Origin of the sequence: Wolbachia endosymbiont (group B) of Aricia artaxerxes, from assembly GCF_964026975.1 — a bacterium.
Lineage (GTDB): Bacteria > Pseudomonadota > Alphaproteobacteria > Rickettsiales > Anaplasmataceae > Wolbachia.
The window spans coordinates 519,042-576,712 of record NZ_OZ034718.1 but is presented as its reverse complement, the minus strand read 5'-3'; the positions used below and the strand labels follow the sequence as shown (position 1 = coordinate 576,712).

The following is a 57,671-nucleotide window of genomic DNA, read 5'->3' as shown; positions in this document are numbered from 1 at the left end:
TCTTACCAAGATAAATTCTATATTGGCAGTAGAAATGGAAATAAGATAATAGTTGAAATGGAAGGAGAAAATGCAGGAAATTGGTACAACCTGATCGAAGAAAAGAAAGGAAATATAATAGACCTTTGGACTTTAGTTAAAGGTAATATAGATTCTGCTGAAACATGGTTGAACGGTAAAGATGAAAGAAGTTCCATATTACAAGAAAAACAAAACGAAGGAAAAGCATTTTCTGTAAACCATTACTTAAATGACAAATCACCAATGCCACAAGATATAATAGGCCCAAGAATTTTGACACCAGGTGGTCTTTTGGTCATAGGTGGTACTCCAAAGATTGGCAAAAGTCATTTTCTTCTTTCTCTATTAGTACATCTGGCAGCAGGAAGATCATTTCTTGGCATGAAGCCTACAAGACCGCTAAAAATATTCTATCTACAAAACGAAATGGAATATGATTACATTAGAGAACGTATACAACAACTCAACAAACTTCCTCATTTAGCAACAGAAAACTTAATTGTGACGAACAAGATGAATTTGACCTTAAATGAAGAAGGTATAGAAAAAATAAAAAATATGGTAGAGGAAAAGTTTGATTTAGTTGTGATTGATTCTCCTTATAATTCCGTTAACTATGGTCTGCAGCATGCAATAGAAAAACTACGTTCCAAGATTAATCCTATGGCTGGAATAATCATCACAAATCACACCAAAAAAGTACCTACCTCTATATTGGAAAAGAATCCATTTCAAGCTCTCGTTGGTGCTAACGCTTTAAGAAGTTTTTATACATCTGGAATAGTAATATTTCAACCCAATAAACGTACAAATATCTTACAAGTAGTATATGAACTTAGAAACGGTAGATCTATACCAACAAAATTCATCAATAAGATTAATGGATGTTGGAAATCTGCTAACGTTATAGCTAGAACATAAAAATTCTTCAGGTAGGTATGGATATTTATTGTTCACAAAGAAATGGACATTATAAATTATTAGGGAAGAAAGAACAGTTAAGAACTCAACTCCTATCAAATATAAGGTCATGTCTTTCTTATTTACTGCCAAGAGGAACTTTTCGTGGTGATAAGTTCTATGTAGGTGATCTACAAGGCAATAAAGGACAAAGTATGATAGTGGAGTTAACTGGCAGTAAAGCCGGATTATGGCATGATTTTTCTACCGAAGAAGGAGGAGATATTTTTGATCTTTGGGCTGCTGTTACTGGAAAAAATCAATTTACTGATACGATAGAAGATATTGCTAAGTGGATTGGTTATTCGGAAAAAAATAACACTCTGGGGCAACCAACGGCATCATGGAACTATTACGATGAAAGTGATCAAGTGATTGTTACAGTTTATCGTTATAACACTGATTCAGGAAAAAGATATCTTCCTTTTTATGTAAAAAGGTCTAGTTTTACTCTACCAGAGACCAGGCCTTTATATAATATTCCAGGTATCATGAAATCTGATAAGGTGATTTTAGTTGAAGGTGAAAAGTGTGCAGATGCTCTGATAGAGCAAGGTATGACTGCCACAACTGCAATGTTAGGAGCAAATGCACCAATAGAAAAAACAGACTGGTCACCACTTAAGGGTAAGCATGTTATTATTTGGCCAGACAATGATGAGCCAGGTAAACAATATGCTGAGAAAGTTGTGAAAAAGCTTACTTTTCTTGGTGTTTTATCACTTACTCTTCTTGAAATACCGGAGAATAAACCAAAAGGATGGGATTCAGCTGATGGTATAGAAGAAAAGATGAATATTCCTGAATTCATTGAAAATAACTCGAAAAAAATCATCGTTAAGCAATTTCTTAATATTCAAGAATGGAGTGTGGAACGTTTTATAGGTCCAGTACCAGAGCAAAAGTTTCTTGTTGAAGGGTTATTTCCTTTAGGAGTGACATCTATTCTAGCTGCAATGGGAGATACTGGTAAAGGTATGCTTCTGCTTGATTTAGCACTGAAAGTTGCGAGTAGAAAAGATCAGCCATGTGGTTTTGGTCCTTTAGTTACTGAACATGGATCTGTGGTAATTTTCTCAGCAGAAGATGATATGAGTGAAATACATCGTCGTTTAGAGCGTCTTGATTCGCAATGCGAAAGATTAAAATATAAAGATAGGCTCTTTATTGTACCATTACCAAATGTTAGTGGATCACTTACAATCATAAAGAGTGTTTCAGGTAAAGTTATAGAGACTTCTCCTGAATTTGAATCGATAACAAAACAACTTAATAAAATAAAAGACTTAAAATTAATCGTATTTGATCCACTTGCATCATTCGTGCATGCTGATTTAAATACTGACCCAGCCGTAGGCGATTATTTGATGTCTTTATTATCTGATTTAGCAGGTAGCACTGGAGCATCAATAATTACTGCCCATCATATGAGAAAGCCAAAAAGTGAAAAACCTATATCGACTGTTGAGCAAGCACGTGATGCCATTAGAGGTACATCTGCTCTTGTTAATGGTGTTAGGTGTTCATACGCTTTTTGGTCTGTGGAAGATACAGCTAAACTGACAATTTTTAAATCAATAGGAGAATCTGTAAGACAGAACGCATTATTTTATGGAGCAATTGTTAAAGCAAACGGTTTGGCTGATCGCACTTTACGCACTTATTTAAGAAATGAAGAAACAGGATTGTTAGAGGACATAACTGAAAGATTAAGAATAAAAAATATGAACGAAAAAGATTCAAAGCAGCATCTTATAACTGCAATTACACGAGCAGCAATTTCTGGACATCCATTTACCCATACAGGAAGTACAGGAGTGTATAAACAGCGGCATAGACTACCTGAGGAGTTTCACAGTATAGGAAGAGATAGAATGGAGCGTATAGTTCAAGAGCTGTTACAAGCACGGAAGCTGGTTAAGGGAATGGCTACTGGTTCAAAAGAAGATAAATGGCTTGACATTCCTAGCGGACCATTTGCTCGTGGTGTTGGAAAGTTTAGCTGTGGAGCTGAGCTATTCTCCTAAAAAATTTTTCTGATATAAAAAAATATTTTGATTTTTGCGGACGAATTTTGAAGTCATCGTACATATATAATATAGGAGACTTAATTAAAAATGTCAATTCTCACACAGTCAGGAAGAGCAGCAATAGCAGCAAGTATAAAAGAGCAGTCTCTACATCTTGCCTGGGGCAGTGGTGACTCAAATTGGGAAAGTAGCCATCAGGTCGAAAAAGTTTTTGTTGAGGGTGAAATAGCTCTAGATCACCACACTATTAAAGATGTAAGGGTTTTTACAGGACAAATAATTTATCAGCCAAGTATAGACTATACAGTTGATAGCAGTACTGGTGTAATAAAACTTACGGAAAATAGCTCTATCACGGCAAATAGTGCAGTTACTGTAGAATATACTCAAAGCACACCACCTGAACCTATAAATTCTATAAAGCTCTTGAATGAACTTGGCAGACGTACTGCAGATGAGGTTCTCTTTTGCACAGGTGATGAGAATGGAGAGCTTTTGACTCCAACAGGGAGGTTTAGGTCCTCAAATGTACCAACCAATAATTTGTACCTTAAATTTACTTTCGATTTCACGGATGCAGCAAATCAAGTGATAAGGGAACTAGGAGTTATGGTTGGTACAAGGGTAAAAGAAAAATTGCCTCCTGGACAAAGGTATTTTGAACCACAAGATATAGAAGACCCAGGGATCTTATTAGTTTTAGAACATACAGTACCGCTCATTAGGACTTCAGCAACCAGGGAAACTTTTTCGTTTGTAGTGACATTTTAGAAAAAGAGAAAAAAGATGACCTTAAATAGCTATTATAACCGCTTTAATCCTGACAAAGAATACGAAAAAAGCTTGTTTCTAGCAGGAAGAGGTCTACAGTCAGCAGAATTAAACGAGACGCAAGAATATGCTCTCTCTAAGCTTAAAGGCATAGGCGATGCAATATTTCGTGATGGCGATGTTATAACAGGAAGCAATTGTATTATAGATAGAGAAACTGGTAAAGTTACACTTGAGTCAGGAAAAATCTATCTTCGTGGAGCGGTGAGAAAAGTAGAGGCAAAAGAGTTTGTTATTCCACTGAGTACCACAGTGCGTATAGGTGTTTATTACGTAGAATCTACCATTACAGAACTTGAGGACGAAAATCTTCGTGATCCTGCTATTGGTACAAGAAACTATCAGGAAGTAGGAGCTGCAAGGCTTAAAGTTTCCACCATTTGGGGATACCAAGTAGAAAGTGTTACTGTTAACTCTACAAATGGCGAATTTTACCCAATTTACAATATTGAAAATGGAGTATTGATAGAACATTCACCGCCACCACAAGCAAATATAGTAACTACTGCTCTTGCTCGTTATGACAAAGAGGCAAATGGTTCCTACGTTGTAAATGGCCTTGAAGTAATGTTCCTGCAAAAGGAAGAGGGGGAAGGAGGAAAAAAAATATTTGTAATTAATGAGGGAAAAGCTCATGTTGATGGCTATGAGATTGAGTTACCTCACAGTATTCGCATTTCTTTTGATGAAGATCCAGATATAAAATCAGTTGAATCAGAACCACATACTTTTCAGCCAAATAGCCAAAGAGTAATGGAACTGAAGGTTAATGATTTTCCAATAAGTGAAATTAAAAAAGTAGATATAACTGTTCAAAAAACCATTACCATTACTCATGGTTCATATTCAGGAGGGCTTTGTTGCATAGCTAGTGTTGGTTGAGGTTATTGTAAGAAGAAAAGCTTTTTAATATATGGCTACTAACGAATTTTGTTGTAAAATAGGCATTTTTCAAACAAGTACAACTTATGCCACAAAAAATGAGAGTAAGTAACCAAAGAGAATATAACGAGTTTCTCAAAAAAAGAGGAAATGTTTTTCATTTTGTTAATCAAGCCATAGAAAATTGGTATGAAAATAGTCCAAAAGTTGCAGGTGGCAATAACACTTATAGTGATAAAGTTGTAATTTTAATACACATAATAGTTCATCTTTTTAGAATTGGCTTGAGACAAGCTGTAGGTTTTGTAAAAGGTTATATGGTACAAATAGGCAAAAAACTTAAGATTATCAGCTATACACAAGCTTCCAGAAGATTTAAAAAGCTTAATTTGAAGATTGATGACCATAGAAGCAATAAAGATGATCTGGAAAATGTTGAAATTGCCGTAGATAGCACTAGAGTTAGTATCTACAATAATAACGGTGGGCATAGTAAGCTTAATATTCGAAAAAGAAAATACAGTGGTTATGGTCAAGTAAGAAAATTACATGTTGTTTTAAACATAAATGATAAGAAAGCAATAAGCATGAACTACACTAGTGGTGTTGCTGTAGACTATTTGCCGGTCTGCGATATGTTAGAAGAAGTCAGTGATAAATATAACATTTGTTCTATTCGAGCAGATGCGGCTTATGATATAAAAAGTGTGTATAAAGAATGCAGAAAATACAATATTGTGCCTATTATTCGCCCTAGGAAGGATACTAAAATTTGTTTAGCTGACTACTTATCAGAAAGAAACAAGTATATTAGTAGAATTAGGTCATATGAGAATTATGAAGATGGTATTAATGAATGGAAGAAAAAAGTTAAGTATGGAGCACGGTCTTATATTGAAGTCTTTTTCTATAGGTTGAAGCAAATATTTGGGTTTGGCTTGAAAAATAAATCAGAGGTAAATCGTGAAAAAGAGCTGTTAATTAAGTGCTACTTATTGAACAAATTTACTGATATAGGTATGGCTGAATTTAAATTAGCTGCGTAAATTCACTGTGATTTACATGCCTATCAGTGCTATGCAACAAAGCCATTCAGGAGCTGTTGATCCAATACCTGACTCTGCAGTACTTGAAATTATTCAAATTAAACAAGGTAATGTTATTTATGAAAATAGTGTAGATTATAAACTAAACGCAGGAAATATTGATTGGTCATTACCCGGCAAAGAACCAGCTCCTGGAAGTAGTTATCAAATAACTTACCGCTGTCGCACTCATGTAAGTCCTGAAGATATAAGTGAGCAGGGGTGTAAAGTAAAAGGAGCAGTTGATAACAGCTTGGTTTTGATTGATTATACCTGGAAAATGCCCCGCTTTGATTTAATTACTATCGATAGCAAAGGGGTGGTAAGGAGAATAAAAGGAATTTCCCATTCTTGGCGACCATCGATGCCTAAAGCGCCCTCTGGACAACTTTTGCTCTGCTACATTCATCAGACGTGGAAGAAAGGCGAAGGGGTAAAAATAGTGAATAATGCTATTCATGCTGTACCGATGAATGAGCTTGAAGCAATGAAAAAAGGAATAAATGATCTTTATGCGCTGGTTGCAGAGGAACGTTTACGCAGTGATGCAAATTCAAGAGAACCTACAACGAAAAAAGGAGTATTTGTTGATTCGTTCTTCGATGATGATATGCGTGATCAAGGAATTTCGCAGTCTGCAGCGATAGTAAACAAGGAATTAATTTTACCAATAGATGTAACGATTGCTGATATTGATGGAGGAGAAAAAACTTATTTGTTGCCGTATGAACTTGAACCGGTACTGGAGCAGCTTTTACAGACTACAGGAGAAAAAATTAATCCGTATCAAGCCTTTGATCCAGTACCAGCACAAATTACTTTAAATAAAAATATTGATCACTGGACGGAGGTAAAAACAAATTGGAAAAGTCCAGTAACCAGAGTATTTAATGTTAAAGAAACAACAGAGCTGCTGTCAAGTACCTCATACGAAACTGAATTTATGCGAGAAGCAACTCAAAATTTTGAGATTGAGGGTTTTGCAACTGGTGAAAAGCTTAAGGAATTAAAGTTTGATGGAATTTTTATTCAACCTCAAGCATAGAAAATATTTGAAAGAAAAACATGATCGCAACATTTATTGCTGATAACAGAGGAAAAATAAAAGGAAGATTTACTGTACCAAGAAACATTCCTGCTGGAACTAAGTTAGTGCAGTTCTTCGGTGATAAAGGCAGTTATGGAGAAGCAACTTATACTGGTAAAAAAACAATTACCATAGAGGAAAGAAGAAGAGTTATCGCGGCAAGAAGAGTTGATCCTTTAGCGCAAACATTTACTCTAAATGAAAGTAGGCACATAGGAGGCGTGGAACTATGGTTTGTAAATAAAGGCAAAAAACGTGTTGTTGTGCAGATTAGAGAAACAGCAGTGGGAATGCCCTCGCAGACTGTCATTGCTGAAAGTTATATTGAGCCAAGAGATATAAAGGTGGATGGCACAGCAACACGTATTACTTGGTCACCAGTGTTTTGCCATGCAGGACGAGAGTATGCAATAGTACTGCTTACTGATGATCAGGGTACTGCAGTAAAAATAGCAGAACTTGGCAAATATGATGCAGTAAATAGCCGTTGGGTAACGAGTCAGCCATATCAAGTAGGAGTATTACTCTCATCTAGCAACGCAAGTACTTGGACTCCACATCAGAACTTAGATTTAACGTTTCGGCTTTTGGCTGCAAAATTTAGCGAAGTTTCTCACATTATTGATCTTGGCAAGGTTACTGCAAATAACGTATCAGATTTAATTGTTTTGACGAACGTCGAAAAAGTAGCATTTGATACCAATGTAGAATTTATTTTAACAGATGAAGAAGGAAAAGAAAATTTTTTGTCTGATAATTTGCCGCTCGCACTGCGTGAAAGAATAAATGGGGAATTAACGGTAAAAGCAAGCTTAAAAGGAGGGCGAGAAAAAAGTCCAGTTCTTTATCCTGGGTTACAGTTAGTTCTGGGTAATCTTTCAGAGTTCGGAGATTATGTTACAAGAAGCATTACAGCAGGAGCTAACACTAAGATTACCATAACATATGATGCGCTGATACCTGGCACTGCAGATGTTAAAGCATATGTGCAAAAAAATGTGGATTGGCAATTAGTAAATTTAACATCAGGAAAACCAATTGGAGAAAATTGGGTAGAGAGAACTCATGTGCTGACAAACTTTAATGGCAATGAGACAAGGATAAAATTAGTTTTAAGTGGAACGGTTGTCTATCGGCCAAAGGTAAAAAACTTGCGGATTGTTATAACGTAAAAAAATGCCAAATAATGAAACGAGGCGCGGATATCCTTTACCACATCCAGAGAATATTGCTGTGCAAGATGTGGTACGTATTCGCAAAGCGGTAGAAAAAATAGATGAAGATATGAGTGAGAGGGAAAGTAAACACAACGATCTTCAAAAAGCATTTGAACGACTGAATTTTGAGAATTTTTTGAATTTTTGGAGTAATAACAGATGACTATCGCCAAAGAAGTAGTTTATGCATTGCATCAGAGACTGAAAGATCTATCTGTAAATGCTACCCCTGATCAACTCGCCTATCTCGCAAAATCTCTAGAGTCTATTGCTGGGCAAAGTACAGTACTTGATATTGTACAGATGACTGACATAAAATTAAAAGAACTTCTTGACAGTAGCACAAGTCATTTAAATAAATTAGATAGTAGTAAAAACAATGCATTAGCAGCAATCTCTGAATTAGAAGGAAAGTCATTAAAGAAAATAGATGAAAAAGGAATTACAAATTTATCACTACTTGATAGCAGAAAAGATTCACATGTTGCCACCATCAATAATGCCGGAGATCTAAATAGCATAAGAAACACATTAAATAGCCTTAAAGCCATAAGCGATATACCAACTGGTTCATCAGTTATGAAAGAAATAAAAACTAGAGAAGACCAATTAAAAATCCTTACAACTAAATTTAACTCGATTAATGATGTGCCAAATGGGTCATCAATTATAAAAGAGATAAGAAAGCGCAATATGGTTGAACCTGAATCATTACCTTTTCTGTTTGGCATTCTTAATCGATATAATGACTATGGTTGGTCTGATGATAATGGCTATTTCAAAACAGAATTAGGGCAGTGGTATAAAGATACAGCAAAAACCGACTATATGCTGCAGCTCCTTGCAGGTAGTAATACTTATGATTGTACGTATTCTAGTTTTTATCATCCACCACAGTTGTACTTCTTACAAGGAAGTAACGGTAAATTTCTGTACAGAAAAGCATTTTTACGTCGTAGTCACAGCTCAGATCAATACAGTTACCCATATGCACTACTTGGAGTAATATTTGTAAAAAACACTACAAACAGCGATAAAACACGAACGCTTCATTTTAGTGGTTCATCACGTTGGAGTTCAGGATATGAAGGAGCAGGGTTATTCGTAGGAACACCTAGTCACGTTAATACTAATAAATCGGCAATCTCAGGAATAACTTGGACAAATATTTACAACTACTCAACTAATTCTGCAGTATTTAGTAGTTCAAATAATATTACTGTGCCAGCAAATAAGACAGTAGCAATTTTATTTTACGCATCGCCATATTTTTACACATCTGATTATCACCATTACAGTTGGTTTATGAGGTGGAGTATTTATAACTTTCGGAGCAATTTTTTAACTACAGGGCTTGAGATAGATGTAGAGAGAACGCTAAGGGCTTGGCAATGTCCAGGATTATCTAACACGCATGAGATTTGGAGGTAACAAACAATGTCTATCTACATTAGATTTGAAAATGATAAACAAGTAGAAACAACAATACTTGAAAGCAAGCCAAAAGGTAAAAATTGGTATGAAGCGCCAAAAGATTTTGATTGGCAAAAAAGCTATTGTTTAACAGAAGGAGGAGAAATTGCTCAGCGGAATCAAGAAGATATTGAATTGGAGTTATTGCAAAATGCGAAATTTTCTGCACTTTCTAATCTTCGTGCTTATTATGATAACTATACTAACCAATACACAGGACATTCTCACCAGAAGTCTAAGTCGTATGCGATACAAGCGAAAGCCGCAAAAAGCATTCTAGCAGCACCAGAATCTATAGATGAAAAGGATAAAGAAATTATAGAACCTTTAGCAAAAGTCCGTGGTATTACAGTTATCGAAATGGCAAGGATAATCGAGGAAAAAGTGAAAAAAGCAGTAAAAGCGATAGTGAAATGCGAGGAGTTGGAAGACATGGCGAAGAGGAAAATTGAAGAAGCTAAAAGTGAAGTAGAGCTACAGGCTTTGCTCAATGATTTTAAACAAAGAATGCAAAAAAAATGACAGAGCAATTTTTACATGGTGTAAATGTTATTGAGGTAACCTCAGGGGCCAAGGTAGTACGCACAGCTAAATCATCAGTGATAGGTGTAATTGGTACTGCACCTGAAGCAGATGGGCAAAAATTTCCACTGAATAAGCCAGTACTGATAGCAGGAAGCTTAAAAGAAGCGGTAAAACTTGGCAAAAAGGGGACTCTTTTTTCAGCAGTAAATGGAGTATTTTCCCAAATTGGTGCAACAGTAGTAGTTATTCGAGTTGAAGAAAGTGATCCAAAATTAAAAGAAGAAGAGACGCTGAAGAATATAATTGGCGGTGTTGATGAGGAAACCGGAGAATATCAGGGAATTGAGGCATTTCTCAGCAGTGAAAGCATAGTTCATGTTGCGCCAAGAATATTAATTGCACCTCAGTTTACTCACCAACTACCAGAAGATGGCAAAAATCCAGTGGTTGCAGCATTAATTCCTATAGCAGAAAAGCTGAGAAGCATAATAGTAGCAGATGGACCAAATACTAATGATGAAGAAGCAATAAAATGGAGAAAAAGTGTAGGCAGCTCAAGAGTTTACGTGGTTGACCCATGGATTAAGTTATTTATTGAAGGAAAAGAAGAAATCTTGCCATCGAGTCCATTTGTAGCTGGTTTAATAGCTAAGATAGACAGCGAGCAAGGCTTCTGGCACTCACCTTCAAATAAAGAAATAAACGGTATTGTTGGAACAAGCAGGCCTATTGATTTTACTCTCGGTAATACAAATTGCAGAGCAAACCACTTAAATGAAAATGAAGTAACAACGATAATTCATCAAAATGGCTATAGGCTTTGGGGAAATAGAACATGTTCAAATGACTCAAAATGGGCTTTTTTGTCAGTGAGAAGGACTGCAGATTTAATTAATGATAGTTTACTTCGAGCTCATCTCTGGGCAGTTGATCGAAATATCACCAAAACTTATATAGATGATGTAATTGAGGGGGTGAATTCTTATCTTGCAAGTTTAAAAGCACAAGGAGCAATTATTAGCGGAAAATGTTATACAACACCAGAGCTCAATACACCGGCAAATATTGCAAGCGGGAAAGTATATTTTGATTTCGAATTTACACCACCATATCCGGCTGAGCAAATAATATTCAGGTCTCATCTTGTAAATAATAGTATAATAAGTTAGGAGCAAGTAAAGTGTTACCGAAAATACTGAGAAATTTTAACGTATTTGTTGATGGTCGTGGTTATGCAGGGAAAATTGATGAAATAACCTTGCCGAAGCTTACCATAAAAACTGAAGAATACAGAGCTGGTGGTATGGATATTCCAGTAAATATTGATATGGGCATGGAAAAGCTTGAAGCAGATTTCACTTTTGCTGAATACGATACAGAGCTCTTTCGGCTATTTGGGTTGATAAATGGAAATTCAGTAGCTTTGATGCTCCGTGGTGGAATGCAAGGTAGTGGAAGTAATGATATTGAAGCAGTAATAATCAATTTAAGAGGCATTTTTAAAGAATTTGATTTTGGTAACTGGAAACCTGCTGAAAAAGCAACGCTGAAGTGTACTGTAGCTGCTCATTACTATAAACTTACCATAGGTGGCAATGAGCTGATAGAGATCGATGCTGAAAATATGATAAGAAAGATAAATGGCGTTGATCAAATGGCCTTGCTGCAAACGGTTTTAGGAATATGAAAACTTATTTGAAATTTTATTTTTTAAGGAGAAGCATATTAAAATAACTTTAAAAGTGTAAAAATATTTTATTTTTTAGGAGAATTTTATGAAAACTATAACACTAAACAACCCAATTACAGTTGATGGAATTTCTGTCTCAGAACTTACCGTTAGACGTCCAAAAGTTAGGGATTATCTTGCCATAGATCGTCTAAATGGTAGTGATTTAAGTAAAGAAGTCACTCTGACAGCGAACTTAACATCAGTGGCAAAAGAATCAATTGAGGAGTTAGATATTGCTGATTATGTTAAAGTACAAGAGGTGCTCAAGGATTTTTTTTCACCAGTTATTCAAAGAACTTGAGGTCAGAAGTATTAATGTTCAGCTCTGTTGTAGGAGGCGGAGTTGAACAAATACTTGATATGGAGATTAGTGAATTTATTTTATGGAGCAAATTAGCTAGGGAGTTCAAATGTCAGTATTATCGATAAAAATAGGTGCAGTACTTGATGGCAGTTTTAATACTGTAATAAAGGGCAGTAGTAGTCAACTTACTCATCTTGGTGAGAACATAAGAAAGCTTGACTCATCTTTAAAATCAGTATCAAAATTTAAGCAGTTGGGTAGTGATGTTTTGACTAGCAGGAGGTCGTGGAAGGGCTTTGAAGATCAAGTAAAATCTTTAGCTAAACAAATGAAAGCAATAGAGAAACCGAGCAAAACTTTAAAAGCTGAATTTGATAAAGCTAAGTTTTCTGCAACAAAAGCAAAAGAAGCATATTTGAAAAAGAGAGATGCTTTGCATTCATTTAATGAAGAAGTAAGGAAAAGTGGAAGAAATATTAAGTCATTAGTAAGTGATCAATATAAACTTGGTTCTTCTATTGAAGTGCTAAAAGGTAAGTATGGTAAGCTTGGGTCTGCAATACGTAGTCACCAAAGTTTTTTAGCAAGCAAAGCACATTTTAAGTCACAAATTATAGAGACTATTGGGCTAGGGCTAACGCTTGCAGCTCCAGTTAAAGTTGCGATTGACTTTGAAAGTGCTATGGCTGATGTTACAAAAGTGGTAGATTTTAAAAAAGGAACGGATGAAGCAACTAAATTTGCAAAGAAGTTAAAAGAGATGTCACGCACTATACCATTATCAGCCGCAGAACTGGCACAAATAGCTGCAAGTGGTGGTCAACTTGGTATCAAGAAAGAAGATCTTTTTATGTTTACAGAAACAGTGGCAAAAATGTCTACAGCATTTGATATGTCTGCAGAGCAAGCAGGTGATTCTATAGCTAAACTCTCTAACGTTTATGGCATTGATGTTAGTAAAATGGAACATGTTGGTAATGTGATCAACCACTTATCAGATAACACTGCTGCTAAAGCAAGAGATATGGTTGAAACTCTAGCAATAGTTGGTGGTACTGCAAAGCAGTTTGGTTTGGATATCGAGAAAACAAGTAGTTTAGCAAATGCTTTCATTAGCTTAGGTAAAACACCTGAAAAAGCTGCAACTGCTATAAATGCTCTACTTAGTAAACTTCAGACTGCTGAAGAACAAGGAGGGGATTTTAAAGCAGCATTAGAGCAAATGGGAATAACTGCAGAAGAAATAGTACAAAGAATAAGCGAAAACGGCGAAGAAGCATTACTCTATTTTTTTCAAACTCTAAAGAAAATGGATAACCAGGAACGTTCTACAATCCTTATGAAACTTTTCGGTCAGGAATATCAAGATGATATTGCATTATTAGCTGGAAGTTTTAATAAGTATGAGGATGCAATAAAGTTATTGGCTAATACAGAAAAGTACAAGAGCTCTCTACAAGAAGAATTCAAAAATCGTGCAGACACTACAGCTAATAAATTACGACTTCTTCGAAATGCAATAGCTGAAGTTGGTATGAACCTGGGCTCAGTGATGTTGCCTACTTTAAAATCTATAGCTGAATTTTTACAAGAAAAAACTAGATATATAGCAGAGTTTGCAGAAAAATATCCAACTTTAACCACGGCGATCATGGGTACTGTAGCATCCTTGATAAGTTTAAAAATTGTAGCAGTAGGACTAGGATACGGATTTACATTGCTAGGAAGTACGATTTTTAGTCTGAAAGCAAACCTACTTGGAGTATTTTCATTTTTATCAGCTACAGTTTTTCCTGCAGTAGTAACAGGACTAAGAGCAATAACACTCGTTAACCCTATAGGACTTTTAGTTGCTGGACTTGTTACTGGTGCAGCTCTTGTTATAGCTAACTGGCAAAAGGTGAAAGACTTTTTCTCTAGCTTGTGGAAATCACTCATTGAACCTATAGGAAAAGCTTTTTCATGGATAGGGGAAAGTGTATTTGGAAAAGTATTGGAAAATAGCCCACTGAAAGAATTTGAAAAAAGAAAAACTGAAATAAAAGCAGTCCATACTCCCATAAAGAGTAATATTCTCAACAGTGGAAATCCTGTGCTAGGTAACAGTATAATTAAAGAATTTTCAAAGAGAAATAAAAATAGCTTCAGAGTCAAAAGCCTTATTGAGGAGACAGAGAGCGATAAGATATTTGCAAGGAGTAAGTTTGAAAATAAAGAACAAAATAAAACTCAGAACATCACTAATAATTACACTATCAGCATTAAAGCAGAACCTAACCAAGATGTTCGTAGTCTTGCAGATGAAGTAATAAAAAGGATAAGAGAAAAGTCACGTGATGTTTTATTTGATACGGTAGAGACATTTTATTGATGCTATCTCTTGGTCCGTATAAGTTTGCTCCCACAAGTTTAAAGTATAGCAAAGAAAATCGTTGGAGCACGATTGAGTGTATTGAAAATATGCCACTATTACAAAATATCGGTCAAGGTGTAGAAAATATAGATTTAGAAGGAATGATTTATCTGCATAATCTCAACGGGCTAAATCAATTAAAGAGTGTGAAAGAAGCTGAAAAACCACATATTTTAGTAGATAGTTTAGGTAATATTTTAGGACAATTCGTAATTACTAGGTTAGAAGAAAAGCAGATGTATTTTTTACCTAATGGACTACCAAGAAAAGTTGAATTTAGTTTGAGTTTAAAAAGCTATAGATGACTGTATACTATGTGAGTAAAGAAAATGAGATGTTAGATCTGATTTGCTGGAAACATTACGGATTTACTGATGGAGTAGTGGAATTAGTACTAGCAGAGAACTTAGGTTTGGCAGAATACGGAAGCTTTTTGCCTGCAGGATTAAAGATAAAGCTTCCTACTATTAAGAAAATAGTACAAAAGTCAAAATTAAAGGTCTGGGAATAAATGCAGCCAGATTTTATAATAGATAAATGTGAATCAATTAAAGATAGAGTTATATCATTGCACCTTACAGATGAATCAGGAATAATAGATGATGTAGTTGAAGTGTGTGTTAATTACAGGGATGAAGACATAGATATTCCGAATGAATTGAACATAGCACTAGGTTATAAGGAATTTGGAATCTTTCCAATGGGTATATATACAGTCAACGAAGTGACTATACAGGGTCCACCTAAGACTCTACTAATCAAAGCTCATGCAACAAATTTAAGAATATCTTTGAAGGCAAAAGTATCAAAAGAATGGCGCCAAATTACCATAGAAAACTTAGTAAAAGAAATAGCCCAAAAACATGGATATGGATACAAAGTCGCTAAGGAATTTAAGAGTGTATTGATACCCCATATTAATCAGGCAGATGAAAGTGATATAAGTCTGTTAACAAAGATCGCAACAGAGCGTGAAGCAATGGCAAAATTAGCTGGTGGGTATATATTGTTTATTTCAAAGAATATGGCAAAATCAGCCACAGGAAAAGCTTTAGGAACAACGACTATTAGACCTCAAGATACAATTAACTGGAAAGTACATTTTACCGTACGTGATAAGTATAATTCAGTAGTGGCAAAGTGGCATAGCTATGAAAAGGGCGAAACTATTAAAGAAACAGTTGGTAGTAGCGAGCCAAGTTATATTATGCTGGAACTTTACTCTAATGCAGAGTGGCTTTGTTGCATAGCACTGATAGGCATGTAAATCACAGTGAATTTACGCAGCTAATTTAAATTCAGCCATACCTATATCAGTAAATTTGTTCAATAAGTAGCACTTAATTAACAGCTCTTTTTCACGATTTACCTCTGATTTATTTTTCAAGCCAAACCCAAATATTTGCTTCAACCTATAGAAAAAGACTTCAATATAAGACCGTGCTCCATACTTAACTTTTTTCTTCCATTCATTAATACCATCTTCATAATTCTCATATGACCTAATTCTACTAATATACTTGTTTCTTTCTGATAAGTAGTCAGCTAAACAAATTTTAGTATCCTTCCTAGGGCGAATAATAGGCACAATATTGTATTTTCTGCATTCTTTATACACACTTTTTATATCATAAGCCGCATCTGCTCGAATAGAACAAATGTTATATTTATCACTGACTTCTTCTAACATATCGCAGACCGGCAAATAGTCTACAGCAACACCACTAGTGTAGTTCATGCTTATTGCTTTCTTATCATTTATGTTTAAAACAACATGTAATTTTCTTACTTGACCATAACCACTGTATTTTCTTTTTCGAATATTAAGCTTACTATGCCCACCGTTATTATTGTAGATACTAACTCTAGTGCTATCTACGGCAATTTCAACATTTTCCAGATCATCTTTATTGCTTCTATGGTCATCAATCTTCAAATTAAGCTTTTTAAATCTTCTGGAAGCTTGTGTATAGCTGATAATCTTAAGTTTTTTGCCTATTTGTACCATATAACCTTTTACAAAACCTACAGCTTGTCTCAAGCCAATTCTAAAAAGATGAACTATTATGTGTATTAAAATTACAACTTTATCACTATAAGTGTTATTGCCACCTGCAACTTTTGGACTATTTTCATACCAATTTTCTATGGCTTGATTAACAAAATGAAAAACATTTCCTCTTTTTTTGAGAAACTCGTTATATTCTCTTTGGTTACTTACTCTCATTTTTTGTGGCATAAGTTGTACTTGTTTGAAAAATGCCTATTTTACAACAAAATTCGTTAGTAGCCATATATTAAAAAGCTTTTCTTCTTACAATAACCTCAACCAACACTAGCTATGCAACAAAGCCATGCAGAGTCAGCGCTGAGTGCAGCAAATGCCAAGTTGAAACAATTGAAGCGTAACAATGAAGCTTTAGATATAACTATGCCTGGTAATCCTCAAATTTTTGCAGAAGCTAAACTTAATCTTATAGACTTTAACCAAGCGGTAGATGGTGAATGGATAGTTAATAGAGCGGAGCATACTTTAAATAGCTCAGGTTACCTTACTATGTTGTCAGCATCTTTGAGTAAGTAATGTTAATAAAAAATGAGTAAATGATCTATTTAATATTAAAAAGATGTTGAATATGGATAAATTGGGTCAAGATACAAAAAACAAGCTGCATTTTTGGTGGCTTATAACAGTAATAGTATGTATTATTGCTACCTATTCCTACATGAAGGCAAAGGCTGCAGATAATTATAAAACGATATTACGCATTGCTTCTCAAAATTGTAACTTAGAGACTGTAAAATTCTTAGTAGAAAATCTATTAGATATTAATGTGCAGATCCCTAAATTAACAGCACTACATTATGCTGCAGAAGAGGGATGTGCAGAGGTTGTAAAATTCCTAGTAGAAAAAGGAGTTGATATAAATGCTACGAAATATGAAAGATGGACACCTTTACATGCAGCTACATATGAAGGCAAATTGGAGATAATTAGATTTTTATTAGACAAAGGTTCAGACCCTACCATTAGAGATACAGATGGAAAAACACCAAGGAAAATTGCTGTATTAAGATCACGGCATAATAAGGACAAACCTTATGATGAAATCATTAAGCTACTTGCAGAAGCAGAGGATCGATACAAATCAATAGAAAGAAATCACTAAAGCTGTAAGTTTTCTATAATCTGTATATAAACTTCTAAAACTATCCATAACAAGTTAATATCTTCACATGAAAAAGCAAAAAATCCCAATCACAGTAATAGTAACGATAGTAATACAGACCATAGCAACAATTTGGTGGCTCGCTAAGCTTGATTTAAAAGTACAAATTCATGATCAATTTATAGAACGAAATCACGAACTAATGGAAACAGTTTATCGCCTTGAGGAGCGGGTAAAAAACCTCATTGAAGAAGTTAATGAGCTTGAGCAAAAACACAAATAAATTTCACAGTGGTAAAATACATTTTATCCGTTGATGGAGGTGGCATTAGAGGGATAATACCTGCCATTATTCTAGCAGAAATTGAATCTAGGACAAAAAAGCCAATTTCCCAGATTTTTGATTTAATGGCAGGAACCTCAACCGGTGGGATTATTGTTGCTGGACTTTGTAAAAGCAATAAACTTCAATACTCTGCCAATGATTTGGTTGAACTTTATCAAGAGTATGGAGCATATATCTTTCAATCATCATTTTGGAGAAAATCAATTGCTTCTTGGCTGAGTGGTTCTCAGTACTCATATAGAAATATGGAATTTATTCTCAACAAATACTTTGGTGAAAGTACTATGGCCGATGTTGCGAGTAATCTACTACTCACCAGTTATGACATTCACAATAGTTGTGAATTTTTCTTCAAAAGTTGGAAAGAAAAAAACATTAAGTTGAAAGATGCACTCAGAGCTACAACAGCTGCTCCAACGTACTTCACACCAAAACGTCTGAAAATTAGCCAAACAGAGAGAGTATTGATAGATGGTGGAGTGTTTGCAAATAATCCAGCGGCTTGTGCATATGCAAGTGGTAAGAGGTTATTTCCAAATGATGAGATTATACTGCTATCAATAGGCACTGGTGGAACAGATAGAAGTATAAAGTATGCTAACTCAAGGAAATTTGGCAAAATAGGGTGGATCAAGCCACTACTGAATGTGATGTTTGCCTCTGGATTGGATTGCGTTGATTATCAACTAGAACAAGTAATAGACGATAAATATATAAGAATACAATCGCAATTGAAAGTAGCATCGACTGAGATGGACAATATTACACTCAAAAATATCAAATCTCTTCAGCAAGAGGCAAATGCAATGATAGAGGACAACCAGAAATTAATAGATAAACTTTGCGATTTCATATCTTAATTTATACCAAGCAAAATTCAACTGAGCCAAAAAAGTTGGTTAGCAAATTCTGCTGGTTAAATCATTAACTAACTTTACTTATATCTTAAACACATTCAATTTTCACACTCACCCAACTCATCAGCAGTTAGGCCACTTGCTCGCACAATAATATCAATAGCAACACCTTCCTTAACTAGATCTTTTGCAATCTTGATTTTCTCTGCTTTTTTAACCTTTTCTTTACCAGTTTGCATTCCTTCAGATAAAGATCTAGCTACCGTATCCAGTAATTCTTGATCCTCAATTTTTTCGCATTTACCTATAAACCCAAAAACTGGCTCATTTTCATATTCTGTTAGTCCAAGAGCTTTAATGTTAACTGATAATGTCTTTGCTATCTTATATAATATTTCAATTGGAATGTCTGTATATCCTCGTTCATAGTCGTGTATTTCTTTAGGTGTTGAACCGATTTTATTTGCCAAGTCCTCCTGAGTGTATTCCCGTATTAATCTCTGCTCTTTTATCCTTTTCCCCACTTTGTAGAGTATAGAATCAGTACAAATTTCTTTCTCTATATCATCATATTCGTAAGTAGATAAGCGAGTCACTTGGGAAATAATATCAACTGAAACTCCTTCTTTCACTAGATTCTTTGCTACTTCTATTTTCGCTTCTTCTTGGCTAATTTTCTCGCTAATATATACAAACCTTACTAATGGATACAGCTTCTTGCGTAATTCCTGATCCTTAATTTCTCTATGTATTTTTGTTAGATAGACTATTTCTTTATCCTCATCTTCATACCAACTGTTTTCTCTTAGTACTGTTGGTCCTGGAAGTAGATCTATAACATTAACTGACAATGCTCCTGCTATTATATACGATTCTTTGATTGTAATAGCCTTGCACCCTAGTTCAAAGTTATGTATTTCCTTATGTGTTAAACCAATTTTGCTTGCTAATTTTGCCTGAGTATACCCTTGTACTATCCTACAACCTTCTATTTTTTTCCCCAGCTCGTAGCTTACTGAGCCAATATGCTCTGAATTATCATAGATAAATCCTCTAAAAGCTGTTTTTCCTACAGAAGCAAACATATATTCTATCACAAAAAAATCCACTATTGGCTAAGTTTTTATGAAATCACAAAAATTTCTCAATCATATAATTTGATAAGCCTGTCGTTTGCAAGATAATATCAACAGAAATTCCTTCTTTCACTAAATTCCTTGCAACTTCAATCTTCTTTTCCTCTCTGACCTTTTCTCTATAAACATGTATACCTTCAAATAAAGACTTGATTAGCATATCGCGTAATTCCCGACTCTCAATCTTTTTGTATTCTTCTATCAACTTTGATAGCTTTTCTTCCGCTTCACTATCCTCATCTGATTCGGGAAGTAGATCTATGATACTGATTGATAATACCTTTGCTATTTCATCTAACATTTCAAGTGAGACAGCAGCTCTCCCTTGTTCATATTCGTATATTCCTTGATTTGTTATGCCAACTTTATTCGCTAAATCTTTTTGTGTATATCCTCGTATCAATCTCCACTCTTTTATCCTTTGCCCTACTTTGTATGGAACCGGAATTTTGTTCTCCTCATACTCACCAATAGATAAGTTAGTTGTTCGAGAGATAACATGAGCAGAAACTCCTACTTTCATCAAACCCCTTGCTACTTCTATTTTTACCGCTTTTCTGCTTCTTTCCTCACTCAAACGAATAAATTTGGTTAATAAATAAAATACCTCGCTTAATTCTTTATCTTTATAACCCTTTACTAAATTTAATATTTCTTCATCTTCAAAATATCTTTTTTCATTTGGTAGCGTCTCTCCACAAACTAGACCTTTAACATTTACTGATAATGCTTCTGCTATAGCATATAATTTCTTAATTGGAATTTTACGACTCCCTTTTTCATATTGCAGTATTGCCCAGTACTTTACACCAACCTTCTCCGCTAAATCCTTCTGAGTATACCCTCTCTCTAACCTCCAATTTTTTACTTTTTGCCCTACCTCACAGTCTAGACTTTTTTCCATACAAAGAACCATACATATAATATTTTCTACTATAGCTCAAAGGCTCCAGATATAATGGTAGACTCTGGAACCTTAAAATAAATGAATTAAAGCCCCCTAAAAGTTTCTTTACTATTTTCACGTACTTTATCTACCCATGAAGACAATTTTTCACTTGGGCTATCAACCTCCTTCATAAGCTGCTTGCTATTCCATATGCCACATCTCATAAAACTTCCCTTTTCTACTGCTTCTTTAAGTTTTACTCCAGCAAAAAGACAATTTTTTCCTATTTCTTCGCCTCTTTCTTGTAATTTAGACCACATTTCCTTATTTTCTACTCTGACTTGTACTTGATCATATTTTTTTACATCGTGGTACAATATAATATCTAGCTTACCAATGCTTGTAGGAAATTCTAATATAATAGAGCTTCCATCTGACATATCGATATAGTTTCTTATACCTCCCTTCTCACTTTTAACCTCAACTGCATCATTGCCAATTTTTAAAATATTACTTCCTAGCTCTCTTTTTGCTTCCAGTATTTTGGCTACCTCTACCTTGCTATCCCCAGAAAATTCTATATACGATGTTGTATTATCTATTTCAACATCTATTAATTCTCCTTCTTGCACAGCACTTTCGCCAGCTTTCTCTAGTTCTTCTAGTCTCTCATCTATATGTGGCTGAACTTCTGGTTGTAGCTCATTATAGATTTCACCTATCAATTTATTCTCCAATAAAGTATCATGAAACTCTGCACCGTTTAGCATTAATTTACGTATTAGCTTTTTACGATCAGCCTTATCAAATTTATGAAAATGTGTGCCCAGTATCACATATTCCGCGAGGCTCCACTCTCCATCATTACATGCATTTAGCCTTGCTCCAGCAGCTAGTGCTTCGTCTACAACCTTGTGCAGTTCATTTGGACTTTTTGCTCTTACCACAGCACTCTTAAACCAGCTCAACTTTTCTGCACTTGGCTTTATTTTTTTCAAAGCTGAAGCAAATGGATTTTTATCTTCTTGATCACTTACAGGTTTTGTGCCATAAACATAGTCAAATCCTTTCCCATAGTTGATTTTGTTTTCGCGAACTTCTCTACCAGGGAAAGGTGCTATTTCTTCAGGCTTTTTAGCCTTATTAATTTTGCTTACAAAGGTGGATTGCTCCTTAGTACGACCAATTCCTACAATAGCATTTAACACCTCACCTTTTGATAATCTATCAAGATCAATGTTTAACTCGTAAGTACCTCCTTCTTGATCATCAAAAGGTACAATTATTTTATTAACCATATTAGCCTCCGCTATTAAATATACTTTACTAAGTCTATAACCTACTTTATTACTTTATTATTAATTCAATATATACTTTCTCATTAATTATAAGCAATGATTAATGTGATTGCAAATACTTTCTTCATTCAAGTAGTTAAACAACTCATGAAAATCTTCAAACATCTGCTTTATAACAGTCCTTGCTCTTTAAAGCTAAAATACCCAACACTTGTGATGATAATGTGATCCAGCAACCTAATCCCTATAGTCTGACAAGCTTTAGCCAAGTCTTTAGTTACAGCTTCATCCTCATCAGATGGCTTTAACCTTCCTTCTGGGTGGTTATGCGATATTATTATTGACGTCGCTTTTCTTATTAATGCCTTTCTTGTTACTTCTCTTATGTAAAAAGGTACCTTATCCACTGTACCAGTGAACACTTCTTCCCCCTTTAAACGGCACTTTTGATCAAAATATATTATTTTCATCTTTTCCTCCTCTGAATAACCAATACTCACCCTCAAATATTTTACTATGGTTTCCAAGTTATCCATTACAGGTCCTTTCTTTAACTCTTCTCTTGGTACTCTCTTTGCAGCTTCCTTTAGGCATAAAATTACTGCTACTGTAGAGTCAGTTATCCCTTCTATAGTTTTCAAGTCATCTATTTCCTGGCCTAAAACTCCTCCTATTCCAAAATTATCTATTAGCTTTCTAGCAATAATTCGAGCTTCTTCCCTGTCATGCACTGCACTTAGAAACGTTTCTATTACTTCACGATCAAGTAGTGCTTTACCGTTGCTTTCTAATGCTCTGAATTCTATTTCTTCTCTACGATCTTTCTTATTATTCATAAAAATTACCCTTCACTAATAACAAAATGTTTTTATATATTTACTGCTGTTTTTTGTCAGCATTGGCATAAGGCCATAGCTTTTGAGTGAAGTCAAATCAATTTTTCAATCTTTTTTACTTATTTTTTCATCAAAAAGTAAAGATATTAATAGATACTGATTTTTTATTTTAAATTTGTTGAATTTCGTCTAAAGAGATGCCCACTGTTTTTAAAATAATATTGATAGAAATTCCTTCCTTAACTAAATTCTTTGCAATTTTCATCTTTTCTACTCTCTTCACTTTCTCTTTGCAAACTTGTATGCTTTCAAACAGAGATTTTATGAGTACATGACGTAATTCTTGGCTTTTAATCTTTTTGTATTCTTCTATTAACCTTGATAGTTCCACTTCACTATTCTCATTTTCTCTTGTTTCTGGAAGCAGATCTGTAATATTAATTAATAGCATCTTTGCTATTTCATCTAACATTTCAAGTGAAACAGCAGCTCGTCCTTGTTCATATTCATATATTCTTTGATTTATTATGCCCACTTTACTTGCTAAATCTTCCTGAGTGTATCCTCTTCTCAACCTCCATTCTTTTACTCTTTGACCTACTTTATACGGAATGGAAATTTTTTTCTCATCATTATCATATTCATCAACAGATAAATTGGTTGTTCGAGAGATAACATGAGCAGAAACTCCTTCCTTAACCAAACCCTTTGCTACTTCTATTTTTACCGCCTTTCCACTTTCTTCCTCACTAATACGGATGAATTTAGTTAATAAATAAAACGTTTCACGTAATTCTTGATCCTTAATCTCTCTATGTCTTCTTACTAGATTTAATACCTCTTCTCCCTCATACCTTCCCTCATTTGATACTTCTTGTACGCAAGCTAGATCTCTAGCAGTTGTTGATAATGCTTCTGCTAATTCATATAACTTCTTAATTGAAATTCTGCGTGTTCCTTTTTCGTATTGAAGTATTACCTGATATGTTGTTCCGATTTTTTTTGCTAAATCTTTTTGAGTATATCCCTTTGCTAATCTATGATTTCTTACTTCCTGTCCTATTACTTTGTAATCTAAAAAATTAGAGCATTTATTCTCTTTTTTCACATTTTATACTCCATAACCAGAAGAGCTGTTACGTATACTTAATTGGGAACCTTTTTGACAAACTGAACTCATCTCCTTTCAAACAATTTTTCTATATCACTTAGTTTCATTTCTATATACGTTGGTCTTTCATGACCAGAATATGGAGTTTTCTCAATTTGTCTTAGTATCTCATTCATCTCTTCCAATTTCATTTTTCTTCCTGCTCCATGGCAAGCGATTGTGGCTGATATTTTATTCACCTTATCCTCTATTGACAACGTATCTTCCATTTCCGTTAACTTATCTACTATATCAACTAGCATCTCTTTTATATCTATTGTTCCCAAGATTGAAGGTATTTCTTTCACCATTATTTTATCTTCTGATTCTATTTCAATACCAAAACCCATTTCAAAAAGCTTATCTTTATAAGTTTTAACCATCTCCATTCCAGCTTGGTTTTTAATTTCAACTATTTCAGGAATGAGAAGTTTTTGTCTTTTTATGCTTGTTAAGCACTCGTATATCAACCTCTCATAGGCTGCATGTTGATCTACTATAATCAGCCTATCTCCAGCCTCAGCAATAATGTAAGTATTGTGGACCTGACAACGTGCATATCCTAGGGGATGATCCTCTACCAAATCAATTTGCTTCCTTTCTAAAACCATCGTTCCCTTTTGGGCTGGGGATTCTCCATACTTAAAAGTTTCTGGTAAGCTTTGCCTTCTTTCATCTGGTGCATTGAATTCTTTCATTAGACGATTTTCTAAAAGACTTGGTCTCTTTTCATAAAACTCTTTTTGATCTTTTTTCTCTTGACTATCAACCTGCTCTTGGCTTTTACTATCATTAAAAATTAGCTCCTCTTCAATACCTTGATCACCCGCTGCAAATCTCGTTGATAGTGTTTTTATTATCCCTCTTCTCACTATTTCATATATTAGCCTTTTATTCTGAAATCTTACTTCCGATTTATTTGGATGCACATTTACATCTACTTGGTCATATGGTACTTCTAAATGCACCACTGCAAAAGGATACCTATTGTTTGGAATAAAATCGTGATACGCATATCTAATTGCACCAACAAGTAGATTGTCTTTTATTGGCCTTCCATTAACAAACGTATAAATCTGAGTTGAGTTGCCACGATTGACATTAGGTTTACAGATGTGTCCCTTAAGTTTGATGCCTTCTTCTTCCTCTTTAACTTCCAGTGAATTGCTTTGAAATTCTTCTTCTATTTCACATAATCTGTTGAACAGCGAAGTTTGCTTAACATATTTTAAGAGCTTTTTATTACCAGAAGTGAGAGTAAACCCAATACTATAATTAATCATCGCTAAGTTATTCACAATATCAACAATACTTTGTGTTTCTGCCCTTTCGGTTTTTAGAAACTTTAGTCTATTTGGTGTAGCAAAAAATAAGTCACGAACTTCAATATATGTACCTTGCAACAAAGAACAAGGGGTAATCTCTCTTATTTTTTCTCCTCCCTCATACCTTATAGACCATGCTTCCTTTGCTCCACTTGCCTTAGACGATAATTTCATTCTGCTTACTGCTGCAATTGAAGGTAAAGCTTCTCCCCTAAACCCAAGGTGCTTGATTTCTATTAACTCACTATCGCTTAATTTTGAAGTGGCATGCCTCATAAATGCTAGTTCTAAGTCGTCCTTTTCTATTCCATTTCCATCATCTGTCACAGTTATAAGGTTACGTCCACCACTTTCTATTTTGATCTCTATCTCTGAACTTCCAGCATCTATTGCATTTTCTACTAATTCCTTTACTACACTCGCTGGCCTTTCTATTACCTCTCCCGCTGCTATACGATTTATAGTTTTTGTGTCTAAAAGAATTATTGCCATATTTTCAACTCTCAGTCTGATCAGTTTAATATCAATTAAAATCAGATTGTCTATTAAATTCTATTCTAAGCCCTTTCATGAAGATCATTAGAATTATGTATAATTATTAATGCTTTTTAAGTGGATTTCCTATTGTTCTTTCTAAGTTCCTTGGTGCACGTAACGATTATTCTTTAAAAAGAATATTGGCTACTGAGAAGAATGAAGACATCTTCATCAGAAAAAAAAGGGGCAAAAACAGAGAAAATTGACGTAGCTACTTAAGGCAGGTGTCTCTATTGCAGCTGAGACAACTGATCTACTCATGATCAAATGAAGAAGTTATAAGCATACAGATTGGATTACAGTATCTTTTTTAAGAAGAAGATTTATCTTGCTTAAAAACTTGTAGATACTATATTTTACATAAATTCTTCATGCGAGGCCTTTATGTTTACTAATAGAATATCTAATAATCTGGATCAGCTGCAATTTTTTGTAGAGTTTTTAAATGAAAATTATGAAATTCAGAAACATCTTAGTCTTACACCACTACATTTAGCAGCAGGAAATGGTCAGTTGGATTTAGTCAACACTTTATTAGGAGAAGGTTTAGATATTAATTCAGAGATTAAGTACGATGGCTTTACGCCACTGTATTTTTCAATTGCAAAAAATCGCTTAGAGATGGTTAACTTTCTTATTGCTCATGGAGCAGATGTAAACCATAAGACCATTCTAGGCTTTACACCTTTAAGTTTTGCATCCCAGCAAGGATATTTAGATATAGTCAACACCTTGATTGCAAATGGAGCAGATCTTAGTACTAAAACAGATAAACTTAATACACCTTTACACCTAGCAGCAGAGAATGGTCATCTAGATATAGTAAATGTTTTTATTGAAAAGGGATTAGATGTTAATGCTGTAAATAATGATCGAGCAAGACCTTTGCATTCTGCAGTACAAAATGGTAACCTCGAAGTAGTTAAAGCTCTTATTTCACAAGGGTCTAATATTAACGCTGGATCTTCAGGCATAGGTAATCATAAAGTTGATGCAAACATTACACCCTTACATCTGGGAACACAAACTGGTAGGTTAGATATAGTTAAAGTTCTGCTTGAAGCGGGAGCAAACGTTAATGCAAAAACAGATGATAAGATTACACCTCTACATTTAGCGTCTCAAAATGGCTTTTTAGAGTTAGTAGACATTTTACTAAAAGCAAAATCTAATGTTAATGCTAAGGATTATGAGAATCTTACACCTCTACATTTAGCAGCAGAACGTAATCACTTTGGAGTAGTTAAGTCTCTTCTTCTCGTAAGGGGAATTGATGTTAATGCTAAGGACCACGATAATTCCACAGCTTTACATATAGGATCTCAGAATGGTCACTTAGAAGTAGTGAAGCTACTAATAGAGAAAAAAGCCAATGTTAATGCTAAAAAAAACGAAGGTTTTACACCTTTGCATCTAGCAATTCAGCAAAGTCATTTCGAGGTGAGTGATTTTTTAATTAAAAATGGAGCAAACATTAACACCGTGGATGATCAGAATTGGACTCCTTTACATAATGCAGCATATAATGGTTTTTCTTTAAAAATAGTAGAGAGCTTAATTGCAAAAGGAGCAAATATAAATGCAAAGATGGATGATGGTAGAAGAGCTCTACATTTGGCAGCAGAACATAATCACTTGGAAATAATGAATTTCTTGATTGAAAATGGAGCAGATATTAATGCTCTAGATAACAGAAGTTGGACTCCTCTACATTGTGCAGCATATGATGGTAATTTAGAAGTTGCTAAATCTTTGCTTGATAAAGGAGCAGACATTAATGCTAAAACAGTTAAAAGTACTACACCTCTACACTTTGCAGTAGACCATGATCATTTAGAGGTGGTTGAATTGCTCTTAGAAAAGGAAGCAGATATTAATGCTTTAGATCACACAAATTGGACTCCTTTACATTTTGCAGCAGAAAAAGGTTATGATCAGATAGCAACCGTTCTATTGAAACATGGTGCTGATGTAAATGTAAAAGAAAATCAAAATAAAGGCACAGCCCTACATCTTGCAGCTCAATATGGTCATCCTAAGGTAGTTAAAACTCTTATTATAAATGGAGCGGATGTTAATGCAAAAATGGATAAAAATGCTACGCCTTTACACTTAGGGGCACAAATTGGTAATTTAGATATAGTTAGGTCTCTACTTATGAGCGGAGCATACTTTAATGCTAGAGCTGAAGGAGGTAGATATGTTTTACCATTACACTTTGCGGAAAGAAGAGGAAACCCAGAAGTAATAAAATTACTAAAATTGGTTGAGAAGTTATTTAAGGCTATAGAAGATAATAATTATTTAGGAATTGAGAGTTCCATTAGAGATGGAGCAATCATTGATTCGAAGAACGTGGATGGAAGAACGCCATTACATTATGCTGTTAATAATGGGCACATAAAAGTTGTAAATATCTTGCTAGCAAATGGAGCTGATGCTACTAAAGTTACTAACAAGGGTAATACACCATTACACACTGCTGCTTCCAAAGGTCATAAAGAAATTATTGAAGCTTTGTTACAACGTGTAAGCCACAATAAATTGAGTGATTTTATTAATGCTAAAACTACTTCTAGTGGTACTACATCACTTCATGTTGCAGCTAAAGGTGGCTCCTTGGAAGTTGTAAAATCTTTATTAAAACATGGTGCAATTTATAACATCAAGAATAAAGAAGGTAAAGCACCACTTGATCTTTCTCGAGACCAAAATATTACTAACCTATTGAAATTAGTAGAAGAGCTGTTTGAGAATGCAAAAAATGGTAATGTTGAAATTATCAGTAAGCTGAAAGCAATAAAACCTGATGAGCGCGTAGCTGTAACAAATGCTCGTAATGATCAAGACAAGTCATTAGTCCAGGTTGCAGTAATCAATAAACACTCAAACCTTGCAAGTAGATTATTAGAAATATTAAAAAGTCCAGATCAGAGTTTACAAGATGTCAGCGTAGAAAATCGAGTAAAGAGTTTAAAGTTATAGCTCTCTTAAATGAAACTCTAATGAGGGTGCCAAGATCTAGAAAATATACAAAAATTTTGTTACAAAATAGTGAAATTTAGGAGGATTTTAAAAATATGCTAAATAATAATATTAACAAAGAATTAGAAAAAGCAGTCTATGAACGAAACTTAGAAAAAGTTAAAGCTCTTTTGTCTGCAGGTGCTAATGCTAACCTTAGAGTAGAAAGGAATAGAGATACGTTACTTCATACTACTAGTAGTGTAGAAATTACTAAAGAGCTTTTGTTAGGTGGTGCCGAAGTCAATTCAAGAAACATGTATAGTGAAACTCCACTACATTCTGCTATAACACTGGGGAAGGAATTAGAATTAGTTAGAGAACTTCTGAAACATGGTGCTGATGTAAATGCAACAAACCGTAAAGGCAATACTGCACTGAACCATGCTGTAAAAAAAAGTGGTAAAAATCTGGAAGTAGTTAAAGAACTATTAGAATATGGAGCTGATATTAATATAAGAAATCGTGAACGACGGCTTTATGATAATTGTTCCACATCTTTAGATAACGCTGTAAGTGATCTAGCATGCGCTAAATTGTTGATTAAATTTACTTTAGTAAGGAACTTCAATAAGGATTACGGAAAAATTATTGACTTATCTCCTTATAAAGGAGGCAGTAATTACAGTAAATTATCAAGTTATCTAGATGACTGTGTTTGTGAAATTCTTCAAATGAAAACAGATGAAATAAAAGATAGCCTTCCACTATATGAATTTGTTACAAATAACTTCAACATACATGTACTATATAATAATCAATTATCTGTAAGACTAGCAAAAATTGATTATTCCATACGCTATCCTATATATAATGATATCATATTAGATAAGGTAAAACCTTTTTTAGAAAGAGCAGATTTGTTAAATAAGTTAAGTAAGATACAATTTTATACTAAATTAGATGTGGCAGATCAAGATGCCAAAGAAAAGAAAATTATTCTGGATCATGATTCTACATATAATATAACTGAATATCTATCTAATGATAACTTGTTAAACTTTATAGTAGCGTTTGATGATTCCAATAAACGTACTTTTCAATCTTTAAGTTCCTTAAATAATCTCGTAGAGCCTGGTACAAGACTTTATGAAACTTCTATAAGTAATGATACCAAACGTGCAAGATTAGAATAAATACATTTTTTGTCAGTACTAGAGTTTTTTATGAACAACAATTAGTCGTATGGTTCCAGAGAGGTGATACATAAGAGATTGCTATAATGCCAAAACACTAAACTTAGTGCTTTTTTATGTAAGTTGATCATCATTTCTCTTTGTTGTTTTCAAACGGGTTATTATTAGTAGGTGTTACTAAAAATTTAAACAACCAACACATTTCCCACACCCAAAATCAAATGTTGTGAAGGCTTTTCGTCCTGAAATTGCAGGATTAGTAGATATTCTCTCAAAAATATTTTATTAACAAAAGATGCTATTTTAATTTTTGCCATATTAAGTAAACTTTGCTATTCTAATACTGGTGTAAATATATCTCAGAGAGGGTTTATGCATGTACCTAAACAACAAACCAGTTTTTATCAAGAAGATAAACAGTTTTTATCACGTTCTTACACATCAAAAGAGGAGTTTATTAGAGAATATAAAAAGCTCTACCGCAGAAAAGCAAAAGCTGAAGAACTTTATCTCCTGGTTTTAACTGAACTCGAAGAGGCAATATCAGATGGTAATGTCGACAGCTTAAAAAAATTAAGCAATTTTATTGATTACATAACTGATGCAGAAGATCAAGTAACTTTGAGAGACTATTATGATAATGCTAACAATCCTGTTAAGAGTACTAACTTAGTTATCTTAGCTTGTAAACACAATAAGGTAAAGATTTTAGAATACCTACTTGGCAATAATAGTAAAATTCTCAGTAATTTATCTGTTGGCATCAGAGAAACTACTATATTACCAGATGATGAGGATGAAACATGCCATAATGCGTTTTATTATGCTATACGTTCAGGTAATGTTGAACTTCTTGATACACTCATTAATAAATGGCCAGGTAATTATTTTGCTGTTCATTTCAGGGAATTAGATGAAATTCTTTCACGAGCTTATGAGGAATTAAAGCTAAAGAACGTATTATTATCAGAAGAGATAGAAATTTTTGTTGAAAATAAATTGATAAACCTCCGTTTTTTCTCTAGTGCTTCTGGACAAGATCAGAATGTGAAGAGTTATCTTAATAACATAAGAGAGCGGATTGAGTTAGTACTTCAAAATATTAGCCTGTTAAAGGCAGAGTATTCAAACACAGAAAAAGTAGATGAAAAGTTTTTATTCATAGCAAAATTTATTGCACAAAATATTCATATATTAAAGCGGCAGTTGAAATCAACCTACGATAGACTACCTTGGGAAGAAATGGAATTTTGTTTGATCAGTTTTGTTTCTTCTCACATAAAACGACAGGAAATGAATCTATTCTATAATGCCACATTGAATAAAAGTAAAATACTAGACCACTTGGAAAATTTTGCAAAGAAACTTAAAGAAGAAAAAGATATTATAGAAGGTGTGGACATTGGTAAATTTGCTGATCTCCCGAAGTTAAAACGTGAGAGGGTTGTTGCAGAGATCGTTAGCAATTATCCTCAATTTGGAGAGTTGTATAGCGATTATCAACAAATTAGGGATATTCATTCTTTAGAGAAAATAAGTGATTATATAAAGTTGGCATTATCAGCTAATCCTAAAGAAAGGGAAGGACAGTTAATTATTACAAGGGTTTTACAGGTTATTGGTGAATATTTAAAAAACACTCTAGAATCTCCCAAGTTATCTAGCACTACAAGCGAGCTTCTTCTACTATCATTACCAAAGAACACAAGAGAAGTCATTATAGATTTACGTAATTCACTGTCACATGCTTACTCGCTCTCTAAAAGAACAGAGATTGAGGAAAATACAGATGTTAACTTTTTTATTGGTGTTCAAAATGATACTAAAAGAATCGATAATGTAATTACTGATATTCTTTACAATAACAAGATTAAAATAGTCATAATATTGCTAAAGAAAATTACCAGTAGTGAAAACTTAGACGAGATAAAAGAAGTTGCTGGAATATTTAGTAACGTTGAATTAGATGAAATGATTACAGAGAGTTTTAAAGTGATGGAACATGATAAGCTTGAAAAACTCATAAAAGAATTAAGCAATAATATAACTGAAAAGACGAATTATGAAAAGGAGCTGTTTAATAAAATTGATAACATAATCAATTTTGCAAAAACTAAATCAAAAAATATCAGAACTGATTATGTTACGGCGTTTATATCATTAAAGAGCTTAGATGTTGGTTTGAATGACAATAAGATTGACCATAATGTTATTAGAGGAATAAAATTCTTTGCTAATAAAACACTAGAGAATATTCCTTCCCAAATAGAGTCTCACAATCTTAAAGAAATAGCCGAACTATCAATGAAAATTTCTCATAGTGTTAGGTCAAGAATACAGGATGACAACCTTGATAAAGTAAATAGATTAACTTGTGAGATTTTTTACATTGCTGAACTTGGAACAGGTGACCTTAAATGGATTGAGGAATTAAGAAACAAGTTGAATGAGAAAGGTTCGTTTATTCCTATACATAAACAAAGGAAGGCTTACAACATAACAGAAGAAAAATACAATAACCAGCTTGAACTGAAGTTATCTGAACTGAAAAGTATTTTGAGGAATAACGCATTAAGTGGCAAGTTAACTGAAAAGCTTCCTTCCTACAAGAGGAATAAAAAGTTGCAAGCAGTAGTAGAAATGCTTGTTCTGGATATAATGTCAATTTTAGGTAGATCAGAGAAGCATCTAGAAAACAATCTACTTTTTTTAGATGATAACACTCCTTTATTAACTGGAAAATGTTTGCGTAATCATTTAGCACACGATAATACCTTAGTTGATGTATTGTTATCTGATCCCTCAAGGCTTTGTTGCATAGCTAGTGTTGGTTGAGGTTATTGTAAGAAGAAAAGCTTTTTAATATATGGCTACTAACGAATTTTGTTGTAAAATAGGCATTTTTCAAACAAGTACAACTTATGCCACAAAAAATGAGAGTAAGTAACCAAAGAGAATATAACGAGTTTCTCAAAAAAAGAGGAAATGTTTTTCATTTTGTTAATCAAGCCATAGAAAATTGGTATGAAAATAGTCCAAAAGTTGCAGGTGGCAATAACACTTATAGTGATAAAGTTGTAATTTTAATACACATAATAGTTCATCTTTTTAGAATTGGCTTGAGACAAGCTGTAGGTTTTGTAAAAGGTTATATGGTACAAATAGGCAAAAAACTTAAGATTATCAGCTATACACAAGCTTCCAGAAGATTTAAAAAGCTTAATTTGAAGATTGATGACCATAGAAGCAATAAAGATGATCTGGAAAATGTTGAAATTGCCGTAGATAGCACTAGAGTTAGTATCTACAATAATAACGGTGGGCATAGTAAGCTTAATATTCGAAAAAGAAAATACAGTGGTTATGGTCAAGTAAGAAAATTACATGTTGTTTTAAACATAAATGATAAGAAAGCAATAAGCATGAACTACACTAGTGGTGTTGCTGTAGACTATTTGCCGGTCTGCGATATGTTAGAAGAAGTCAGTGATAAATATAACATTTGTTCTATTCGAGCAGATGCGGCTTATGATATAAAAAGTGTGTATAAAGAATGCAGAAAATACAATATTGTGCCTATTATTCGCCCTAGGAAGGATACTAAAATTTGTTTAGCTGACTACTTATCAGAAAGAAACAAGTATATTAGTAGAATTAGGTCATATGAGAATTATGAAGATGGTATTAATGAATGGAAGAAAAAAGTTAAGTATGGAGCACGGTCTTATATTGAAGTCTTTTTCTATAGGTTGAAGCAAATATTTGGGTTTGGCTTGAAAAATAAATCAGAGGTAAATCGTGAAAAAGAGCTGTTAATTAAGTGCTACTTATTGAACAAATTTACTGATATAGGTATGGCTGAATTTAAATTAGCTGCGTAAATTCACTGTGATTTACATGCCTATCAGTGCTATGCAACAAAGCCATCCCTCAATAGCAGTTATCTTGAACGCTAAAAAACTTATTTCAGAAAATGTAATAAAAAGTAAGAAGAAAATTGGCAAGTCGGTAAGAGATGATCCTTCCAAGCTGAAAGATAAATACGATCAAAACCTTATCACTATTACTAATCAGGAAAAAATGTTTGCTGCGTTGGAAGAAGGAAATCTTGAAGACTTAAAGAGTTATCTCAAAAAAGGAGCAGACATCAATGCTAGAAGTATTAACTCATGGACTACATTACATTTTGCTGCTAAGGGACCTAGTCTTGAAATTATAAAATTTGTTCTTAATCAAAATTTAGACGTTAATGTTAAAGATATTAATGGTCAAAGCCCACTACATATTGCTGCTGCATATGGAAGGAAAAATATTGTGGAATTTTTTATAGGAAAAACAGGTGTATATGTTGATGATCTAGATAATAGTGGCAAAACATCACTACATATTGCAGCTAAAAATGGTCACAAAGATGCTGTTGAAATTCTACTAAAAAATAATGCTAATACTAATACCAAAGATATAGCTGGTTTTTCACCTTTACACTATGCAATAAAAAACAATCATATTGATGTTGCTAAGATTATGCTGGAAAAAGAAGCGAATGTTGACATCAACGAAACTATGGGTGGCTTTACTTCACTACATATAGCTGCAGAAAGTGGTTATCTAGGGCTAGTTAATTTTTTACTGAAAAATGAGGCAAATGTTAATGCAAGAAACGATAAGGAGGGAATACCATTACATACAGCAGCACTAAATGGCCACCTAGAAGTAGTGAATGCTTTAATTCTCAAAGGAGCCGATGTTAACTCCAGAGTTATAGATGGTTGTACACCATTACACTATTCAATAGAAAACGGTCATGAAAAGATAGCTAATATTTTATTGAAGCATGGAGCTAATGTTAATGTTGTTGACAAAACCTATAATAACACACCTTTGCACTACGCAGCAAAAGATGGACATGAGAAAATTGTTAAGGCTTTACTGACAAATAATGCAAATGCTAGTATTGCCACTGTGGAAGGTATAACCCCACTACATTTTGCAGTGCAGAGTGGCCACTTGAAGATAGTTGTTGCTCTTCTCGAGCATGGGGTTAACATTCGCGCTAAAGATAAAAATAATGCTACGCCATTACACTATGCAGCAGAGAGTGGTCATAAGGCAGTTGCTGAGCTTTTAATAAAAAATGGAGTAGAAATCAATGATAAAGCCAATAATAATCTAACACCATTACATGTAGCTGCTCTGAAAGGTCACAAAGATATTATTGAACTCCTAATAAGAAATAAAGCTGAAGTTAGAGCTCAAGACATTAAGGGTAGTACACCATTACATGCAGCTGCGATGAATGGTAGCAAAGATATTATTGATCTTCTAATAAAAAATAAAGCTGAAGTTGATGCTAGAACTAATGATGGCATGACGCCATTGCATGTAGCTGCTCTAAGTGGACATAAAGACGCTATTGCTTTTCTAATCAAAAGTAAAGCTGAAGTCAATACTAGTGCTAATTATGGTCTTACACCTTTACATGCAGCTATTGTAGGGGGTCACAAAGATATTGTGAACCTTTTAATAAAAAATGAAGCCAAAGTTAATATGGAAGGTATTGCAGGTAGTACACCATTACATGTAGCTGTGGAGGAAGGTTATAAAGAAATCGTTGGAATTTTGGTAGCAAATAGAGCCAATGTTAATGTTAAGAGTAACAACCTAACACCATTGCTTTCTGCTATTAAGCATAATCATAAGGAAATCGTTGAAGTTCTTGTAGAAAATGGAGCTAGTGTTAATGCAGAAGGTGGTGAACCTTTATCATTAGCAGTGCTCGCTGGTTATAGGGATATTGTAGAGATTTTGCTAAAAAACAAGGCCCGTACTAATATGAAAGGTCCTGAAGATGCTACACTATTACATTTGGCTGCTAAAAGAGGCCACAAGGAAATAGTAAATGCTCTGATAGCAAGGGGAGCCAATGTTGATGCTATGACTATTAATAGTACAACACCATTATATCTTGCGGCACAAGAAGGCCATGAAGAAGTTGCTGAAATTTTGATAGCAAACAAGGCTAACGTTAACTTTGTAAATGTTGAAGGTGCTCCACTACATATAGCTGCAGGACACGGCCATGTTAATGTTATTGAAGTCCTATTAAGTAATGGAGCAAAAGTTAATGTTAAGGACAATAAGAGCAGAACACCTTTAGAATTAGCAGTTGCACATGGTCATTTGCAAGTGGTTAAAATGTTACTGCAGTATAAAAAAGTAGATATGAATGCTAAAGGCAATGATGATTGGACTATACTGCACATTGCTTCACAGGAAAGTAACTTGGAAATGGTAAAATGTCTAGTAGATGAAGGGTCTAATATTAATGCTAAAAATGCCTCTGGATCAAAGCCTATACACATTGCAGCTAGAGAAGGTTATAAAGATACCGTAGAGTTTTTCCTTAGCAAGGGGTTGAGTATTAATGAGCTTGGTACAGCTAACCAGACATTACTACACTATGCTGCAATGAAAGGTCGGTTAGAAGTTGTAAAGTATTTGATAGCACAAGGTGCTGACGTTAATGCTAAAGATATTAATGGCTTAACCCCTATGCATATTGCTGCTAATTTTGGTTATAAAGACGTTATTGAAGTTTTATTAAAAAATGGTGCAGTTTATAACGCTGTTGACAAGCTTTGTAGAAGACCATTAGAAATGACTAACGATAAAGACGTTATCAATCTATTAGCATCAACTGAGAAATTATTTGAGGCTGTAAAACGTAATAGCTCTTCAGAGGTTGAGAATTACATTAAAGCAGGAGCGTTTGTTAATGCCAAAAATGCTGATAGTGTAACACCATTATATTATGCTGCATGGAAGGGCTATGATGGAGTTGTCAATATTCTATTACAAAATAAAGCTAATCCTAATGTGGTTGGTAACAAGGGGTTTACTCCTCTGCATTATGCTGCTAAGTTCTCTCACTTAAAAGTTGTAAAGGCCCTATTATCTAATGGTGCAGTATACAATGCTGTCTCTGACAGTGGGAAAACACCATCAGATTTTACTGTGGATAAAAGTATAACTAGCTTATTTAAACTAGTCAGTGAATCATTTAAAAAGGTTAAAGATGGTAATGCTCAAGTTATTAATGACCTAAATAAGATAAAGGATATTGATACAGTAAAAGCAGTGATGAGTGCTCGTAATAGAGAGAACAAAACGTTAGTAGTTGCTGCAGTACATAGTAACTTTTCAAAAGTCGAGCAGTTGAAGCAGATATCGCAAAGTGACGTATCCGCTCAGATTGATACAGCTTTAGTGCTCTTGAATCAAGGCAATTACCAAAAAGCCTTAAGTATTTTCAGAAGCGCATTTGAAAGAAGAAAAGAAATACTAGGACCAGACAATCCTGGTACTTTAGATATTCAGACATATATAGCCAAAGTGCTATATAAGCAAGGAATTTACCAAGAAGCTTTAAATATGCTTAAAGAGATTTTTCAGAAACAAAAAGAAATGCTGGGTTTAAACGATAAGGATACTTTAAGTACAAGAAGTACAATCGCTTTAGTGCTGCATAGACAGGGGAAAGATGAAGAAGCTTTTAATATTTATCAAGAAGTCTATCAGAGACAAAAGGAAATACTAGGGTCAAATCATTCAGATACCTTAAATACTCAGTTTCACATGGCATTAGTATTAGATAAACAGGGAAAATATGAAGAAGCGTTAAATATCAATAGGGCAGTTTTTGAAAAGAGGAAAGAAACACTAGGTACACATGATCTAGCCACTGTGAGTGCCAAAAATAATATAGCAATGGTACTAGCTAACCAAGGTAAATACGAAGAGTCCTTAAAAATCTATAAAGAGGTTTTTGAAAAGAAGAAAATAATTTTAGGTATTAATCATGCTGATACCTTGAGAACGTTACATAACATTGCTGGGGTACTCTTCAATCAAAATAAATATCATGAAGCCTTGAAAGCTTTTCAAGAGGTTTTAAATATCCAGAAAAAAGCTTTACAACAAAATCACCCAGAAACCTTGAATACTCAATACAACATAGCAAATGTACTTTTTGCTCAAGGGAAATGGATCAGCGCACTTAAAGTCTACAGAGAAAGTTTAGATCAAAGAAAAGCTGTTTTTGGACCAAGTCATCCGAGTGTTTTAGATATTTTAAAAAAGATAGAGATGATTAATTTTAGATTTAAGCTTGAGGGTAGCGAAGCATCAGAGGTTCTCCAGCATCTGCAGAAAGATATCAACATTGCTGCTAGTAAAGGTGATATACGAACTGTTCAGCGTCTGTTAAAAGATGGAGCTGATGCCAACGATAAAGATATTGATGGAAGAACACCGTTGCATTACGCTGTTAGCAATGGACACATAGATATAGTAAACATCTTACTAACAAATGGAGCTAATGTTAGTCAAGTTACTAATAAAGGTAATACACCATTACACACTGCTACTTCCAAATGTTACAAAGAAATTGTTGAGGTTCTGTTACAACATATCAGTCGTGATAAATTAAATGACTTTGTTAATGCTAAAACTACTTCTAGTGGTACTACATCACTTCATGTTGCAGCTAAAGGTGGCTCCTTGGAAGTTGTAAAATCTTTATTAAAACATGGTGCAATTTATAACATCAAGAATAAAGAAGGTAAAGCACCACTTGATCTTTCTCGAGACCAAAATATTACTAACCTATTGAAATTAGTAGAAGAGCTGTTTGAGAATGCAAAAAATGGTAATGTTGAAATTATCAGTAAGCTGAAAGCAATAAAACCTGATGAGCGCGTAGCTGTAACAAATGCTCGTAATGATCAAGACAAGTCATTAGTCCAGGTTGCAGTAATCAATAAACACTCAAACCTTGCAAGTAGATTATTAGAAATATTAAAAAGTCCAGATCAGAGTTTACAAGATGTCAGCGTAGAAAATCGAGTAAAGAGTTTAAAGTTATAGCTCTCTTAAATGAAACTCTAATGAGGGTGCCAAGATCTAGAAAATATATAAAAATTACAGTGGACTTTACATCTTACTAATTATAAATTAACTTACTACCTAATCAATTCCTGAGTTATGTATGAGTAAAATTTTGATAATATTAGCAGCAGGAAAGAGCAGTAGAATGAATTCTGAATATCCAAAAGCGTTGCACCAAGTGGGAAATCTTACTCTTTTAGAACATATAATTTCTAATGCAAAATCGCTGAGTCTAAAAAGCTTATCAATTGTTGTTAACAACTCCCTTCTAAAAGATTTAGAAAACTTTGATACTCTAAAAAGTATAATCGATCAATACAATATAAAACTAATAATTCAAGAAGATATTACAGGCACTGGCACTGCAGTTAAAATTGCTCTAGAAAATCTGGAGGAGTTATCTGATCAAGACATAGTTTTAATACAGTATGGAGACACTCCTTTTATATCTAGCGATACAGTTATGAAAATGACTGATTGTTTAAAGTATAATAATTTAGTTCTTCTTGGATTCAATAGTCAAGATGAACAATATGGAAGATTAGTAATTGATAATTACGGAAATGTTCAAAAAATCCTAAAAAATGGAGATAAAATGCTTCTTGCAAACTCTGGAATAATAGTTTCATATGCTAAAGATCTTTTTACCTTAGTAAAAGAAATAAAATTTAATAATTCGACCAATGAATATTGTCTTAATGATATAGTACCCATTGCAGCAAACAATAACTTGAGTGTAGGTTATGTAGTTTCTGATGAAAGAGAAGCAATGGGAGTAAATAATAAGGAGGATTTGATTAAAGCCGAACACTATTTTCAAGAAAGAAGGCAGCCAACTTTTATTTCATAACTACATTTTTTTATTCACTAATTTAAGTTGACATTTATTTTATACTGGTTTTATAATACCTTTTAATTCTTACTTGTAAGATAATTGGTACGACAAATTTTCCTAGTTGTAGTGAGAGGGTATACATGGGGATATTAATAACAGGTGCTGCAGGTTTGATAGGGTCAACCTTGGTGAAAAAGTTAGAAAATCAGGGCCATGAAGTAATAAGCTGTGATATTAGGTTTCACAACAATCCACTCAGTTTTTTTTCAGAAGATATAGTACCACTACTTGCTCAGTGTACAGGAATTATTCATCTGGCTGCAATTTCTCGAGTTATACATGGTGAACTTTATCCTGAACTGTGTAGAAAAATTAATGTTGATGGTACAATGCAGTTTTTAGGGTTATGTAAGTCACTTCCAAATAAACCGTGGTTTATATATGCAAGTAGTAGAGAAGTCTATGGAGAGCAGAAGGAACTGCCAGTTACAGAATCTGCTAGTATCGATCCAATAAATAATTATGCCAAAGGTAAAGCATTTATTGAGGAACAAATAACAAGTTCAAAAGATTTTAATGTAGCAATATTACGCTTTTCAAATGTATACGGTGGTTTACTAGATCATAACAGTAGAGTAATTCCTGCACTCTGTATTAATGCATTAAGAGGTGATCCAATTAAAATAGAAGGTAAAGAATGTGTTTTTGATTTTACCTATTTGGATGATGTTATAGAGGGTATATGCTTAACTGTTCAATATTTACAAAGCGAAAAATCTTCTCTTCCTGCTATTCATCTTACTACTAATAGCCCATGTACTTTAGAAAACTTAGCAAAAACAATATTAAAAGTCACAAAAAGTGATTCTAGAATTGATTTTTATCCTCCAAGAAATTTTGATGTAACTAAGTTTCATGGTGATTTTACTAGAGCTAAAGAGCTACTTGGTTGGTCTCCAAAACATTCATTAGAAGTAGGATTAAGTAAATTTATAAAAAGTCTACAAAACAATACACAAGAATATCCTAACAATATAGATATGGTAATATATGAAAATATTAAAAGTTATTCATGGTTACCCTCCTTATTATAGTGCTGGTTCAGAGGTTTATAGCCAAACTCTTGCTCATGAACTAGCAAATAACAATGAGGTACAAGTATTTACTAGGTATGAAAATAGCTTTTTACCTGATTTTTATTACACTACAGTTCTAGATCGTAGTGATTCCCGGATTTTACTGCATTTAATTAATATACCTACAGCTAAATATCGTTATAAATTTATCAATGAAGAAGTAAATATAAAATTTAAAAGAATAATAGATAACTTTCAGCCAGATCTTATACATTTTGGTCATCTTAATCATCTATCAATTACTTTACCAGAAATTGCTTTTAAAGAAAATATACCTACAATTTTTACGCTACATGACTTTTGGTTAATGTGTCCAAGAGGAAGGTTTATTCAACGTAATTCTGAAGATTTATTACAGCTTTGTGATGGACAAAAGGATCAAAAATGTGCAACCCAATGTTACAAGGGATATTTTACAGGAGATGAAGAATTCCTGAATTCAGACCTAAATTATTGGGAACAATGGGTTGCAACTAGAATGAAGCACACAAGGAAAATAATAGACTATATAGATTACTTTATTTCCCCATCGAAATTCTTGATGGATAAATTTACTCAGGATTTTAATGTTCCGATAAACAAAATTTCTTATCTTGATTATGGTTTTGATCTCAATCGTCTTAAGAATAGAAATAGAGCACAAGAAAAAGAGTTTATTTTCGGTTATATTGGTACTCATACTTCCGAGAAAGGTGTTGATCTATTATTGAAAGCTTTTTCTCACTTATCATCTAAAGCAAAACTTAGAATTTGGGGAGCAGAAAGAGAAGAAACTAACGCTTTAAAAGCGATTACCGATCAATTTTTACCTATTGTTAAAGAAAGAATAGAATGGATGGGAAGTTATGATAACAAGAATATAGTTACTGACGTATTTAATAAAGTTGATGCAATAGTCGTTCCTTCAATTTGGGGTGAAAATTCACCGTTAGTAATACATGAAGCACAGCAACTTAGAATACCAGTTATAACAGCCGATTATGGTGGCATGGCAGAATATGTAAGAGATGGACTGTTGTTTAAGCACAGAGATGCAAGTAGTTTATCAGAAAAAATGCAAATCCTATCTACAGATCAGGAGTTATATAGTAAACTTACCCAAAAAGGCTATCCTTATACTAAAAATGGAAATATACCTTCTATAAGTGAGCATACTGAAAAACTTAACAAGATTTACCGTAATGCTATTAAAAAGAAAGGCAAATCAGTAGCTGTTAAACCCGGTCCTTGGAGAATTACTTTTGATACTAATCCAGATTACTGCAATTTTTCTTGTATAATGTGCGAATGTTTTTCACCATACAGTAAAGTTAAAGAAGAGAAGAAAGCTAAAGGAATAAAACCTAAGATACTATCAATAGAAACTATCAGAAAAGTAATTAAAGAAGCAGCTGGTACACCTTTAAGGGAAATCATTCCTTCTACTATGGGTGAGCCTTTAATGTATAAAAGCTTTGATGAAATAATCAATTTGTGCCATGAGTTCGGCCTTAAGCTTAACCTCACAACCAATGGTTCTTTTCCCATTAAAGGAGCTAGAAAATGGGCTGAACTATTGGTACCAATTTTATCTGATGTTAAGATTTCCTGGAATGGGGCAACTAAAGAAACTCATGAAAGAATCATGAAAGGTTCAAAATGGGAAGTAGTGACAGAAAACTTAAAAACTTTCCTTGAAGTTAGAGATAAATACTTTAGCGACACAGGTGAAAGGTGTACCGTTACTTTACAATTAACATTTTTGGAAAGTAATTTACATGAACTCTATGACATAGTTAAGATGGCCATAAAAAACGGCATAGATAGAGTTAAAGGACATCATCTTTGGGCACATTTTGAGGAAATTAAGGATCTATCTATGAGAAGAGATGAGTTAGCAATTAGTAGATGGAATACAGAGGTGAGAAGGTTATATGAGCTTAGAGATAATATGCTATTACCAAATGGTAAAAAGATAAAATTAGAAAATTTTACAATTCTTTCTCAAGAAGGTATTAAGGATTTGGCTCCAGGTGGTCAATGCCCATTTTTAGGTAAAGAAGCATGGATAAACAATGAAGGAAAGTTTAGTCCTTGCTGTGCTCCAGATGAACTCCGTAAGACATTAGGAAATTTTGGTAATGTTAATGAGGTTAAACTCGAGGAAATATGGCAGAGTAGTGAGTACCTAAGCTTACAAAAGAATTATTTAAATTACAAATTATGCAAAACATGCAACATGAGAAAACCTTTGATCAATTAATCAAAGATAATCTTAGATCTATTAAAATTTCACCGTGTGAGAGCTTTCACGAATTACTAGGAAATCCTTTGTATGAAAATAGGTTTATAAAGGTTGGTAAATTTCATGAGCCCGGTCTTGCACCGGTTTATGATCAGACAGGTGCTTATCATATCAATGTAAGAGGAGAAGCAGTTTATCATAATAGATTTCTAAAAACTTTTGGATTCTACTTTAATAGAGCAGCCGTAGAAGATGATACAGGGTGTTACCATATTGATTCATTTGGATGTAGAGTATACAAACAGTCTTATCAATGGATTGGAAATTATCAGGAAGATGCTTGTGTAGTTAGAAGACATGATAAATGTTTTCATATTAATTTAAATGGCAACAGGATTTATCAGGAGGAATATGATTATGTTGGAGATTTTAAGGATGGTATCGCTGTAGTCTATAAGGATGGTAAAGCTACACATATTAATCATCATGGAAAGTTAGTACATAATAAATGGTATAAAAAACTTAATGTTTTTCATAAAGGGTATTCTATTGCAGAAGATCAACATGGTTGGTTTCATATAGATATTAATGGTGATCCTGTTTACCAGCAGAGATTTAAAATGGTAGAAGCATTCTATAATGGGATGGCAAAAGTTGAAACTTTTGAAGGTCTGTTAGGACAAATCGATATTACCGGAAATGTAAAGTTTAGTATTTTTGATTTAGGTAAAGAATCTCAAGTGCATAGGATTTCTGCAGAACTTTCAGCCTTTTGGAAAACTTACCTAACAAGCATTGCTATTGAACTTGATTTGTTAAATATTTTACCTGCAACTATGCCAGTTTTATCTAAAAAGATAAACATTATCGTACCAAATCTAGAAAGGCTGTTAAGGGCGTTGTGGGAAATAGGGTTTGTTGATTACGATAAGGACGAGGACTTATGGAAACTATCATCAAAAGGTAAGTGTTTTAAGGAAATACCATTTTTGCCAAAAGCAGCAACAATGTGGGCAAGAGTTGCCGCTGAAAAGAATTGGTTAAAGATTGCTGATATACTAAAACAGGAGTCAATCTCTTCATTTGAATCTTTTAAGGAAAGAGAAGCATCAGAAGATAAGAAAATAGCGTTTTACCAAGCATTGCTAGGATATTCTAGATTTGATACTAAAGAGTTTAATTCTAGGATTAATATAGATGGTGCTAAGAATATATTGCTATTTGGTGTACACTCTTTATTTCTTGCTTATTCTGATATACACAATAAAGGTTCTATAGGCCTATATAACGAACATAAAGTACCAAGACAGTTAGTAGAAAATTTAAAAGTCAAACTTATAACTCAGGAAGAACTATCAGTTACAAATTATGAATTAGGTGTCTTTTGCCGCTTTCTACAGCACTATGATGATGATAAAGTATTGTCTTATTTAAAATTGGTCAAAGGAATATCTCGTATTTTATTGATAGAAACTATTTTAGATTACCGCTCTCCAACTGGAGGCTCTGTAGATATTAATGTCATGGTTGAAACAGGAGGTAAACTAAGAACATTAAACGATTGGGAAAAAATACTCAAACAAGTAAAAGGATTCAAAATTTTTGCTGTTTTACCTTTAACAGATTACTTATCAGTTATTGATGTCAGGTGTTAATCACATGGAAACATTACAAAAAAATGGTTTTTTTATTATCAAAAATCTGGTTCCTTTAGAGCTAATAACTCAGTCTTTAAGTGATATAACAAATAAGATATCAAAGCTATCCCAAGAACTAAGTGTTTCAACTTCTGACTACTTAAACTGTACCGGCAGATGGGGCACGTCATCTCGAGTAACTAGAATTATCTCTCAAGCATTAGATAAAATTATTAAAAATTACCTTGAAAAGTCACTTCAGTGTCAGATACTGCAGAAAAAATCAAATGTTATATGTAAAACTGCTGATTTAATAGATGCAGTTCCCTTCCATCAAGACATCTCCTATAGTTTCAATGATCCTTACCACTTTTCTGTTTGGTTAGCTTTGAATAATGTAAGTGAAACTTCAGGTGCACTGCAAATTATAGAAAACAGTCATAAATGGGAAATACAGCCTTTAGTTGATTTTTGGTACCCATATTTTTTTGATCAGTACTCAAGTAATCGGGAAAATTACAAAATTAAGTCACTACCTATTTCAGCAGGAGATGCGATAGTTTTTGATTCACGGTTATGGCATGGTAGTGATAAGAATACAGATGCTAAAGATAGATTTGCTTATGTAACAAGGTGGATTATAAAAGATCAAGACCTTCCCTATGTGCCAAAACCTCAGCCTTCAGTTTTTGGTATACTCAATTGTGGTGAGTTAACAGAATCTATACTGAGAGAATGCTTGTCATTGTTTGGCTACCAGGAAAGTATAAAAGCAAAAAACATGGAAGAACTTATCAAGAGCTGGTTAGCCTTTATTACAGACACAACTACAAATATTTCTGAGATCGACACTACTGAGGCTAAGCGAGATTTATATAAGCTGCTTATTCTAAATCAAGCATCAGCACTACATGATGCTGGAGACATCTCAGGAAAAATATACAAAAATTTATGGTTTTCACTACTTGTATTTCTCAATAAAAAAGTTAAAGTAGTGGAGCTAGCATTGTAAATGAACAGAAGTAGAGTTGATAGCTTCAAATGTGTATTGATGTTCATCTTGAATATAGTATCTAAATTCAAGCTTAATGTACTTATAATGTCTTTAGTTGCTCTGGTGGTAGCTGTTGATTTGTCTTTTAGAAAGTATTTAGTAAAAAATATTCTAGATACAGCTGTAAAATATCAGGAAGGTAATGTAATTGAAAATCTTTTATTACCTGTAAGCGCTTATCTTGGCATGGCATTACTTATCACTACTGCTTTTAGATTCTATGGCTATTTTGTTGACATTCGAATGTTTACCTTAATGCGTCAAAAAATAGCTGATATATCTTTTTGTAGGCTACTCCAACAAGACCATTCCTATTATCAGAACAATTTATCTGGAAGCTTAGTACATAAGGTCAGTAGCTTAATGGATAGTGTGATAGAGTTAATAAGATTGCTTATAGATTGTTTTTTCGGTTACAGTATAGCATTAGTCTTAGCTATTTATACCTTATCATTAGTAAACATAAAGTTTGCAATCGCTACATTCACTTGGGTAAGCATTTTTATTTTAGTCTCGATTTTCAGCTTTCGTGTACTTACTGAACTAGCTGATAATTACTCTAAACAAAATTCACAAGTAATAGCTAGTATAGCAGATAGTATTTTAAATGTTATATCAGTAAGGCTATTTTCTCAGCAAGCACATGAGAGACACAAATTTTTTCAAATATGCAAGAAAAGAACTATTGCAGAGAGAAAATTGCAGTGGGCATACTTTTGTCTTTGGTTTATATATGGCTATTCATTCGATATACTCCAAGCAGTAAACTTGTATTTTTTAATTCATGATTATCAATTGAACAAAATCGCAATAGGAGATATTGTTCTTGTACTTGGAATTAATATATCGATTATAGAGTTTCTTAACCATCTAACTAGAAATCTTACCCAATTTTCTACTCATTTCGGCAAAGTTTCAGATGCATTGCCAATCTTGAATACCGTACCAGAAATTCAAGATAAGGAAAATGCTAAAGAATTAAATTTATTAAGTGGAAGAATAACGTTTAACAATGTTTCTTTTTCTTATGAAGGTCAGGAGCCATTATTTCAAGATTTCTCAGTTACCATTAATCCTTGCGAAAAGGTAGGTCTAGTTGGTTATTCTGGAGGTGGTAAATCTACTTTTATAAACTTAATCCTAAGGCTATTTGATGTTAAAAAAGGTAATATAGAGATTGATAATCAAATAGTATCAGAAGTTACACAGAGTTCTTTGAGGCAACAAATATCTGTAATACCTCAAGACCCATTGTTATTTCATGATACTATTTTAGCAAACATCATATATGGTAGACTTCAATCTACTATCGAAGAAATAATGAGAGCTGCAAAGCTGGCTGGTATTCACGATTTCATTATGACTCTACCAGATCAATATGGAACTACAGTCGGAGAAAAAGGCATCAAACTATCTGGAGGAGAAAGACAAAGAATAATAATAGCAAGGGCATTTTTAAAAAACGCTCCAATATTATTTCTTGATGAACCAACTAGTCAGTTAGATTCTATAACAGAAAAAACAATTCAAATGAGTTTATTTAAACTGATGCAAAATAAAACTACGATTACTATAGCACACCGTATTTCTACACTTTTACACATGGACCGAATTCTAGTATTTAACAAAGGAAAAATTGTCCAAGATGGTAAACACGCTGAATTAGTTTCTAAGCAAGGTCTTTACAAGGAACTTTGGAATGCTCAAATTGGTTGTTTGAATGGCAAGAAATAAGATGGAAAAAATTATTGATCTGAGAAGTGACACTACAACTCTGCAGAGCTCCAACGTTATACATGCAATAAGTAATGCAACTGTTGGAGATTTTGCTTATGGTGAAGACAAAAGCTGTAATGACTTATCAGAATATTGCAAACAATTATTCAAAGTAGAAGAAGCATTATTTGTAACCAGCGGTATGCTTGCAAATAGATTAGCCATTGCCAGTCAAACAAGTCCTGGTGATGAACTAATAACTAATTATAATTATCACATTAATTTTTTCGATAGTGCAGGCAATGCAAAAGTAAATAATATCGTATTTAATTGTATTAGAAATAATAGCGGAATCTTAGATGTTGATGAAGTAGAATATGCTATTAATTCTAAGCCGAGGTATAAAATTTTTGCTCAGGTGAGTCTTGTTTCTATAGAAAATAGTATAAATGGGTTTAATGGTAAAATTTATCCTTTTGAAAAACAAGTCGAGTTATATCACTTTTTAAAAGCTCACAATGTAAATCTTCATTTAGACGGTGCAAGAATATTTAATGCTCATATCGAAACAAATATTGCTTTAGCAGATTATGCTAAATATGTGGATACAATGAGCTTTTCTTTTACTAAAGGACTTGGCGCTCCTTTTGGTTCAATGCTTATGGGTAAAAGAGAGATAATTGAAAGGGCTAAAAAGCTACAGGTTTGGCTAGGTAGTGGTTATCATCAGATAGGGTATTGTGCTAATGCAGCAAAATACGTACTACAGAATAATATCTCTAGGCTTAAAGAAGATAATAAGCTCGCTAAATTGTTTGCAGATAAGATTAAAGAAATTCCACACATAAAACTGGTACTACCTTATCCAGAAACTAATATAGTAAGCTTCAGTATAAAAGCACTAAATGTAACTAATGAGGTTTTCTTGAGTAAGTGCCAAGCTTATGGTTTATTGCTTTTTCCTTGGCTCGAGTCTCATATAAGAGCAGTTACCCATCTTGGCACAAAGGAAACAGAAATCATGAAAGCTGCTGAAATTATAAAGGAGGTTGTGTTAAATTTAATATGAGAATAAAAATAGATTTCTTTAGCGATTCAAACACTGACCCTTCAGCTAAAATGAGGGAAGCGATGGCTAAAGCAAAAGTTGGAAACGAAGCTGCATGTGAAGATCCAACTGTAAACGAATTAGTGGCAACCGCATGTAAAATATTAGGTAAACCTGCAGGAATCTTTTTGATTTCAGGAACGATGTCCAATGTAATTGCTTATAAAGTACACATTCAAAGACCTGGTGATTACTTGCTGCTTGATGAAACTTCACATCCACTCATAGTACAATCTGGCTTGATCGCAGCCCAGGCACATGCCACTCCTTTGCCCATCAAAGGTACGAGAGGAATATTTACTGGAGAACAAATTGTTGAGTTTATTACTCGTCCTAGTTTAAGAAATATTCCGAGAGTTGGGCTTGTTTCTATCGAACAAACGACAAATTTTGGTGGTGGAGCTGTGTGGCCTTTAGAATATATTCAAGAGATCTCAAGTCTCTGCAAAGAGAATGACGTATTCACTCATTTAGATGGAGCAAGACTGTTCAACGCTTGTGCTCATACTAAAATATCTCCAAAAGAGTATGCAAGTTATTTTGATTCGATATTTATTGATTTTAGTAAAGGATTAGGTGCTCCAATGGGCGCAATATTGCTTGGAAGTGAAGATTTTATTGAAAAAGCTTGGTACTATAAGTTTCAAATTGGCGGAGGTATGCACCAAGCTGGCATTATTTCAGCTGCATGTTTATATGCTCTACATAATAATGTAAATTCTTTAGAAGAAGATCATAAAAAAATGCAGCACCTTATAGAAGGCCTAGGCTCTATAGATCAAGTTATAATTGATATCGACCTGTATAAAACTAATATAGCGTATTTTTCATTACATACTAATTGTATATCTACTCAAGAATTAATAAACGTACTAATGACAAATTATGGAATTAGAATGGCTAACATCAAAGGTAAAATCAGAGCTATAACACATAGAGATATAAGCTATGAAGATATTAATACTACTGTATCTGCTATAAGAAAGATACTAAGTAAGTAATTTTCTGCACTAATTGTTTGCAAACTTCTTGTCAAACAATATTATACCAATATAGTATTATGCTAGCATCTGCATAGAGCTATTTGGGAATAGGTGTGAACTTTGTCTTCTTTCAATATTTACTATTCTTCTGTGGATATATGCTGCTTTATTTATCAAGACAAAGTATACCAATTGCTCTACCACTGTTAATAGATACTGACCATGTAAAATTAAGCTATTTTTTTGCCTGCTTTTCTTTTTTTTATGGAGTATCAAAATTTGTTAATGGAATAATCATGGACTCCAAAAATAATCCATTATTTATGTTTGGGCTATGCAATATTGCAACTGGATTATTAACCATTGGTATAACTTTATCATATAATAATCTAACTTTATTACTGTTAACATTAATATTATTAGCTTGGACACAAGGGTTAGGTTGGCCAGCTATTACAAAGTTTATGGTTACAAACTCTAGCATCTCTTCAATTGCATCATCATGGGGAGTTATGAGCTCATCTCAGCAACTTGGTTCTTGTATTACTTTAATTGTATTACCAAGTATAATTAAAATATATGATGCAAAAAGTGCATTTTTGTACTCTGGTTTCTTATGCTTACTTTTTGGAATTTATATAATATTAAAGGCATATTACAAAGAAAGTGCCAACTTTACTACCTATTATAAGGTGCAGAAATCTCAAATAGGTATCAAGGTAACAAGTTCCATATGGTTTCTATGTTGTGCTACTTTTTGTGCTTATATTATAAAAATGGGAATCTTCTTTTGGTTTCCTATAATTTTAAAGAATAAATTACAAATTTCTCTTGTACAATCCTCACTAATAACAGGCGTATATGATTTAGGTGGAATCCTTGGAACTTTAATAACAGGAAGAATTAGTGATATGTACTTCTTTCAAAATAGAAGCTTGCTGGCATCACTTTATATGTTGGGTATAGCACTCACTTTTATTGCAATGAACTTTGGTCAAAACATAATTCTTATGAACCTTGGTGCAATCTTATCAGGATTCTTTATATTTGGAGTGCAAGTACTGACAGGTGTTATAGCTGTAGAAATTGCTCCACAAAATAATGTATGTGCAATTGTAAGCTTAACAGGATTATTTGGGTATATTGCAAGTTCAATATTTTCATGCGTGCTCTTAGGAGTACTTGTTAAGCACTGTGGTAACAGTATTATGTTTTCATTTTTTTCCATTTGCTCTGTTGTTGCACTCGTTTGCTTTTCCATACTATCAAGCAAAGATCTAAAAAAACTAAGTAAAGCGGTGTAAAAAAAATTTCTCAACAGTTAAACTTTGTAGATAGACTTTTTACCCAAGGAATAAACATGGTAACCATATCTTAGTAATAGCTCGCTATCTAATAAATTACGGAAATCAAAAACATTAGGTGCAGCCATAATACTCTTTAAACTTGCAAAATCTTGATTTTTAAATTCTTTCCACTCCGTTAACAATAACAAGGCTTCCGCGTCCCTTGCAGCCCCTATAGCATTGTCCGCGTATTCTATATCCTTTAGAACTTGCCTAGCATTATCCATCCCCATTGGGTCATATGCAGTAATTTTAGCCTTGTTATTCACTAACAATTGTGCAATATCTATAGCTGGGCTATTTCTTACATCATCAGTACCAGACTTAAAAGTTAGCCCCCATATTGCTATTTTTTTATTTTGGACTCCATTTAATACATATTCTACCTTTTTAGCAATGTTTGTTATATGATTATAGTTAGATTCTTTAACTGAATTTAAAATTTGTAGCTTAACATTGTAGTCTTCAGCAAGCCTTAATAAAGCTGACAAATCCTTAGGAAAACATGATCCTCCAAATCCTGGACCAGCTTTGAGAAATTCCTTACCTATTCTATGGTCCATTCCCATACTGTTAGCTAAAAGGTCAATGTCTGCTCCTAATAGCTCACATAAACCTGCCATCTCATTGATAAAAGCAACCTTTGTTGCTAGAAAGGCATTAGAAGCATATTTAATCATTTCAGCAGTAACTGTATCAGTGACTATTAACGGAATATTCTTATCTATAAATGATCTATATATAACTTCTAGTTTTGCCCTAGCTAGCTTAGTTTTTACTCCTATTATTATCCTATCTGGGTATAAAAAATCTGATACTGCAGAGCCTTGCTTGAGAAACTCTGGATTAACTCCTAAATCAAAGTTATAGCCCTTATTAGATAAATAATTATGTATATTTTCTGCAGTACCAGGAGGAACAGTTGACTTTATCACTATTAAGCAATCTTGATTAACTCTCTCAGAAACTTCACTTACTGCATTATATACATTCTTTAAATTTGCATTTCCTAGGGAGTCTGATGGAGTATCTACAGTTACAAATACTACTTCTGTATTGGGATTTATTTGAGAATACGAATCAAAAAATCTTATCCTTTGTGACTTTATATTATTCTCTAAATAATCTGCTAATCCAGGTTCATATAGAGGAATTTTCCCTGATTTCAAAAGTTCAATCTTCTCAGTATTTATGTCAATGCAATCAACTTTATGGCCCTGCTCAGATAACATTGTACCAGATACTAATCCTACATACCCTACTCCTATAATAGTTATGTGCATTTTATTATCACCTTAAAAATATAGCTTAGCATCTAAAATAAATACCATTAACAATTATAAACTTTTGTTGTTACATTATTTTTCTTAATTGCCTTACCTTCCGAATAAGCTATAAATAAGGTTGATGGTATTAATATCAAAGTACCATATAAAGCACTTTTATCAGGTAATTCATTAAATATAACGTATGCTACTATTGCAGAAATTATTAGCTCTATGTATCTATAAGGTGCAAGTGCAGTAGCATCAGTAAGAGCAAAAGCTTTTAACATGAAGAACAGAATTAGGTTTGAACTTATTCCTAAAATCAGCAGTAATACTAACTCCAACAAGGAAGGCATATGCCAATAAAATAACAAAGATGGAGTGGAAAAAATTGTTGTTGTTAGAGCTGAGTAAAATAATATACTTATTATTGTCTCCTTCATTACAAGCTTCTTATTAAGTACATCTAGTATAGCGAAGATTAATGCGGATACAATAAAAATAAGAATTTTAGGATTAAAATCCTCACTATAAGCTTTAGTAGTAATAGCAATACCAATAAAACCAATGACAGCTACTACCCATCTTTGCCAAATTATATTTTCTTCCAGAAAAGGAATTGCAAGAAGCATAACAAATAATGGTATTGAGAAACCTATAATCGTTGCAGTTACTATGGGGAAAACAGTCAACCCGTAAGTCCATAAGGTCATTCCACAAAACAACAACCCACCCCTGGTTATTTGAGTAGATATTTGACTTGTTTTAAAAGTTTCTATTCCATAGTAAAACATAAAAGGTACAAGGGTAATAGTGGTAAACAGAAAGCGGAAAAAAATTATTTCAAAACTCTGAAGGTGTAAACCGAGACACTTTGATATAGTATCATTAACTACACTACTAAGTAAACTGAGTATAAACCAGGTAACTCCAAGCAAATAAGCTCTTAGTCTGTGATCCATAAAACTCCAAATTTAATATTTTATGAGATAACTTTACTGTACAAAAGATCAATAATAGAAAAGGTTTCTTCTATCTACTGTTTAACCATATTCATAAATATTTAGTAGAAATAATTTGAGAAGTGTTATATAAAATGCAGCTTTATTGCATAATTTTAATAAACAGAAATGCTAACTGATTTTTTTGTAATATATGATAATACTTGCGAATACTCTCACATTATCAGGAAAAGTAATCGGGAGTACTGACGGCTGTGGCGATTTTACCAACTAGCTCCTCTGCTAGCATTAGCAATATGTGTTTTCAGCATCAATTTTAAAAGCATTAAATTTGAAGTTTATCAAACAACACGAATTAGCAGCAAAACTTTATGAAAATGCTTCAGTTGAGTTAGCTAAACAAGGATTTATAATGGTTAATATATTGACTATTTTTACTTGTATCTTAAACACAATTCAATTTTCACACTCATCGGCAGTTAGGCCACTTGCTCGCAAAATAACATCAGTAGAAACACCCGCCTTCACTAGATTTTTCGCAACCTTGATCTTTTCTGTTTTTTTAACTTTCTCTTTGCTATTCTTCATATCCCTAGATAAAAATTTCTTCACTAATTCTTGCTCTTCAGTTTTTCTTAGTAAATTAAGTAGTTCACTATCTTCATTTGTTTTAGGCAGCAGAACTTTAATATTCACTGATAATTCCCCTGCTATTTCATATAATTTATCAAATGATATTTCAGTATATCCTTTTTCATATTCGTGTATTTCCTTGAGTGTTACACCAACTTTATCCGCCAAATCTTTTTGAGTATACCTTCTTATCAATCTCCATTCTCTTATTCTTTGCCCTACTCTGTAATATATAGAATCAGTGCAGATTTCTCTCTCTGTATTATCATACTCGTAAATAGATAAGCCGGTTGCTTGGGAAATTATGTCAACTGAAACTCCTTCTTTAACTAGATTTTTTGCTACTTCTAATCTTGCCTCCTCTTGATTGATTTTCTCGCTAATATGAACAAACCTGATTAATGAAGGTACTATTTTGCCTAACTTTTGATTCTCGTATATTTTCGTTAGATAGAGTATTTCCTCGTCTTCATAGCTGTCTTCCCTTACTATTACTGGTTCAGGTAATAAATCTACAACGTCAACTGATAATACTCTTGCTATTATATATAGTACTTCAATTGGAATAGGAATATACCCATCTTCATAGCTGTTTACTTCTTGGTATGTTAAACCTATTTGACTTGCTAATCCTATTTGAGTATGCCCTCGCATTAACCTACAATTTTCTATTCTTTGCCCTATTCCGTAACTAACATTGCTTGCAGAAACAAACATTTATCCTCCATTTAAGAAAAAAACTTTATTGCTATAATTTTTTTACGAGCTATCCATCTAAAACCATATCAATAGATAAACCTACCGCTTGCAAAATAGTATCAATAGAAATTCCACCTTTTACTAGATCCTTTGCAACTTTAATCCTTTCTATCTCTCTCACTTTCTCCTCACAAATACGTATCCCTTCAAACAAAGATTTTATTAGTGCATGACGTAGTTCTTGGCTCTCAATTTCTTTGTATTCTTTAATCAAATTCGGTAGCTCATTTTCCACTTTACTACCTTCATCTTCCTCTGTTAGTAGATCTGTAATACTAATCGATAATGTTTCTGCTATCTCATATAATTTTCCCAGTGGAGTAGCTACGCGTCCTTGTTCATAGTTGCTTATTTCGTCACGTGTTGTACTCATTTTCTCCGCTAAATCCTTTTGAGTATACTCTCTCACTAGTCTCCATTCCTTTATCTTTTTGCCTATTTGGTAGTAGATAGAACCAACTTTTTCTTCAACACATTCATCAGCAGACAGACCAATTGTTTTTGCAACAATATCAACAGAAACTCCTGCTTTAACCAGACTCTTTGCAATTTTTATTTTTTCCGATTTTCTACTACTTTTCTCACTAACTTGGACAAATTTGGTTAGCAAACAAAACATCTTACGTAACTCCTGATCGTTAATCTTTTTATATTCTCTTACTAGATTTAATATTTCTTCTTCATCTTCAAGACAGCTTTTTGATACAGGAATAAGATCCGTAATACTGATTGATAGTGCCTCAGTTATAGCATACAACCTTTCAATTGGAACTCTACGATTCCCTTTCTCATATTGCAATATCACCCAGTATTTTACACCAATTTTCTCTGCTAAATCTTTCTGAGTGTACCCTCGCTCTAACCTCCAGCTTTTTAATTTTTCTCCCACTTTATAATCTAGACTTTTTTCCACAAAAAGAACCTTGCATATAATATTTTCTATTATAGCTCAAAGGCTCCAGATATAATAGCCAGACTCTGGAACCTTTAAATTAAAGTGCCCTACAAGTTTCTTTACTATTTTCACGTACTTTGTCTGCCCATGAAAACAATTTTTCACTTACTTCCTTCTGCTTTTCACTCCATATGCCACATCTAGTGAAACTACCTCTTTCTACCGCTTCTTTAAGTTTCACTCCTCCAAAGAGACAGTTTTTTCCTATTTCTTCGCCTCTTTTTTGTAACTCAGCCCACATTTCCTTATTTTCTACTCTCACTTGCACCTGATCTGCCTCTTGGTACAATATAATATTTAGCTTACCAATGCTTGTAGGAAATTCTAACATGATAGAGCTGCCATCTGAAATATCGGTATAGTTTCTTATACCTCCCTTCTCACTTTTAACTTCAACTGCATCATTACCAATTTTTAAGATATTACTTCCTAACTTTCTGTTTGCTTCCAGTATTTTGGCTACCTCTACCTTACTATTCCCAGAAAATTCTATATACGATGTTGTATTATCTATCTCAACATCTATTAATTCTCCTTCTTGCACAGCATTTTCGCCAGCTTCCTCTAGCTCTTCTAGTTGCTTATCTATCTGTGGCTGAACTTCTGGCTGTAGCTCATTATAGATTTCACCTATCAGTTTATTCTGCAGTAGAGTATCATGAAACTCTGCACCACTTAGCATTAATTTACGTATTAGCTTTTTACGATCAGCCTTATCAAATTTATGAAAATGTGTGCCCAGTATCACATATTCCGCGAAGCTCCATTCTCCATCATTACATGCATTTAGCCTTGCTCCAGAAGCTAGTACTTTGTCTATAACTTTGTGCAATTCATTTACGTTTTTTGCCTCTACTATAGAACTCTTAAACCAGCTCAGCTTCTCTGTATTTGGCTTTATTTTTTGCAAAACTGAGGCAAATGGATTTTTATCTTCTTGATCACTTACAGGTTTTGTGCCATATATATAATCAAGTCCTTTTCCATAGTTGATTTTGTTTTCGCGAACGTTTCTGCTAGGGAAAGGCATTGTATCTTCCAGTTTTATCTCCTTCTGGCTATTAATTTTACTCACAAATTTAGACTGCTCTATATCAACGCTTTCAAGAGCACCAAATATTTTCTTGTGATTAACATTAGTCTTTTTATTCTGATCTTTACTAGTCATATAAACCTCATATTAAAAATACTTTTTAAGTGTACAATAAACTTTGTTATTATACATTATATTACTCATTATAAATTAATATGAGTAGATTTGCAAATACTTTCTGCTATAACAATCCGTTTTCTCTAAAGCTAAAATAACCCCCACTTGTAATGATAATATGATCAAATAATCTAACGCTTACAGTACTACATGCTGCTGCTAAGCTCTTTGTTACTTCTTGATCTTCTTCTGAAGGTTCTAAACTTCCCCCAGGGTGGTTGTGTGACATTATTACTAATGTTGCATTCTTTATTAATGCTTTTCTTGTAATTTCCTTTATGTATACTGGTGCTTTTTCCATTTCACCAATATAGGATTCTTCTCCAATTAGTTGACGCCTTTTATTCAAGTACAGTATTTTTACACATTCCCTTTCTGAGTGGCCTATACTTACGTTTAAGTACTCTACTAGCCCTTGTAAGTCCATTATTGGCTCACTTTTGAGCTTTTCTCTCAGTACCCTTTCTAGTGTTTCCTTAACACACATAATCATTGCTACTGCAGAATCAGTTACTCCTTCTATAACTTTCAGGTCATCCATTTCTCTACCTAAAATCCTTCCTACTCCTGCATAAGTATTCACCAGATTTTTAGCAATTTCTTGAGCTTGCGGCCTTTCATGTACTGCACTTAAA

The 57,671-nt window shown here is 33.5% G+C and carries 46 protein-coding genes and 2 pseudogenes (2 of these 48 cut by a window edge); 35 read left to right on the top strand and 13 right to left on the bottom strand.

Annotated features, from left to right (window positions below; genetic code table 11):
* The 17 genes and pseudogenes from AAGE00_RS02625 to AAGE00_RS02545 all read left to right on the top strand — a co-directional run.
* A protein-coding gene (locus AAGE00_RS02625; protein ID WP_264376934.1) for an AAA family ATPase crosses the window boundary here: on the top strand, positions 1-942 show its 3' portion. Its footprint begins 297 nt before the window's first position; only the last 942 of its 1,239 coding nucleotides appear in the window; its start codon lies beyond the left edge, outside the window; it ends in the stop codon at positions 940-942.
* Positions 943-959: 17 nt separating this feature from the next.
* Positions 960-3,008: an AAA family ATPase gene (locus AAGE00_RS02620; RefSeq protein WP_341815336.1), complete on the top strand. Its 2,049-nt coding sequence runs from the start codon at positions 960-962 to the stop codon at positions 3,006-3,008.
* Between the two features lie 90 nt (positions 3,009-3,098).
* Complete coding sequence (locus AAGE00_RS02615; RefSeq protein ID WP_108784542.1) at positions 3,099-3,782, top strand: hypothetical protein; 684 nt, start codon at positions 3,099-3,101, stop codon at positions 3,780-3,782.
* 15 nt (positions 3,783-3,797) lie between these two features.
* Positions 3,798-4,700: pseudogene (locus tag AAGE00_RS02610) on the top strand (DUF4815 domain-containing protein); the annotation flags it as partial.
* Positions 4,701-4,810: 110 nt separating this feature from the next.
* Positions 4,811-5,770 carry an IS5 family transposase gene (locus tag AAGE00_RS02605; RefSeq protein WP_341815149.1) on the top strand — a complete coding sequence of 320 codons (960 nt, stop codon included), beginning with the start codon at positions 4,811-4,813 and terminating at the stop codon, positions 5,768-5,770.
* Between the two features lie 40 nt (positions 5,771-5,810).
* Positions 5,811-6,854 (top strand): annotated as a pseudogene (locus AAGE00_RS02600) (DUF4815 domain-containing protein); the annotation flags it as partial.
* A gap of 20 nt (positions 6,855-6,874) precedes the next feature.
* Positions 6,875-8,068, top strand: coding sequence for a hypothetical protein (locus tag AAGE00_RS02595; protein ID WP_264376935.1), 1,194 nt, complete (start codon positions 6,875-6,877; stop codon positions 8,066-8,068).
* 4 nt (positions 8,069-8,072) lie between these two features.
* Complete coding sequence (locus AAGE00_RS02590; protein ID WP_108784583.1) at positions 8,073-8,276, top strand: hypothetical protein; 204 nt, start codon at positions 8,073-8,075, stop codon at positions 8,274-8,276.
* A complete protein-coding gene (locus AAGE00_RS02585; RefSeq protein ID WP_264376936.1) occupies positions 8,273-9,544 on the top strand; it encodes a hypothetical protein in 1,272 nt (423 codons plus the stop codon). The genes AAGE00_RS02590 and AAGE00_RS02585 overlap by 4 nt, the downstream gene beginning before the upstream one ends.
* A 6-nt stretch (positions 9,545-9,550) precedes the next feature.
* The gene (locus tag AAGE00_RS02580) at positions 9,551-10,108 is read left to right on the top strand and encodes a hypothetical protein (RefSeq protein WP_264376937.1); all 558 of its coding nucleotides are present in this window, start codon (positions 9,551-9,553) and stop codon (positions 10,106-10,108) included.
* Positions 10,105-11,280, top strand: coding sequence for a phage tail sheath subtilisin-like domain-containing protein (locus tag AAGE00_RS02575; RefSeq protein WP_264376938.1), 1,176 nt, complete (start codon positions 10,105-10,107; stop codon positions 11,278-11,280). The genes AAGE00_RS02580 and AAGE00_RS02575 overlap by 4 nt, the downstream gene beginning before the upstream one ends.
* A gap of 11 nt (positions 11,281-11,291) precedes the next feature.
* Positions 11,292-11,798, top strand: coding sequence for a phage major tail tube protein (locus tag AAGE00_RS02570; RefSeq protein WP_108783961.1), 507 nt, complete (start codon positions 11,292-11,294; stop codon positions 11,796-11,798).
* 88 nt (positions 11,799-11,886) lie between these two features.
* Positions 11,887-12,144, top strand: a complete 258-nt coding sequence (locus tag AAGE00_RS02565; RefSeq protein WP_264375233.1) for a phage tail assembly protein — start codon at positions 11,887-11,889, stop codon at positions 12,142-12,144.
* Positions 12,145-12,253: 109 nt separating this feature from the next.
* A complete protein-coding gene (locus tag AAGE00_RS02560; RefSeq protein WP_108783959.1) occupies positions 12,254-14,518 on the top strand; it encodes a phage tail tape measure protein in 2,265 nt (754 codons plus the stop codon).
* Positions 14,518-14,865, top strand: coding sequence for a phage tail protein (locus AAGE00_RS02555; protein WP_039950887.1), 348 nt, complete (start codon positions 14,518-14,520; stop codon positions 14,863-14,865). The genes AAGE00_RS02560 and AAGE00_RS02555 overlap by 1 nt, the downstream gene beginning before the upstream one ends.
* Positions 14,862-15,071 (top strand): tail protein X, encoded by a 210-nt coding sequence (locus tag AAGE00_RS02550; protein WP_006015620.1) that lies wholly within the window; start codon positions 14,862-14,864, stop codon positions 15,069-15,071. Before AAGE00_RS02555 ends, AAGE00_RS02550 begins: the two co-directional genes overlap by 4 nt.
* Complete coding sequence (locus AAGE00_RS02545) at positions 15,072-15,827, top strand: phage tail protein (RefSeq protein WP_341815335.1); 756 nt, start codon at positions 15,072-15,074, stop codon at positions 15,825-15,827.
* 12 nt (positions 15,828-15,839) lie between these two features.
* On the opposite strand, the gene AAGE00_RS02540 is transcribed toward AAGE00_RS02545, so the two are convergent.
* A complete protein-coding gene (locus AAGE00_RS02540) occupies positions 15,840-16,799 on the bottom strand; it encodes an IS5 family transposase (protein ID WP_341815149.1) in 960 nt (319 codons plus the stop codon).
* Between the two features lie 102 nt (positions 16,800-16,901).
* On the opposite strand from AAGE00_RS02540, the gene AAGE00_RS02535 reads away from it, so the two are divergent.
* The 4 genes from AAGE00_RS02535 (at position 16,902) to AAGE00_RS02520 (ending at position 18,936) form a co-directional block, all read left to right on the top strand.
* Complete coding sequence (locus AAGE00_RS02535; RefSeq protein ID WP_341815334.1) at positions 16,902-17,144, top strand: hypothetical protein; 243 nt, start codon at positions 16,902-16,904, stop codon at positions 17,142-17,144.
* A gap of 52 nt (positions 17,145-17,196) precedes the next feature.
* A complete protein-coding gene (locus AAGE00_RS02530; protein ID WP_006015625.1) occupies positions 17,197-17,730 on the top strand; it encodes an ankyrin repeat domain-containing protein in 534 nt (177 codons plus the stop codon).
* 67 nt (positions 17,731-17,797) lie between these two features.
* Positions 17,798-18,013, top strand: coding sequence for a hypothetical protein (locus AAGE00_RS02525; RefSeq protein WP_006015629.1), 216 nt, complete (start codon positions 17,798-17,800; stop codon positions 18,011-18,013).
* An 8-nt stretch (positions 18,014-18,021) separates the two neighbouring features.
* Positions 18,022-18,936 (top strand): patatin-like phospholipase family protein, encoded by a 915-nt coding sequence (locus AAGE00_RS02520; RefSeq protein WP_143688973.1) that lies wholly within the window; start codon positions 18,022-18,024, stop codon positions 18,934-18,936.
* A 95-nt stretch (positions 18,937-19,031) separates the two neighbouring features.
* Here the strand turns inward: AAGE00_RS02520 and AAGE00_RS02515 are convergent, their stop codons facing one another.
* From AAGE00_RS02515 to mutL, 6 genes are all read right to left on the bottom strand, one after another.
* A complete protein-coding gene (locus AAGE00_RS02515; protein WP_006013990.1) occupies positions 19,032-20,018 on the bottom strand; it encodes a helix-turn-helix domain-containing protein in 987 nt (328 codons plus the stop codon).
* A gap of 46 nt (positions 20,019-20,064) precedes the next feature.
* Entirely contained in the window at positions 20,065-20,973 is a 909-nt protein-coding gene (locus AAGE00_RS02510; protein ID WP_006013992.1) for a helix-turn-helix domain-containing protein, read from the bottom strand.
* A gap of 86 nt (positions 20,974-21,059) precedes the next feature.
* Entirely contained in the window at positions 21,060-22,256 is a 1,197-nt protein-coding gene (locus AAGE00_RS02505; protein ID WP_213863739.1) for a hypothetical protein, read from the bottom strand.
* A 170-nt stretch (positions 22,257-22,426) separates the two neighbouring features.
* Positions 22,427-23,092: a RadC family protein gene (locus tag AAGE00_RS02500; protein ID WP_143688756.1), complete on the bottom strand. Its 666-nt coding sequence runs from the start codon at positions 23,090-23,092 to the stop codon at positions 22,427-22,429.
* A gap of 169 nt (positions 23,093-23,261) precedes the next feature.
* On the bottom strand, positions 23,262-24,200 hold the full coding sequence (locus AAGE00_RS02495; RefSeq protein ID WP_213863740.1) for a helix-turn-helix domain-containing protein: 939 nt from the start codon (positions 24,198-24,200) through the stop codon (positions 23,262-23,264).
* Positions 24,201-24,268: 68 nt separating this feature from the next.
* Complete coding sequence (mutL, locus tag AAGE00_RS02490) at positions 24,269-26,059, bottom strand: DNA mismatch repair endonuclease MutL (RefSeq protein WP_341815333.1); 1,791 nt, start codon at positions 26,057-26,059, stop codon at positions 24,269-24,271.
* A 429-nt stretch (positions 26,060-26,488) separates the two neighbouring features.
* Here mutL and AAGE00_RS02485 point away from each other — a divergent pair, with 429 nt between their 5' ends.
* The 14 genes from AAGE00_RS02485 (at position 26,489) to AAGE00_RS02420 (ending at position 51,207) form a co-directional block, all read left to right on the top strand.
* A complete protein-coding gene (locus AAGE00_RS02485; protein WP_264686214.1) occupies positions 26,489-29,089 on the top strand; it encodes an ankyrin repeat domain-containing protein in 2,601 nt (866 codons plus the stop codon).
* A 95-nt stretch (positions 29,090-29,184) separates the two neighbouring features.
* Positions 29,185-30,264 (top strand): ankyrin repeat domain-containing protein, encoded by a 1,080-nt coding sequence (locus AAGE00_RS02480; protein WP_264686615.1) that lies wholly within the window; start codon positions 29,185-29,187, stop codon positions 30,262-30,264.
* A gap of 372 nt (positions 30,265-30,636) precedes the next feature.
* Positions 30,637-33,099: a hypothetical protein gene (locus AAGE00_RS02475; RefSeq protein WP_341815332.1), complete on the top strand. Its 2,463-nt coding sequence runs from the start codon at positions 30,637-30,639 to the stop codon at positions 33,097-33,099.
* Positions 33,100-33,185: 86 nt separating this feature from the next.
* On the top strand, positions 33,186-34,145 hold the full coding sequence (locus AAGE00_RS02470) for an IS5 family transposase (RefSeq protein ID WP_341815149.1): 960 nt from the start codon (positions 33,186-33,188) through the stop codon (positions 34,143-34,145).
* Positions 34,146-34,176: 31 nt separating this feature from the next.
* Positions 34,177-39,189 carry an ankyrin repeat domain-containing protein gene (locus AAGE00_RS02465; RefSeq protein ID WP_341815331.1) on the top strand — a complete coding sequence of 1,671 codons (5,013 nt, stop codon included), beginning with the start codon at positions 34,177-34,179 and terminating at the stop codon, positions 39,187-39,189.
* Positions 39,190-39,310: 121 nt separating this feature from the next.
* Complete coding sequence (locus AAGE00_RS02460; RefSeq protein WP_341815328.1) at positions 39,311-40,060, top strand: NTP transferase domain-containing protein; 750 nt, start codon at positions 39,311-39,313, stop codon at positions 40,058-40,060.
* Between the two features lie 125 nt (positions 40,061-40,185).
* Positions 40,186-41,139, top strand: a complete 954-nt coding sequence (locus AAGE00_RS02455; protein ID WP_265024697.1) for an NAD-dependent epimerase/dehydratase family protein — start codon at positions 40,186-40,188, stop codon at positions 41,137-41,139.
* Entirely contained in the window at positions 41,096-43,423 is a 2,328-nt protein-coding gene (locus AAGE00_RS02450; protein WP_265032314.1) for a glycosyltransferase, read from the top strand. Before AAGE00_RS02455 ends, AAGE00_RS02450 begins: the two co-directional genes overlap by 44 nt.
* Positions 43,384-45,060, top strand: coding sequence for a WG repeat-containing protein (locus tag AAGE00_RS02445; protein ID WP_341815327.1), 1,677 nt, complete (start codon positions 43,384-43,386; stop codon positions 45,058-45,060). The genes AAGE00_RS02450 and AAGE00_RS02445 overlap by 40 nt, the downstream gene beginning before the upstream one ends.
* Before the next feature lie 4 nt (positions 45,061-45,064).
* A complete protein-coding gene (locus AAGE00_RS02440) occupies positions 45,065-46,054 on the top strand; it encodes a phytanoyl-CoA dioxygenase family protein (protein WP_063630629.1) in 990 nt (329 codons plus the stop codon).
* The gene (locus tag AAGE00_RS02435; RefSeq protein WP_063630621.1) at positions 46,055-47,830 is read left to right on the top strand and encodes an ABC transporter ATP-binding protein; all 1,776 of its coding nucleotides are present in this window, start codon (positions 46,055-46,057) and stop codon (positions 47,828-47,830) included.
* Position 47,831: 1 nt separating this feature from the next.
* Positions 47,832-48,881, top strand: a complete 1,050-nt coding sequence (locus AAGE00_RS02430) for a GntG family PLP-dependent aldolase (protein ID WP_341815369.1) — start codon at positions 47,832-47,834, stop codon at positions 48,879-48,881.
* Positions 48,878-49,921: a threonine aldolase family protein gene (locus AAGE00_RS02425; RefSeq protein WP_211908064.1), complete on the top strand. Its 1,044-nt coding sequence runs from the start codon at positions 48,878-48,880 to the stop codon at positions 49,919-49,921. The genes AAGE00_RS02430 and AAGE00_RS02425 overlap by 4 nt, the downstream gene beginning before the upstream one ends.
* A gap of 140 nt (positions 49,922-50,061) precedes the next feature.
* Positions 50,062-51,207, top strand: a complete 1,146-nt coding sequence (locus AAGE00_RS02420; protein ID WP_341815326.1) for an MFS transporter — start codon at positions 50,062-50,064, stop codon at positions 51,205-51,207.
* A gap of 17 nt (positions 51,208-51,224) precedes the next feature.
* Here AAGE00_RS02420 and AAGE00_RS02415 read toward each other — a convergent pair whose 3' ends face one another.
* The 6 genes from AAGE00_RS02415 to AAGE00_RS02390 all read right to left on the bottom strand — a co-directional run.
* Complete coding sequence (locus AAGE00_RS02415; RefSeq protein ID WP_264376873.1) at positions 51,225-52,532, bottom strand: UDP-glucose dehydrogenase family protein; 1,308 nt, start codon at positions 52,530-52,532, stop codon at positions 51,225-51,227.
* Between the two features lie 47 nt (positions 52,533-52,579).
* The gene (locus AAGE00_RS02410; protein ID WP_341815325.1) at positions 52,580-53,479 is read right to left on the bottom strand and encodes a DMT family transporter; all 900 of its coding nucleotides are present in this window, start codon (positions 53,477-53,479) and stop codon (positions 52,580-52,582) included.
* A gap of 456 nt (positions 53,480-53,935) precedes the next feature.
* Positions 53,936-54,829, bottom strand: a complete 894-nt coding sequence (locus AAGE00_RS02405; protein ID WP_265044350.1) for a helix-turn-helix domain-containing protein — start codon at positions 54,827-54,829, stop codon at positions 53,936-53,938.
* 49 nt (positions 54,830-54,878) lie between these two features.
* Complete coding sequence (locus AAGE00_RS02400) at positions 54,879-55,784, bottom strand: helix-turn-helix domain-containing protein (RefSeq protein ID WP_019236554.1); 906 nt, start codon at positions 55,782-55,784, stop codon at positions 54,879-54,881.
* Positions 55,785-55,863: 79 nt separating this feature from the next.
* Entirely contained in the window at positions 55,864-56,994 is a 1,131-nt protein-coding gene (locus AAGE00_RS02395) for a hypothetical protein (RefSeq protein WP_341815324.1), read from the bottom strand.
* 106 nt (positions 56,995-57,100) lie between these two features.
* On the bottom strand, positions 57,101-57,671 hold the 3' portion of the coding sequence (locus AAGE00_RS02390) for a RadC family protein (protein ID WP_230609182.1). The gene runs 92 nt beyond the window's last position; 571 of the gene's 663 nt are visible here — the last part of the coding sequence; its start codon lies beyond the right edge, outside the window; its stop codon occupies positions 57,101-57,103.

What these genes read in the sequence shown, in the direction of transcription:
- AAGE00_RS02620 (WP_341815336.1), top strand. Translation starts at nt 960, where the DNA reads ATGGATATTTATTGTTCACAAAGAAATGGACATTATAAATTATTAGGG.
- AAGE00_RS02615 (WP_108784542.1), top strand. Translation starts at nt 3,099, where the DNA reads ATGTCAATTCTCACACAGTCAGGAAGAGCAGCAATAGCAGCAAGTATA.
- AAGE00_RS02605 (WP_341815149.1), top strand. Translation starts at nt 4,811, where the DNA reads ATGCCACAAAAAATGAGAGTAAGTAACCAAAGAGAATATAACGAGTTT.
- AAGE00_RS02595 (WP_264376935.1), top strand. Translation starts at nt 6,875, where the DNA reads ATGATCGCAACATTTATTGCTGATAACAGAGGAAAAATAAAAGGAAGA.
- AAGE00_RS02590 (WP_108784583.1), top strand. Translation starts at nt 8,073, where the DNA reads ATGCCAAATAATGAAACGAGGCGCGGATATCCTTTACCACATCCAGAG.
- AAGE00_RS02585 (WP_264376936.1), top strand. Translation starts at nt 8,273, where the DNA reads ATGACTATCGCCAAAGAAGTAGTTTATGCATTGCATCAGAGACTGAAA.
- AAGE00_RS02580 (WP_264376937.1), top strand. Translation starts at nt 9,551, where the DNA reads ATGTCTATCTACATTAGATTTGAAAATGATAAACAAGTAGAAACAACA.
- AAGE00_RS02575 (WP_264376938.1), top strand. Translation starts at nt 10,105, where the DNA reads ATGACAGAGCAATTTTTACATGGTGTAAATGTTATTGAGGTAACCTCA.
- AAGE00_RS02565 (WP_264375233.1), top strand. Translation starts at nt 11,887, where the DNA reads ATGAAAACTATAACACTAAACAACCCAATTACAGTTGATGGAATTTCT.
- AAGE00_RS02560 (WP_108783959.1), top strand. Translation starts at nt 12,254, where the DNA reads ATGTCAGTATTATCGATAAAAATAGGTGCAGTACTTGATGGCAGTTTT.
- AAGE00_RS02555 (WP_039950887.1), top strand. Translation starts at nt 14,518, where the DNA reads ATGCTATCTCTTGGTCCGTATAAGTTTGCTCCCACAAGTTTAAAGTAT.
- AAGE00_RS02550 (WP_006015620.1), top strand. Translation starts at nt 14,862, where the DNA reads ATGACTGTATACTATGTGAGTAAAGAAAATGAGATGTTAGATCTGATT.
- AAGE00_RS02545 (WP_341815335.1), top strand. Translation starts at nt 15,072, where the DNA reads ATGCAGCCAGATTTTATAATAGATAAATGTGAATCAATTAAAGATAGA.
- AAGE00_RS02540 (WP_341815149.1), bottom strand. Translation starts at nt 16,799, where the DNA reads ATGCCACAAAAAATGAGAGTAAGTAACCAAAGAGAATATAACGAGTTT.
- AAGE00_RS02535 (WP_341815334.1), top strand. Translation starts at nt 16,902, where the DNA reads ATGCAACAAAGCCATGCAGAGTCAGCGCTGAGTGCAGCAAATGCCAAG.
- AAGE00_RS02530 (WP_006015625.1), top strand. Translation starts at nt 17,197, where the DNA reads ATGGATAAATTGGGTCAAGATACAAAAAACAAGCTGCATTTTTGGTGG.
- AAGE00_RS02525 (WP_006015629.1), top strand. Translation starts at nt 17,798, where the DNA reads ATGAAAAAGCAAAAAATCCCAATCACAGTAATAGTAACGATAGTAATA.
- AAGE00_RS02515 (WP_006013990.1), bottom strand. Translation starts at nt 20,018, where the DNA reads ATGTTTGCTTCTGTAGGAAAAACAGCTTTTAGAGGATTTATCTATGAT.
- AAGE00_RS02510 (WP_006013992.1), bottom strand. Translation starts at nt 20,973, where the DNA reads ATGGAAAAAAGTCTAGACTGTGAGGTAGGGCAAAAAGTAAAAAATTGG.
- AAGE00_RS02505 (WP_213863739.1), bottom strand. Translation starts at nt 22,256, where the DNA reads ATGGTTAATAAAATAATTGTACCTTTTGATGATCAAGAAGGAGGTACT.
- AAGE00_RS02500 (WP_143688756.1), bottom strand. Translation starts at nt 23,092, where the DNA reads ATGAATAATAAGAAAGATCGTAGAGAAGAAATAGAATTCAGAGCATTA.
- mutL (WP_341815333.1), bottom strand. Translation starts at nt 26,059, where the DNA reads ATGGCAATAATTCTTTTAGACACAAAAACTATAAATCGTATAGCAGCG.
- AAGE00_RS02485 (WP_264686214.1), top strand. Translation starts at nt 26,489, where the DNA reads ATGTTTACTAATAGAATATCTAATAATCTGGATCAGCTGCAATTTTTT.
- AAGE00_RS02480 (WP_264686615.1), top strand. Translation starts at nt 29,185, where the DNA reads ATGCTAAATAATAATATTAACAAAGAATTAGAAAAAGCAGTCTATGAA.
- AAGE00_RS02475 (WP_341815332.1), top strand. Translation starts at nt 30,637, where the DNA reads ATGCATGTACCTAAACAACAAACCAGTTTTTATCAAGAAGATAAACAG.
- AAGE00_RS02470 (WP_341815149.1), top strand. Translation starts at nt 33,186, where the DNA reads ATGCCACAAAAAATGAGAGTAAGTAACCAAAGAGAATATAACGAGTTT.
- AAGE00_RS02465 (WP_341815331.1), top strand. Translation starts at nt 34,177, where the DNA reads ATGCAACAAAGCCATCCCTCAATAGCAGTTATCTTGAACGCTAAAAAA.
- AAGE00_RS02460 (WP_341815328.1), top strand. Translation starts at nt 39,311, where the DNA reads ATGAGTAAAATTTTGATAATATTAGCAGCAGGAAAGAGCAGTAGAATG.
- AAGE00_RS02455 (WP_265024697.1), top strand. Translation starts at nt 40,186, where the DNA reads ATGGGGATATTAATAACAGGTGCTGCAGGTTTGATAGGGTCAACCTTG.
- AAGE00_RS02450 (WP_265032314.1), top strand. Translation starts at nt 41,096, where the DNA reads ATGAAAATATTAAAAGTTATTCATGGTTACCCTCCTTATTATAGTGCT.
- AAGE00_RS02445 (WP_341815327.1), top strand. Translation starts at nt 43,384, where the DNA reads ATGCAAAACATGCAACATGAGAAAACCTTTGATCAATTAATCAAAGAT.
- AAGE00_RS02440 (WP_063630629.1), top strand. Translation starts at nt 45,065, where the DNA reads ATGGAAACATTACAAAAAAATGGTTTTTTTATTATCAAAAATCTGGTT.
- AAGE00_RS02435 (WP_063630621.1), top strand. Translation starts at nt 46,055, where the DNA reads ATGAACAGAAGTAGAGTTGATAGCTTCAAATGTGTATTGATGTTCATC.
- AAGE00_RS02430 (WP_341815369.1), top strand. Translation starts at nt 47,832, where the DNA reads ATGGAAAAAATTATTGATCTGAGAAGTGACACTACAACTCTGCAGAGC.
- AAGE00_RS02425 (WP_211908064.1), top strand. Translation starts at nt 48,878, where the DNA reads ATGAGAATAAAAATAGATTTCTTTAGCGATTCAAACACTGACCCTTCA.
- AAGE00_RS02420 (WP_341815326.1), top strand. Translation starts at nt 50,062, where the DNA reads ATGCTGCTTTATTTATCAAGACAAAGTATACCAATTGCTCTACCACTG.
- AAGE00_RS02415 (WP_264376873.1), bottom strand. Translation starts at nt 52,532, where the DNA reads ATGCACATAACTATTATAGGAGTAGGGTATGTAGGATTAGTATCTGGT.
- AAGE00_RS02410 (WP_341815325.1), bottom strand. Translation starts at nt 53,479, where the DNA reads ATGGATCACAGACTAAGAGCTTATTTGCTTGGAGTTACCTGGTTTATA.
- AAGE00_RS02405 (WP_265044350.1), bottom strand. Translation starts at nt 54,829, where the DNA reads ATGTTTGTTTCTGCAAGCAATGTTAGTTACGGAATAGGGCAAAGAATA.
- AAGE00_RS02395 (WP_341815324.1), bottom strand. Translation starts at nt 56,994, where the DNA reads ATGACTAGTAAAGATCAGAATAAAAAGACTAATGTTAATCACAAGAAA.